Consider the following 49,090-nt stretch of genomic DNA (forward strand, 5'->3'; position numbering starts at 1 on the left):
GTAACGTGCTGATCCGACCCGACGCCTACGGCAAGAAGAAGATGATGGCCGCCAATATCGACCAGGTGCTGGTGATCACCTCGGTAGTGCCCTGGATGAACCCGGACGTGGTCGACCGCACCCTGGTGGCCGTGTTTGCCCTGCCGGCCTTGCCGGTGATCGTGCTCAACAAGGCCGATCTGTTACCCGGCATGCCGTCCGACAAGCGACGGACCATCGAGGAAAACATCGCCCTGTGGGAATCCCTGGGGTTCGAGGTCATTCGCACTTCGGTCAAATCGGGTGACGGTATCGAGACGCTGCGTGCCCGGCTCCACGAGCAGATTACGCTGATGGTGGGGTTGTCCGGGGTGGGCAAGACGTCCTTGTCGCGGGAGATCACCCCCAGCGCGGACGAGGCGGCCATCGGCGAAATTTCGACGTTCAACCGCGAGGGCACGCACACCACGCGCGCCAGCACGCTCTACCGATTTCCGGACGGCGAGGGTGGGCTGATCGACGCCCCCGGCGTACGCGATTTCCCGGTCGACGAGGTGCCGTCAGCGGCCCTGGAGGACGGTTTCCCCGAGATCCATGCTGCGTCGGCCTACTGCCGTTTCAATGACTGTCGCCACATCAACGAACCGGAATGCGCGGTACGTGCGGGCGTGGCGAACGGCGATATCCTCGAGCGCCGGCTGGCCCAGTATCAGGCCATGCGCGACGCGAACGGCTGAATCCAACTCAGCCCGGCTCAGCCCGGGGGCCACTCCATCGCCCGCCCGCCGAGCAGGTGCAGGTGCAGGTGATAAACCTCCTGTCCCCCGTCGCGGTTGCAGTTGAACACCGTGCGATAGCCCGACTCGTCGATCCCTTCCTCCGCGGCCAGCTCCCCGGCGACGACAAACAACTCGCCCACCAGCGGTGCATCCTCGGGCGTGATGTCGTTGATCGTCGGAATGGGCTTTTTCGGAATGATCAGCAGGTGCACCGGTGCCTGGGGATTGATGTCGCGAAACGCCAGTATGCGGTCGTTCTCGAAGACGATATCGGCCGGGATCTCGCGATTGATGATCTTGCTGAAGATGGTCTCGCTCACGATCGAGCCTCCCTACATGAATTCCCGCCCAGCTTAGCCTAAGTTCAAGGCTCCCCGGCGCGACATCCCAGCGGCGCAGAGGTTCCCCAGATTGCTGGCGAACGAAGTCGTTAGTACACTACCTTTTTTCTGCGCCCGCCTTCCTGGCGTCCGCTGGACCCACATGCCTCTAGCAATGGCAGGTCTGACCTGCCGCCGACACGGTACAACACCCATGTCCACGATCTGCGCGCTTTCCGCACTGACTTCTCGCCGACTGGTTGCGGCAATTGCTCCCGCCGCGATGCTGCTCGCCACCAGCTTGCCCGCCGTGGCACAGCAGGGTGACCAGCCCCCGCCCAAGGTACCGGTCATTCAGATCGAGCCGAGCAGCGCCGCCGTGTTCAAGGAATATACCGGTCAAACCGAGGCCAATCGCAATGTCGAGGTGCGCGCTCAGGTCGCAGGCATCCTCGAGTCTCGGGATTACGTCGAAGGCGCGCGGGTGGAGACAGGGGACGCCCTTTTCCATATCGATGACCGCCCGTTCCGCGCCGCAGTAAACGAGGCCGAAGCCGACCTCACCTCGGTACAAGCGACGCTGGCCGCTGCGCAGCGCGACTGGCGCCGGATCAACTCGTTGTTTGATCGGGGCGTGGCCAGTGAAAAGCAGCGGGATGACGCCCGTTCGGCGCTAGAAACCACCCAGGCCGCCGTCCAGGTGGCCGAGGCACAACTCGAATCCGCACAGATAGATCTTGACTACACCTCGGTGTCGGCGCCCATTCCGGGCATCACGAGCCGGCGTGCCGTCGATCCCGGCAACCTGATCAGCGTCGGCGATCGGCTGGTATCCATCGAGGAAATCGATCCGATCCAGGTCACCCTCTCCTACCCGGTTGACGATCCGTTCGCCGACACGGCCGCCCTCAATCCGACGCCTGAGCGGACCACGCCCGCCGAGATTGTCGGCATTACCGGCCCCGAGGGCGAGGCGATCACCGGCGAACTCGACTATCGCTCGGCGAGCATCGAACGCGGCACCAACTCGATCCAGTTGCGTGGCGTGTTCGACAACCCCGGGGATGTCCTGCGGCCGAACCGCTACGTCCGGGTCCGCCTGAAGGTCGACGAGGTCCAGGACGCGGTGATCATCCCGGAGACCGCCATCGGTACCGGCGCAGAGCCAAACAGCACCGTGGTTTTCGTGATCGACGAGGAGAACAAGGCCGCCCAACGGCGTGTCGAGCTCGGGCCGATGAGCGACCAGGGACGCATCATCCTGTCGGGCCTCGAGCCGGGCGACCGGCTGGTGATCGACGGTCTGCTCAAGGTGCGGTCGGGCGCGCCGGTCGACCCGCAAGACCCCAGTAAAAACGACGGCGACTGATCGCCTCTCGCGTACCGTCGAACCCTACCTGCCCGTGACGCCCTCGTGACGAGGGCATCGGAGATCACCGATGTTTTCGAAGTTCTTCATTGACCGCCCGATCTTCTCCACCGTGCTGGCGATCGTGATCATGATCGCCGGTGGGGCCGCGTTCACCGGGCTTCCCGTCGAACAGTACCCCGAGATCGTGCCGCCCGAAGTCGAAGTGAGCGCCACCTACGCCGGCGCCGATGCGAGCACCCTGGCCGAGTCTGTCGCCGCCCCGTTGGAGCAGGCCATCAACGGCGTCGATGACATGCTTTACATGACGTCGGGCAGTTCGGATGCCGGCACCATGAACCTCTCGGTCACCTTCGCCACCGGCACCGATCCCGATCAGGCAACCATCGACGTCAACAACCGGGTGCAGCGCGCCCTGCCCCAACTGCCGCAGGAAGTGCGCAACCAGGGCGTGGTGGTCAACAAAAAGAGCAGCGCGCTGCTGATGGTCATTACGCTGATCTCGGAACACGAGGAATTCGACACCAAGTTCCTGAGTAACTACGGCCTGATCAACATCCTCGACTCGCTCAAGCGGGTGCCCGGCATCGGCGATGCCCGCCTGTTCGGTGCGCAGGACTATTCCATCCGCGTCTGGTTCGACCCGGCGAAACTGGCGCACTTCAACCTCACCCAGGACGACATCGCCGAGGCGATCCGCGAGCAAAACGCCCAGTTTGCCGCCGGCAAGTTCAACGACTCGCCCAACAAGGCAGGCGAGGCGTTCACCTACACCATCACCTCTCAGGGGCGTTTCTCCGACGTCGAGGAATTCCAGAACATCATCCTCGCCGCGTCCGAGGATGGCGGGACGCTGCGCCTGAGCGACGTGGCCGAGGTCGAGCTCGGCTCCCAGCGTTACGGCTTCAACGCGACCTACAACGGCGCGCCCACCGTCCCGATGGGCATCTATCTCGCCCCCGGCGCCAATGCGCTGGAAACCGTGGCCGAGGTGCGTGAACGGATGGAACAGCTCTCCGAGCGATTCCCGGGCGACATGGACTACAAGATTCCGCTGGATACCACCGACTTCGTGCGTATCTCGATCAAGGAAGTGCTCAAGGTATTCGTCGAGGCACTGATCCTGGTCACGCTGGTGATCTTCATCTTCCTGCAAAAGCCACGCGCGACCATCGTGCCGCTGATCGCGATCCCGGTGGCCCTGATCGGCGCCCTTGGTGGTCTGTTCCTTACCGGCATGTCGATCAACCTGCTGACCCTGTTCGGTTTCGTGCTGGCGATCGGCATCGTGGTGGACGACGCGATCATCGTGATCGAGAACGTCGAGCGCCTGATGCGCGAGGAAGGCCTCAAGGCCCGCGAGGCGTCGATCAAGGCCATGGAGCAGGTCACGGGGCCGATCGTGGCCACCACCCTGGTCCTGCTTGCCGTGTTCGTGCCGGTGGCCTTCATCCCAGGGCTGGCCGGCGAGATGTACCGCCAGTTCGCCGTCGCTCTGTCGATTTCGGTAGTGCTGTCGGGCGTGGTCGCCCTGACCCTCACGCCGTCGATGACCGCCCTGCTCCTGAAAAACCACAAGGAAAAGGAGCCGATCCTGCCGTTCCGGCTCTTCAACCGGGGATTCGATGCCTTCCGCAATGGCTACATGAAGCTGGTGCACTTCTTCCTGGTGGCCTGGCCGGTGGGCCTGCTGATCTTCGCGGGCGTCGTGATCGCCGCCGTGGTGATGTTCCGCAGCACGCCGACGGGCCTCGTACCCGAGGAAGATCCGGGCTACTTCATCTCCACATTGAACCTCGACCCGGCAGCAAGCCTCTCGCGCACGGCCGAAGTGCGGGATGAGTACTCGGCGATGATCCGCGAGAACCCGGACGTGCAGATGCAGGTCGCCTTTGCCGGCTTCGATCTGTTGGCCGGCACACAGCGGCCCTACAAGGGGGTGGCCTTTACGCGGCTCAAGGACTGGTCCGAGCGCCCCGAGCAGGAGCAGAGCGTCCAGGCGACGGTCAAGAAGGCCATGGGGGCGGGAACCCAGATCGAGGAAGGTTTCATCATGGCGTTCACGCCACCGCCCATCCGTGGCATGTCGACCACCGGGGGCTTCGAGGCCTATCTCCAGCAGCGCGGCTCGGCCGACGTCAAGGCGCTCGCCGAGGCCGCCAATGCCCTGGTTGCCGCCGCGAACCAGCGCCCGGAACTGGCCGGGGTGCGCACCACGTTCGTCGATAACACGCCGCAATTCCGCATGGACGTGGACCGCGAGCAGGCCTACGCCCTGGACGTGCCGGTCGCCGCCGTGTTCCGCACCATGCAGGGCACCTTCGGCACCCGTTACATCAATGACTTCACGCTGTTCGGCCGTAATTTCCAGGTCAATATGGCCGCGGATGCCGAGTTCCGCGCCGACCCGCAGGACCTGGAGAACGTCTTCGTGCGCAGCGGAGATCAACAGTTGGTACCGATCAGCTCGGTGGTCACCCTGACCCGCACGACCGGGGCCGACGTCATCGACCGCTTCAATATATTCCCAGCGGCCAAGATCATGGGCAGTGCGGCGGAGGGGTACTCGTCGGGCCAGGCCCTGATCGCCATGCAGGAGGTCATCGATCAGGCGCTGGGCGGCGGCGATTACACCCTGGGCTGGGTCGGCTCGGCCTTCCAGGAGCTTTCCAGCGGCTCGGCCGGTGCGATCGCCTTCCTGCTGGGCGTGATCATGGTGTTCCTGATCCTCGCCGCGCAATACGAGCGCTGGTCCCTGCCCTTTGCCGTGATCACCGCCGTGCCGTTCGCCGTGCTCGGTGCGCTGATCGCGATCTGGATACGCGATCTGAACATCGACATCTACTTCCAGGTCGGCATGCTGGTGTTGATCGCGATGTCGGCGAAGAACGCCATCCTGGTGGTCGAGTTCGCCGCGAAGATGCACACCGAAGACGGCCTGTCGATCAAGGAAGCCGCCCTCAAGGCCGCGCGCATCCGCTTCCGGCCGGTGATCATGACCTCGATGGCCTTCATCCTCGGCGTGCTGCCGCTGGCACTGGCCACCGGTGCGGGCGAGGCCGCGCGCAATTCGCTGGGCACACCGATCGTCGGCGGCATGATCCTGGCGACCTACGTGGCGATCCTGTTCATCCCGATGTTCTTCGAGTTGCTGCAGACGAGCAGTGAAAAACTCTTCCGCCGCAAGAAGGCAGCGGCCTGACGAGACCCTGACGCGCGATGAATGCCACCCACGAAACGCGGATTCCCCTCGGTCGTCCGGATCAATCGGGCAATGGCACCCTTTGGGTGCGGCTGGCCTTCACCGACGGGGGGCTCGCGCGCCTCCAGGTGGAAGAAGGCGCGGTCGAGGACCACCCTCCTCGTCGCGCCCTGCCAAACGGATATGCCGACGTCGGGCAGGCGCTGGCCGACTGGCAGATGCGGATCGACAGCCGATTCGACTGGACTACCCACCCGGGCTTTCCCAAGGTGGGAACCGCCTTCCAGCGTTCCGTCTGGTCGGCGTTGTGCCGTGTGCCGTGGGGGGAGTCGGTCGGCTATGGCGAGTTGGCCCAGCGGGTGGGCCGGCCGGGTGCCGCACGGGCCGTGGGGCAGGCAGTCGGCGCCAATCCCTGGGCGCCACTGATCCCCTGCCACCGGGTGCTCGCGGCCAATTACGGCTTGGGTGGCTACGCGCAGGGCACGCGCATCAAGTCGCGACTGCTAGCGATCGAGGGGATTGCCTACCGCTGAGGTTGCGGTCCGTGACCGTCTACCCGGATGGGGAGTCGGATGACCCCGATGCCCGCTTCTCGGTGGCCTGCTCGTCGAGCTCGTCCCAATACCGCATGCGCTCGGCGATACTGCGTTCCAGGCCGCGTTCCACGGGTGCGTAGAACCGCTCGCCAACCAGGCCATCGGGCAGATAGGTCTCACCCGCAGCATACGCTTCGGGCTCGTCGTGGGCGTAGCGATAGCCCTTGCCCCAGCCCTCGCGCTCCATGAGAGCGGTGGGGGCATTGCGCAGGTGCATGGGCACGGGATCCGTCCCCCGTTGTTTGACCGTGGCCAGTATCGCCTTGTGCGCGGTGTACACCGCATTGCTCTTGGGCGCGACGGCCAGATACATCGCCGCCTGGGTCAGCATGAGCTCCCCTTCGGGCACCCCGAGCCGATCAAAGGCCGTCCAGGCATCCAACGCCATGGTCAGCGCCCGCGGGTCGGCGTTGCCGATATCCTCGGAGGCGATGCGCACCAGCCGACGGGCGAGATACGACGGATCGGCCCCGCCATCGAGCATGCGTAACAGCCAGTACGCCCCGGCGTCCGGGTTCGAGCCGCGAATCGCCTTGTGCATGGCCGATATCTGATCGTAGAACTCGTCGCCGCCCTGATCGAAGCGCCGTGGCGACTGGCTCAGGAGTGATTCAAGCGTCTCCTCGCCCACCTCGCGAGCGGTGCCGTCGGCATTATCGCCGGCAAGTTGCGCCGCCAGTTCCAGTAAGGTGAGCAAGCGCCGCGCGTCACCATCGGCGGCGGCCACCAACCGATCGGCGATGGCGGGCTCCATCACCAACGGCAGCCCCCCGGTTGTCTCCCGCACACCCTCGGGGTGCGTCAACGCCCGGTCGAGCAAGGCATGCATCGCTGCATCGTCCAGCGGCTGCAGGCGGTAGACCCGCAGGCGCGAGAGCAACGCGTTGTTCAGTGAGAACGAGGGATTCTCGGTGGTCGCGCCGACCAGGACCAGCACACCCCGCTCCACCGACGGAAGCAACTGATCCTGCTGGGTCTTGTTGAACCGGTGGATTTCATCGAGAAACAGGACGGTAAGACGGCCGGCGGATTGTCGGCGCTCGCGGGCCGCCTGTATGACGGCGCGCAGTTCACGCACCCCCGCCTCGACCGCCGACATGTAGACGATTTCCGCCTGCAGGCGTTCGGCGTAGAGGCCAGCCAGCGTGGTCTTGCCCACCCCGGGAGGCCCCCAGAGCAGGCAGGAATGCGCCTGGCGCTTTTCCATCGCCACACGCAATGGGGCCGATTCACCCACCACGCGCACCTGCCCGGCAAATTCATCGACATGGCTGGGACGCAGACGGTCGGCCAGCGGCCGATAGACCGAGGTCGACTCGGCCTGAGGCTTCGGCTCCTCGGCGCCGAACAGATCGTCCTGCGAGTTCAACTCGCCCAACCTTCGATCGTGTGCATGAAAACCGGGTAGTCGATCACGCCCACCTCACTGGATCGTCGGTGGTTCGCGCGCCTCAACCACGTCCACGCCCTCGGGGGCCTCGAAATGAAAGATCGATTCGTCCACCGGCTGGTTGAAACGGCGCGACTCGAACACCACCCGCGTGGTCTGATCGAGCTGATCGATAAAGCGCATCTCACGCATGCCCCGCTCGTCGACGCCCAACAGGACCTCGCGGAAATCGCCCTGCTCGTCTCGGGGGCGCAACGCGAACCAGTTCAACCCATCCTCGCCTTCAAGATGGCGAACGTGAAACAGCTCGGTCACGGGCCGTTCGCCGGTCAGAATCGCGATGGGTGCCCCATCGGTCGCCGACAAGGGCGAACGGCTGGCCTGTCGCAGATCGGGCTCGTATACCCAGAGCGTGCCCTCGTTGGCGATCAACTCCTGCACGTAGGGGGTTTCGTAGCGCCAGAAGAACTGGCCCGGGCGCTTGAGCACGAACGTCCCCGACGATTCACGGCGCACCTCGCCCTTGGTGTCCCGCCGTTCCTGCACGAAATCCGCTGACAGCGTATCGATCTCGGCGAGCTGTTTGACCAGTGCATCGACGTCGTCCACCGGCGCGGCAACCACCAACGGCGAAAACAGGACGGTGGTCAAAAAGGCCAACGAGGCCAAAATGCCACCGGGGTAGAAAGTTTGTCTGTTCATGGATCACCAGATCGTGGGTGGGACCGGTTCGACGCCCGGCATACGCACAGGTTCCGACGCGTATATACGAATCAGAGCAAAACAACCAGAGTCGGCGGCTATCTCGGCGGCGGAGGCGCGATCACTTCGCGGCTGCCATTGGATCCCAGGGCACCGACGACACCGTCGGCCTCCATCTGCTCGACCAGTCGCGCCGAGCGGTTGTAGCCGATCTTGAGGCGACGTTGGACGTAGGAAATCGACGCCTTGCGCGACTCGGTGACGATCGCTACCGCCTGGTCGTATAACTCGTCGATTTCCTCGCCATCGGCCCGCACGGGCTTTTCACCGGGCAAGGTCACATTGGCGGCGGTGTTCTCGGAGAGCACCTCGTCAACATACTCCGGCTCGCCGAGGGTCTTGAGCGCCTCGACCACGCGATGCACTTCTTCATCCCCGACGAAGGCGCCGTGAACCCGCATTGGCATGCCGCTGCCCGGCGGCAGATAGAGCATGTCACCGTGTCCCAGCAACTGTTCGGCGCCCATCTGGTCGAGAATGGTGCGGGAATCCACCTTGGAGGAGACCTGGAAGGCGATACGGGTCGGGATATTGGCCTTGATCAGGCCGGTAATCACGTCCACGGACGGCCTCTGGGTGGCAAGGATCAGGTGAATCCCGGCGGCGCGGGCCTTCTGGGCCAGACGGGCGATCAATTCCTCCACCTTCTTGCCAACCACCATCATCATGTCGGCAAACTCGTCGACCACGATCACAAGATACGGCATCGACTCGAGCGTGGGTGGCGGCAGGTCGGGATCGAAGGCCTGGGCGTGGTCGTAGAACGGGTCCTTGATCGGCTCGCCCCGCGCGATCGCCTCGCGGATCTTCTCGTTGGCCCCCGCGATGTTTCGCACGCCGAGCTTGGCCATCAGCCGATAGCGGCGTTCCATCTCGCCGACGGCCCAACGCAAGGCATTCGATGCCTCCTTCATGTCGGTGACCACGGGGGCCAGCAGGTGCGGGATGCCCTCGTAGACCGACAGTTCGAGCATCTTCGGGTCGATCAGGATCAGGCGCACTTCCTCGGCTGACGCCTTGTAGAGCAGGCTCAGGATCATGGCGTTGACCCCCACCGACTTGCCCGACCCGGTGGTCCCCGCGACCAACAGGTGCGGCATGCGGCCCAGGTCCGCCATGATCGGTTCACCGCCGATGTCCTTGCCCAACGCCACGGTCAAGGGCGAACGCGCCTCCCGGTAGCGACGGGACTCGAGCAGTTCCCGCAGGGCGATGATCTCGCGGGCCGTGTTGGGGATTTCCAGCCCCACCGTGGACTTGCCCGGAATCACCTCAACCACGCGCACCGAGACGATCGACAGCGCACGCGCCAGATCCTTGGCAAGATTAGAGATCTGGCTGACCTTGACCCCCGGGGCCGGCTGCAGCTCAAACCGTGTAATCACCGGGCCGGGGTGCGCGGCCACCACCTCAACCGACACACCAAACTCCGACAGACGTGCCTCGATCACCTCCGACATGTGCTGGAGGTCGTCCTTGTTAAAGCCACTGCTCTGCTGGACGGGACGATCCAGCAGTTCAAAAATGGGTTTGCCATTCGCCGTACCGAGTTCCGGTTGCGGCGGCGTGCTCGATTTCTTTTTGGTGGAGGTCACCGACGCGACGGGTGCGGGCGTCGGTGCGGGCGCGGTCTTGGGCCGGGGTTTGGGCTTGTTTTCCACCGGGGGCGTTTTCTTGCGACGCTGCTCGACCTCTTCATAACTCGCCCCGATTTCCGGGATCGGCGCGGGACCGGGCCGGCGGGACAGCGGCAACCGAGCCACAATCCAACCGGCGACGGCCCGGAGGCCATTGATGATGCGCATCAGCGTCGCACCAATCAGATCGAAGAGCGCGAACCAGGAAAGCCCGGTGGTAGCGGATACGCCCAGCATCATCAAGCCGAGCAGGACCAGCGTACTGCCCAATGCCCCCAGCAAACGGACCATGCCCTCGGCAAGCATGAGACCCAGCACCCCGCCAGCGGAGAGGCCAGTAGGCGCCGACAACGGCTCATGGTTGATCGACGCAAGGACGCTCACGCAGAGCACCAGGAGCAAGACACCGAGCCACTGAATGGCAAACGGCAGGTCTGCCCAGGATTTGCCCTGCCGTGCGCGACGGAAGGTGCGCCACAACAGTGGCAATAGGGCCGGCACCAACATGTAGGCGCCGAAACCGACCAGGTAACGCGCACCGTCTGCCACCCAGGCGCCCACCAATCCCGCGGCGTTGCGCACCTCACCGGAGCCGGTGACGCTGAAAGCGGGATCGTCCGGATGGTAACTGAGCAACGCAAGCAGATAGACGCCTAGTAACAGCGCGACGACCAGCAACGCCAGCTCCAACAGGGCAAGTTGGGGACGGAAGATCGCGGGCTTGGTCATTCCGGGCATCTTGGGTCGCCTATCCTTAATATGCTCAACAGGTTACTCGCGTTTCTTTGAGTGAAGGATCGAGTCGGAATCATACCAAGCCGACGACAGCGGTGCCAAGTGTCTCGCCGTCCCGGCAGCCCATCGAATTCCCGTTGACACCGGACTCGGTCGGCTATCATGGTCAAGATACGATGAAGCCACCAGACACCGACAAGAAAACGGAACGCATCATGAGCAACGACCCCGATCCCTGGCGCGAGACGCTAAGCGAAGAACAGTACCGAGTTTGCCGCCTTGGCGGTACGGAAGCACCGTGGTCGGGCGCCCTTAACGACGAAAAGCGCCCGGGGCGCTTCGACTGTGTCTGCTGTGGGCGTCCGCTGTTCGTGAGCGATGCCAAATTCGATTCGGGCTCCGGCTGGCCCAGCTTCTTCCAGCCCGCCAGTTCCGAGGCGCTAATCACCCGGACCGATGCCAGCCACGGCATGAGCCGAACCGAAGTGCTGTGCGCCGGCTGCAATGCCCACCTCGGCCATGTGTTCGAGGACGGCCCGCAGCCGAGCGGCCGGCGTTACTGCATCAACAGCGTCTGCCTGAACTTCGTCCCGACCGAAGACAACGCCGCTACTTGACGACCCGGAGACTCGGACCGCCCTTGCCGCCGCCCGAGGGTGGCGAGGGTGGCGGGTCGTCGTCCGGACCGCCGCCATCCGGGTCGGCATCGGATTCATCGTCCGACTTAGGAGACGACGAAGCGCCGGACTCCTTGTCCGTTGCCCCCTCCTCGCCACCGGGCACGGCACGCAGCTGGGGACGGCCCTTGCTCTCGGACTTGGGTGCCGGTGCCCCCTCAAGGTCATCGTCGGACTGCGGGAAGGTCTCTTCCGGCTCGTCCGGGAAGGTCGCCCCCTGCCCCGAGTCACGATCGACGATCGCACGGATGGCATGCATGGGGACAAATACCCGCTCGGGCTGCCCGCCAAAGCGGGCCTCGAACGAGATACCCACGCGATCCATGTGGAAGTCACGCACCGCCGACGGACTGATATTGAGCTGAATGTGACCGTCCTCGACGAACTGAGTCGGCACCATCACCTCCTCAGCATCGGCATCCACGACCAGGTGAGGCGCATGTCCCTGATCGAGAATCCAGTCATAGAAAGCGGGAACGAGGTAGGGACGCTTCGAGAGCATTAAGAGACCTCTGCACGAATGGAATGGCGATTCGGCTTGGTTTGCTCGGCGCGGATGGAACGTGCCCCAATACCAGACCGGCACCTCCGCCAACACCCGGTTCCAGTCGCGAACGTTCGGGCAGTCAGGGTAGCGCTCCGGTCCATGGGGAGACTCGTCGCTCAGCCGCGCATTTCGCGTTCGACTTCCGTGAGACTTGCCTGGAACGTGGGCCGGCTGAATACACGGTCCATGTAATCCTGGATCGGCTTGGCACCCGGTCCAGTCAATTCGATGCCGTATTTCGGCAGGTACCACAGCAAGGCGGCCAGCGTGACGTCGGCCAATGAGAACTCTTCGCTCATGAAGAACGGCATCGCCGAGAAAATCGGCGCGGCCGACAGCAACCCTTCCTTGAGTTGCTTTCGGGCCCGAGCGACGGTCTTCTCGCCACGCTCGAATTCCGGCAGCAGACCGTACCAGTCCCTCTCGATCCGGTAGAGCGCAGTGCGGACCTTGGCGCGGCTCACCGGGTCGACCGGCATCAGCGGCGGGTGCGGGAAGCGCTCATCCAGGTACTCCATGATGACCCGGGCATTGGTCAACACGAGATCGCGATCGGCCAGCACCGGGACAGTCCCCTCCGGCGACAGGTCGTGGAAGTCTTCCGGCGGCTCCTGTTCGGACAGGTCGATGATCTCAGCGGTCAGTTCCTTCTCCGCGAGAACGATGCGGGTGCGGTGGCAGTCCGGCGAGTCCGGGCTGGTGAACAAGGTCATGACCGAACGGCGGTTGACGGTCGCCATTGGCGCCTCCCGTGGTGCAATGGTTAAAACGGCATCATAACAAAAACCCGGCCTCGGGGCCGGGTTCATCGGGGAGTCGAGCGTCTGCTTGACCGCTCATTGGCGTCGAATCAGTGCTTGATGTCGCGCCAGTATTCCTTCTTCAACAGGTACATCACCAGCGTGAAGATGAACAGGAAGGCCAGCACGTACGGCCCGTAATGGGCGCGCAGCAATGCGGCCGGCTCGGCCATGTACACCATGAAGGCGGTCAGATCGCGCATCTTCTGCTCGAATTCTTCCTCCGAGAGCGTGCCGGGTCGCTCCGGCGATTCGAGCCCAACGAGGCGGCGCTTGGCATTCTCGCCCTCGCCTTCGGTCTCGTAGACCGGCTGAAAAAGCCCCTGCTCGGCGGCCAACACGTGCGGCATGCCGACATCGGGGAACACCGCGTTGTTCACGCCCCACAGCGCATCCGGATCGGCATAGAAGGTCGTCAAGTACGTGTAGAGCCAGTCGCCACCGTTTACCCGAGCGGTCAGCGTGAGATCCGGCGGGACGATGCCGAAGGTCCTTTGGGCGTACTCCGCCGGCATGTTGGTCTCAATGACGTCCCCCGGTTTGGTCAACTCCTCGGGCAACAGTACCGCCAACTGCTCCTCGGATAGCCCCAGATCGTCGCCGATGCGACCGAAACGCATCATCTTGGCACCGTGGCAGCTTGCGCAGCTGTCCATGAAGGTCTGCGCGCCACGGTACAGGGAGGCCTTGTCGCCAAGATCCACCTCGGCATCCTTGAGCGGATAGTTGCTGCTGGCCGCCTTGGCATTGGGCGCGGCCAGCAGGCCGATCAGACAGAGTAGAAACGTAATACGGATCATTGCAGGCGCTCCGGCACGGGCTGGGTACGTTCACGACGGCTGATGAAAAACACCGCGACGAAGAAGCCGAAATACACGGCCGACAGTATCTGGGACGCCAGAGTGCCGAGGGCGGTCGGCGCCTGGGTGCCCAGGTAACCAAGCCCGATGAATGCCGCGGCGAACGCGAACAGGTTCACCTTGAACGCCGTCGAGCGGTAACGGATCGAGCGGGTGCGGTTTCGGTCGAGCCACGGCAGCACGAACAGGATCAGAATCGCCGCAACCATTGCGACCACGCCCAGGAACTTGTCCGGAATGGCGCGCAGGATCGCGTAGTGCGGGGCGAAGTACCAGACCGGGGCAATGTGCTCGGGCGTCTTGAGCGGATCGGCGGGCGTGAAGTTCGGATGCTCCAGGAACAGACCACCGCCGTCAGGCCAGTAGAACAGCACCACGGCAAAGATGAACATGAACACACCCAGACCGAACAGATCCTTGACGGTGTAGTACGGATGGAACGGGATACCGTCGACTGGCTTGCCCGTGTTGTCCTTGTTTTCCTTGATCTCCACGCCGTCGGGATTGTTCGAGCCGACCTCGTGGAGCGCCATGATGTGCCCACCGATCAGGAATAGCAGCACCAGCGGCAGCGCGATCACATGCAGGGCGAAGAACCGGTTCAGGGTGGCATCGGAGACGACGTAATCACCACGGACCCACAGCGCCAGATCCGGACCGATCACCGGCACCGAGCTGAACAGCGAGATGATGACCTGCGCGCCCCAGTAGGACATCTGGCCCCACGGCAACAGGTAGCCCATGAAGGCCTCGGCCATCAGCACCAGGAGAATCAGTACGCCGAAGATCCAGATCAACTCGCGGGGTTTCTTGTAACTGCCGTACATCATCCCGCGGAAGATGTGTAGATAGACCGCGATGAAGAAGAACGACGCCCCCGTCGAGTGCATGTAGCGCAGCAGCCACCCCCACTCGACATCACGCATGATGTATTCGACCGAAGCGAAGGCGTTTTCGGCCGACGGCTTGTAGCTCATGGTCAGCCAGATGCCGGTGACGATCTGCAGGACGAAGACGACCAGCAGCAAGGAGCCGAAGTAGTACCAGAAGTTGAAGTTGTGGGGGACGTAATACTTCGCCAGATGCGCATTCCAGAAGCGCGACACCGGCAGGCGGTCATCCACCCATTTACCCAGGTCCTTGATCATGCTAGATCCTCCTCGGTGCCGCCGACGCGGATGATTTCATCGGTGATGTACACGTACTGTGGGACCACCAGGTTAGTCGGCGCCGGAACCCCCTTGTACACGCGACCGGAGAGGTCGAACTTCGAGCCGTGGCACGGGCAGAAAAATCCGCCCCGCCAGTCGTCGCCCAGATCATCCGGGGCGACTTCGGGCCGGTAGGTGGGCGCGCAGCCAAGGTGCGTACACAGACCCACAATGACGAGATAACGCTCGTGTTCCTTGCGCGCCCGGTACAGGTTGGTCGCGAACTCGGGCTGCTGGCTCGCCACCTTGGAGTGGGGATCACTGAGGCGATCCTCTATCTCGGACAGGGAGTCGAGCATGCGATCGGTGCGATTCACGACATAGACCGGCTTGCCACGCCAGGCGACGGTGGTCATCTGACCGGGGGCCAGCTTGCCGATGTTCATGTCAACCGGCGCGCCGGCCGCCTGGGCCTTGGCGCTGGGCTGGAAGGAGCTCAAGAACGGCACGGCGGCAAAGCCGACGCCCACCGCGCCAACCGCCGTCGCGGCGCCGGTCAGAAACCGGCGCCTTGCCGGGTTGGAGGGAGAATCAGCCATTGTTACGTCGTACTCCTGGATGGTTATCCGTCAATCGATCACGACCGGAAAGCGATTCCGCGTCGCTCGTGTTGTTGGCGAGCCTTTTCGGCCTCCCTGCACCCGGCAAAAAAACACCCGGAAGATTCCGCCGGGTTACCACGGGCATCACCGATGCAAAGCATCTGCCAGTTTTACGGCCGGAGTAGTTTAAGCATCTCGATGCGGCCGTCAAACAAGCGGAGCTAATACCTCGGGATAGACTTTTATTAGCTTGGGGAACCAGTTGGCCAGCTTCAGACCGGGTTGGGGATGTCGACAAAGCGGTGCTCGATGTCGAATTCCGCGGCAATACGCTCACCCAGCAGGCGCACACCGCCCGTTTCGGTGGCGTGGTGGCCGGCGGCTATATAGGTCACACCGGATTCTCGCGCCATGTGGGTGGTGCGTTCGGAAATCTCCCCGGAGATGAAGGCATCCAGCCCGAGCTCGATGGCCTCGCCCAGCATGTCCTGCGCCCCGCCGGTACACAGCCCGATCCGTTGCAACGGTCGATCCGTTGGACCGACCACCAGCGGTTCACGGCCCAGGCGATCGGCGATACGGGCGGCAAGCTCGACCCCCGTCGCCGGCTGTTCGAGCCGCCCGGCGACTGCCAGCCGCTGATGACCGAAACGCTCGGTCACGTTGAGGCCCAGACTACCGGCCAGCCAGGCGTTATTGCCGATCTCGACATGACCATCGAGCGGCAGGTGGTAACCGATCAGATTGATGTCGTGGCCCAGCAGGGTCGCGATGCGACGGCGCTTCATCCCGGTGATCACTTCCGGTTCGTTCTTCCAGAAATAACCGTGGTGCACGAGCACTGCATCCGCCTTGGCGTCGACGGCGGCATCGAGCAGGTCCTGGCAGGCAGTCACCCCGGTAATCAATCGACGGATCTCGCGGCGACCTTCGACCTGCAGGCCATTCGGCGCGTAATCGCGGTAGATCTCGGGCTCGAGCAAACGCTCGCAGTAGGCGAGCAAGTCGCGGATATCGACCGTCTCGGACATGGACGCTCCCTTTTGTCGTGACCAGTGTGTCGGCAAAACCCTAGCATGTTCCGCGACCCAATGGCTTGGCGCCCCCGTACCCGCGTGTTCCAATGCCCGAATACCCGCCAAGGAGCTCCCCGGCCATGCCCAGCCGCCCCACGGCACGCCTGCTGTCACGCCGCTTCCTGCCGTACTTCTTTACCCAGGCACTGGGGGCATTCAACGACAACGCGTTCCGTTTCTCGGTGATGTTCCTGATCACCTACGAGATCGGCACGGCGCAGGACGGCAATATCGACGTACTGATGAACCTGGCGGCGGGCCTGTTCATCCTGCCCGGGTTGCTGTTCTCGCCGATGGCGGGCCACTGGGCCGACCGCCTCGATCAGGCAAAGTTGGCCCGCGTGCTCAAGTGGACCGAGCTGGGACTGATGATCATCGCCGCCGTGGCGTTCTGGTGGCAGAGCATCGTCCTGCTGATGACCCTGGTGTTCCTGATGGGGGCACAATCGGCCTGGTTCGGGCCGCTCAAATACGCGATCGTGCCCCGCCACCTGCCGGCGGGCATGCTGATGCGCGCCAACGGCTGGGTCACGGCGAGCACCTTTACCGCCATCCTGCTGGGTACGTTGACCGGGGGACTGCTTGTCGCCACCGGTGAGGGCGCCACCCTGATTGCGAGCCTGCTGGTGATCAGCGTGGCGGTAGCCGGCCTGATCGCCGCACGCTTTATCCCTCCTGCCCCGCCGCCGGGACGTCTGCCGGATCATGCCGGGCCACTCAAAAGCTGGGCCACGACCTGGCGACTCCTGCAGACTCAAGCGACCAGCCTGCGCCAGTCGATGTGGCTGATCAGCTGGTTCTGGTTCGTCGGCGCGGGATATCTCACCCAGTTTCCACGCTTTGCCGAGGACGTGCTCGAATTACCGGCCGACGGCGCGACCGGGCTGCTGGCGCTGTTCGCGCTGAGCATCGGGGCTGGCGGCCTGCTGGTGGGCTATCTTGGCGGCCGTCGTCCCCCGCGGGCACTGGCCCCGTTTGCCGCATTGGGCGTGGGGTTGGTCGCGATCGACTGGTATTTCGTCGCATCGGCGCCCTCTCCATCGCTATGGCGAGTCGGCGTGGATATCGCCCTGACCGGCGTGTTGGCGGGCATGCTGGTCGTCCCGCTGTACAGTCATTTGCAGCGGGCCTCGCGGCCATCGCAACGCGCCCGCCTGATTGCGGCACTCAATGTGCAGAACGCCCTGGCGATGGTGGCCAGCAGCCTGCTGGCCATTGTCTTGTTCGCGGCGCTCGACATCGACCTGCCGACCTTCTTCCTGCTCTTCGGCGGCAGTGGATTGCTGGTGGCCGCTTCGGTCTGGTGGCGCTGGAAAGGGTTGCTGCCGAATCGAGCGCGAGGCGGATGAGCCGAATATCGGCGCACATCGGCGCCCATCAATCGTCGAGGCCAATCACCTGCCAATCGCCCCCCGCGCGTTCCCGGCGCAGGCAGACCGCGCGGCCGCCAACCAGTTCACCGGCACAGTAGTCGGCCGATTCCTCGGCCGTCGCCCACCAGTTGGTCTCGATCCGCTCGATGTGCCCGTGGTAATGCACGGGCGCATCGGGCCGCCGTGGTTTCTCGAGCCACCACAACGGCCGAAACGCTCCCGGGAGCAGCGATGTGTCCGGTGGCTCGACGGGCCTGGTACGCGGTGACCTGCCCTGCTGCCCCGGCAAGGGCTGCAGGCGGGAGCGGTTCATGGGAATCAGGCTCGGCACATCCTGCAATCGACTGACGGCCGGCCGGCCCAGCCGGGCCTGCAACCGATGAAAGAGGGCCCGCTCGTCGCGACCACGCTCGTCGGCATCGGCAAACAGGCTGCCCTGGCCCGCTCGGGGGGCGACAAAATGGTCGGCCTCCACTCGCAGTTGGGTGACCGGCGCCAATTGTCCGGCCGATTCCAGCTGCAGACGCAATTGCTCTTGCCAGAGGCGTTCATCCCGGCCGGGTTCGGCGGTCGCCACCTCCAGTCGGGTCGACGCTCTCTCCTCGTGGCCGAGCCACACCACGAAATTCGCCACCGCGAGGCGCCGACGGTGCAGGAACTCGCTCAACCCCACCAGCGGGCCGCGGGCCAGCAGCAACAGGCGATCGACCTGGCTGGCCGGATCCCACAGGCTCACCTCGCGGGCATAGCGAGCCGGGGGCACCAGGTCGGCCAGCGGCCAGTCCCGTGCGGCAAACAGGCGATCCAGATCGGCCAACAGTAGCGGATCGGTGCGCATCCCCAACCCGTCACGCGGCAGGCGACGGACCTCGCCCAGCCGTCGCAGACCCAGTTCGGCAAAGCGCTCGATCCAGGTAGTCGGCCAGTCGATGAACGCCAGGGGCAGTCGGCTGACGGCCGCCAGTTGCTCCCGGGGACGACACAACCACGGGGGCTCGTCGGCCACCGCAGCCGCCAGGGCCCAGGCGACACGCGGGGGTGACGCCCCCGCGACCTGCACCACCAGTTGCCACGGTTTCAATGCCTCGAGCAGCCGGGAAACCACGGCCCCAATGCCGCCGAACAGCGCCGCGCTCCCACCGATTTCCAGCAACAACCCCGCACCGACATCGACACCGGATCGCACCGCTGGCGGGCGGCTGACGCGCGAGGTATACGTCAGCGCCCACTCGCCCCATTCGGCCAGCCATTCTTCCACGGCCCGGTGATCGACCCCGAGGCACCGCAGGGGCGTATCCGCCGTGGCGTTTGCCCGATGACGCGAGCGCGCCGTGGCCAGGCTCTGACCGATCTCGATACCCAGTCCGGCGGCCACGCGGTTGACCGCCGCCACCCGGCTACTGCGCCCACCCCCGTCCAGGAGCACCGCGGGCGGGCGATGATGGCGTTCCTGTTCGGGGCAGCGACATTCGAACCAGGCCTCCGGAAAGCGCAGTGCCAGCCAGTAAGGTTCGTGCGCTGACGATCGGGATGGCAACTCGGTGGACATGAGGACTCCGGGATATGAATACTGTTATTTATTACAGTACAATCAACTCACGCTTCCGCCAAGACCGTCACCATGACCGAATCGAACACACCGCGCCCGCTCACGCCCCGACAGGCCGAGATCCTGGCGTTCATCCGCGACACCATCCACGAGACCGGCATGCCGCCGACCCGGGCGGAGATCAACGCCGCCCTCGGTTTCCGTTCGCCCAATGCCGCGGAAAGCCATCTCAAGGCGCTGGCGAAAAAAGGGGCCATCGAACTGCTGGGGGGGCGCTCCCGGGGCATTCGCCTGCCCGACGATTCCCACCGCGACGAGTTGGCCGTGATCGGTCGGATTGCTGCCGGCAGCCCGATCCTGGCAGCCGAACACGTCGAGTCCCAGGTGCCGGTCAATCCGGCCTTGTTTCGCCCTCGCGCCGATTATCTGTTGCGAGTACGCGGCATGAGCATGCGCGATGCGGGGATCATGGATGGTGACCTGCTCGCGGTGCATCGCACCGAGGACGTCAGCAACGGCCAGATCGTGGTGGCCCGCCTGGCCGACGAGGTCACCGTCAAGCGCTATCGACGCCGCGGGGCAAAGGTCTGGTTGATCCCGGAGAACACCGAGATGACACCGATCGAGGTCGACCTGCGACACGAGGAGTTGATCGTCGAGGGCCGCGTGGTCGGCGTGTTGCGGACATTCGACTGACGGGCACCTGGCCTGGCCTAGCCCGGCCTGACTTGGCGTCTCGGCAGCGTCGAAACGCCATGAGAAGCGACCAATTCGTCCCGGGAGGATCGGCACATCATGGGAGCACACGCCATCGGGGGGAACGACGTCGCCGAGTTGTTGGCCCGTCACGACATCTGGCGTGGCCGGCAGACTCGCCCGCCCGCGTCGAGCGCCGCGCCCTGCCCCAGCGGCTGGTCGGCACTCGATGAATTGTTGGGCGGCGGCTGGCCCAGCGAGGGGCTGGTGGAGCTTTATGCCGGCCGTGCCACCAGCGGGATCTGGCGTCGCCCCTGTGAGCGACTCGACACGACACCACTGGAACGGCATCAAGACTGGTTCCAGTCATCACTGGGCCATGGCACCACGGCCCTGCTGATGCCCTGGTTGCATCGACAAACCCGAACGGCAGGCGTGGCGTTGATCAACCCGCCAGCGCTCCCTTGTGCCGAGCGCTGGCAACAACAGGGAGTGCAACTCGACAACCTGCTCGTCATCCAACCACGCAACCTGCGCGAACTGGGTTGGGCGACCGAGGAAGTGCTCCAGTCCGGTGTCTACCCGCTGGTCGTCGCCTGGCTGCCCCCGCTGGGCTTTGCCCTGCGACGACGGCTCAAGCTGGCCGCCGAGACGGGGGGCGGATGCCTGGTCACGCCCTACCCGCTCGGCGCCGAGATGGCCGCAGGCACCGCCATGACCGCCCCCTCAAGCCCCGCCTGGGCACAACTGATCGTGCACCGACGTGCTCAAGGCCTGAGCGTGCGACGGATCAAACCGTTCCACCCCCGCGAGGTGCATCTCGAACTGGATGCCGGGGGCATTGAGTCGCCCCCTCGCGACGAGACGGACGCCACACCATTGGCTCTGGCCGGCGCGCGCTAGCGCCCGGTAGCCCGGCGATAATCGGGCATCACGCCGGGTATGGCGCGTTCCAATGCCTGGATGCGATTGCCGCTGTCCGGGTGGGTGCTGAGCCACTCCGGGCCGCCGCCCCCGCCCTGTGCCTGCATCTTGCGCCACAGGCTGACGGCCGCTCGCGGGTCGTAACCGGCCCTGGCGGCCAGCAACAACCCCACCTTGTCCGCCTCGAGTTCCATTCGACGGCTGAATGGCAGGTCGATGGCCACGGTCGCGACCTGTTGCGCCATCGCTGCCGTCTGACTATCCAACCCTCCCAGGGCCGAGGCCACCGACAACCCCATTTGCTGGGTCATCGCCATCGACATCTTCTCGCGCGTGTGCCCCGACAGCGCGTGGGCAATCTCGTGAGCAATCACCTGAGCCAACTCGTCATCGGTGGGTTGGAGCTTGTTGAGCATGCCCGTATTGATGCCCACCTTGCCGCCGGCCATTGCAAAGGCGTTGACGCTGTCATCGCGGAACACGAGGCTTTCCCACTGCCACCCCGCCGCCTGCGGGTAGACACGAGTCGCCTGCGGCACGATGCGCTGCGTGATGCGTTGCACCCGCTGACTGGCCGCGGCGGACGCCGACAACGTCGGCTTCTCCCTCGCCATCTGGGAATAGGCCTGGTAGGCCATCTGATTGGCCTGTCCCTCGGGCATGATCATCAACTGACTGCGTCCGGTGACCGGGTGCGTCGCGCAACCGGCAATCACGAGCGTCAGGCCCAGCAGTGGAACGGTAAACGGCAAACGCATCGCAACTACCCTCTTTAAAACGGCTCACGGGTACAAAAAACCCCGGTCTCCATGAAGACCGGGGTTGGCGGTATCGGTTCCCTTTCACTGGTCATCCACCTAATGCGCGGATGGCCTCGTCGAGCTCATCATCGATCATGCTGGACTCGAGATCCACACCCAGCTTTTCCGCCGCCATGATCGGGCGATCGTCCGGCGTGCGACTAATGCCGCGCGCCTGGGCGATGGCGCAGATCACCACGTCACTATAGTTCGGATCGCCGTTGTGCTGATAGCCCAGGTCACCGCAATGCTCGATCACCTCGGCAAACATGTCGGGAAAATCCCACGCCTTGACGATATTGCCGCCCAACCGTGATTGCAGGCTCTCGACCAGTTCGTAGAGCACAGCCGGCGCCTCCTGCAGCTTGGGGATCTCCTCGGCCACCACGATTACCGGAATCCCACCGACGCTGTGCAGCAACCCCGCGAGCAGGGCTTGATCCGCATCGAGCTTCGTGTGGCGGCGGGCGATGTGGTTCGCCAGGGCCGCCACCTGCGAGGCAAACGCCCAATGGTCACGCATGACCCGTTTGATCATGGCCGTCTTGGCCGTGAACAGCTGCTTGGCCGACAGCGAGACGATCAGCTGGCTGACCGTGCGCATCCCCAACCGCGAAACGATCTGGTTGAGGTTGTCGATGTGCTGTGCGCCGCGATACAGCGGGCTGTTCGCCACCTGAATCAGTCGGGCGGCGATCGCCGGGTCCTGGCCGATCACCTCGACCAGGTCACCCGCCGAACTGTTGGGGTCGTCGATGACCCGACGGGCACGCATAGCGACGTCGGGCAGCACGGGCAGCGAGATTCCCTTATCGCGAATCTTGTTGATAATCGCTTGTTCAAGTGCCGGATTGGCCACGTTCCCTTCTCCATGAAAAACGCCGGGCGCCGCTTCGTTGACACCCGGCGATCAAGATCAGCTTGCCAGGCGGGTGTGCTTCACGCGCTTGGGCTGGTCGGCCGCATCACCGAGGCGCTTGTGCCGATCGGCCTCGTATTCCTGGTAGTTCCCCTCGAAGAACGTCACCGAGCCGTCGTCCTCGAAGGCGAGGATATGCGTCGCGATCCGGTCGAGGAACCAGCGATCGTGCGAGATCACCAGCGCCGAACCCGGGAAGTCCAGCAGCGCGGTTTCCAACGCACGCAGCGTCTCGATGTCGAGATCGTTGGTCGGCTCGTCGAGCAGCAGCACGTTACCGCCGGCCTTGAGCAACTTGGCCAGATGCACCCGGTTGCGTTCACCGCCCGACAGGTCCTTCATGAACTTCTGCTGGTCCTGGCCCTTGAAGTTGAAGCGGCCCAGGTAGGCACGCGAGGGCATCTCGAACTTGCCCACCGTGATGTGATCGTAACCGTCCGAGATTTCCTCCCAGACCGTCTTGGTGTCCACCATGTCCTCGCGAGACTGGGACACATAGGCCAACTCGACACTCTCGCCGATCTCGATCGTGCCACCGTCCGGCTTCTCTTCGTCGATCAGCATGCGGAACAGCGTCGACTTGCCCACGCCGTTCGGGCCGATGATGCCGACGATCGCGCCCTTGGGCACGGAAAAGTCCAGTCCCTGATAGAGCTCGCGGTCGCCAAAGCGCTTGGTCAACCCCTCGACCTCGATCACCTTGTCGCCCAGGCGCGGACCGGGCGGGATGTAGATCTCGTTGGTCTCCGAGCGCTTCTGGTACTCCTCGGACTGCAGTTCCTCGAAGCGCTTCATGCGCGCCTTGGATTTGGCCTGTCGGCCCTTGGGGTTCTGGCGCACCCACTCGAGTTCCTGCTTCATGGCCTTCTGATGAGCGGACTCGGACTTTTCTTCCTGCTCGAGGCGCTTTTCCTTGGTCTCCAGCCACTGCGAGTAGTTGCCTTCGAAGGGGATGCCCTGGCCGCGGTCGAGCTCGAGGATCCAGCCGGCGACGTTGTCGAGGAAGTAGCGATCGTGCGTCACGGCCACCACGGTGCCGGAGAATTCCTGCAGGAAGCGCTCCAGCCAGGCGACGGATTCGGCGTCGAGGTGGTTGGTCGGCTCGTCGAGAATCAGCATGTCGGGGTCCGACAGCAGCAGGCGGCACAACGCCACCCGGCGGCGCTCGCCACCGGATAGCAGATTGACGTCGGCATCCCACGGCGGCAGGCGTAGCGCGTCGGCGGCCACCTCGAGTTTGCGATCGAGATCCCAGCCGCCACCGGCCTCAATCTGGTCCTGCAGCTTGCCCTGCTCTTCCATCAACGCCTCGAAATCGGCGTCCGGGTCGGCAAATTGCTCGGAAACGGCGTTGAAACGCTCAAGTAATCCGGCCATCTCGCCGACACCGTCCATGACGTTGCCGCGCACGTCCTTTTCCCCGTCAAGATCCGGCTCCTGCTTGAGATAGCCGATCTTGGTACCCGGTTGCGGACGCGCCTCGCCGATGATGTCGGTATCGACACCGGCCATGATGCGCAGCAAGGTCGACTTGCCGGCACCGTTGTAACCGAGCACGCCGATTTTCGCGCCGGGGAAGAAGTTGAGATTGATGTCCTTGAGGATGTGCTTTTTCGGCGGGACGACCTTGCCGACGCCGTTCATGGTAAAGATGTACTGAGCCATAGATTCGAGACTTTGTGTTGTTGCAGACGAAATGAAGCGGCACTATCCCGCAAGATAGTGACCGCGTTTGATCACAAGGATACCAGCACTGTGCCGCGACTTGATGCCCCCCGCCTGACAACTTTTGCTACCCGGCCGCACACGTTGGTTGTGAGGACGACTCGGGCATCGCGGCCGAGGCGTCGACTGGTCAGATCCTGGGCGGCGCTTTTGTTCGCTGCCACGATCCTCGCCCACCCGACTCATGCCGCCTCTTCGCCCGAACTGCACGTGCTGATCGACGTGTCGGGCAGCATGAAGAATACCGATCCGGAAAACCTGCGCGAGCCGGCCTTGCGCCTGCTCGGTGATCTGGTGCCCGAGGAAAGCCGCGTCCGACTCGACCTGTTCGGCAATCGGATCAGCGAGGTCCTGCCCGCCTCTCTCGCCACCCCTGAAACCAAGAAGGCGATGCGCGCCGCGGCCGCGCAAATCCGCTCGAACGAGCCGTTCACCGACATCCCGGCGGCGCTCGAGGCCGCCAACCGTGACTGGGCCGACGATACCGAGCGCAATATCATCCTGCTGTCCGACGGCAAGGTCGATATCTCGCCCGACGAGGCGGTCAACGAACGGGCAACGACCCGCCTGCGTGACACGGTCATCGCGTCATTGATCGCGGCTGAGGTCCAGGTACATACCGTGGCCCTTTCCGAGGCCGCCGACGAGTCGATCCTCACGGAAATCGCCGAGCGCACCGGCGGGCTCGCGTTGAGCGCCCGCAGCAACGAGGACCTGCAGCGCGTGTTCCTGGCGCTGTTCGAGGCGACCGCCCCACGTACCGGGGTGCCGCTGGTGGAAAACCGCTTTCGTGTCGATGAGAGCATCAGCGAACTGACACTGGTCGTCTTCCGGGAAACCGACGCCGCGCCCACCCGCATCCAGATCCCCGACGGTGGTGAGATCGATGTAGAGATCGCCAGTGCGCTGGCCGACTGGCGTTGGGACGACAGCGCCGGGCGGGATCTGATCACGATCAGCGACCCGCCGGCCGGCAGCTGGCGCATCCTCGCCGCCGAGGATCCCGACAACCGGGCCCTGGTGATCACCGACCTCAAGCTGGCCATGCCCGGCCTGCCCAGCCGGGTGTTCCCCGGCGAGGCCATCGAGGGCGGGTTGCTATTGACCAACCGGGGCGAACCGATCGTCGAACGACGATTGACCAAGGACCTTCAGGCGCAGGTCGACGTCACCGACCCACAAGAAACGGTGATCGAGTCGATTGAACTCAACGACATCGGGGCCGACCCCGACGTGCTCGGCGGCGATAGCCGCTACGATTTTCAGTTGCGGCTTGACGGCGAATCGGGGATATACACGCTCGAAGGCCATGCCAGCGGTCCGACCTTCGAACGGGTGATACGCAGAAAGATCGCGCTGGCCCGCACCCTACCCTTTGCCACCCGCGTTGTCCGCCCCCACCTGGCGGCCCGGCAGGACAGCAAAGACACGGGTACCGATGTTGGCGCCGACACGGGTGGCCCGGCCGCTCACTTGATCATCGAACAGGACGTTGCTCTGCTCGATCCAAGCGCGTCCCGGCTTGCCGCGCAAATCGAATGTGAAACAGGGTCGCCAATCGCCATCGAGACCCCGCTGTTGGAGGCGACCAACCGCATCGAACTACCCCACATCGATGGCAGCGACTGCCGGGTTACCGGGACCGTCAGCGGTGAGACCGACGACGGTCGCGCTCTAAGCCTGCCTCTCGATCAACCGATCCCGGCGCCGCAAGTCTCGACGCCAGCCGACGAGCCCACCCCGAAAGACAAGCCGAGCGAGGCCACGGAGAGCGACCCGGAGAGCAACCCGCTAATCGCGGTCCTGGTCGGCCTCGGTGGGCTTGTGATCCTCGGCCTGCTGGGTTGGACCTGGCGACTGGTGTCCCGACGCCTGCGTCGCCAACTGATTGAGGCCGCGCGGGACTGACCCCGCCGGCCGTCACCAATCGACACATCACGGAACATGGACACATGCTCGATTACTTCCTGAGTTCAGACTGGGCCATCATCGCCACCGAATTGCTGGCGGGATTCATCGTGATTTCACTGGTCCTCGCCATCCTGGTCTGGCGGGGACAGCGGCGGCATACCGGCGCCGCCGAACGCCTGCTGGACGATCGCGATCCGATCATGCGCGCCTCCGAGGAGATGCTCGATCGCCAGATCCAGCGCGTTTGGCCGGAGCTCACGGTCGATGACGAACAGCGCGAAAGCTATGCCGAGCGCAGCCTCGATGCCGTGGAGGCCATGGTCGAGCCCTGGCTTGAACCCAAGCGGTACGAACTGGCAGCGGTCGCGCGGCGTTTCCTGCAAGTCCGGCAGGCCGATCTGGATCAATTGTTGACCATGGCCCGCACCCAGGTCGAACAGAACGACGCTGACGACTCACGGACCCGAGAGCTCGAAAACAACGTCAACGAGCTGCGCGAACAACGTGACCGACAGGCCAAGCAACTTGCCGAAAGCCTGGAAACGGTCAACGTCATGGTGCGTGAATATGGCCGCAAGTTCGATTACAACAGCGAGCCCCATGTCGCCACCGTGCTCAAGGCCATCGTCATGATTCAGGAAATGGACGCCGGCGCGGATTGTGAAACCGCCAAGAGCCGTGCCGACGAGGTGTTCACGGAGGACCTGGTCGCATCCACCACCGCGACCGACGCCGAAGACGACTCAACCGGCACGGCCGACGAGGGTCGCGGATCGACTGCCGAAGAGCCCGGCCAGGAAGAGCCCGCCCTTTCCGCCGAGGACGAAATGGCCGCCGCCATGGCCGCAGAGGGCGTTTCGAACGAAAAGACCGACGCCATGGAAGCGACATCGAAGGCGCGCGAGGAACAACCATCCGTCGCCTCGCCTTCCGAGGCAGAGACCGCCGGGGTGGACACCGACGCGCCCACCGAGACCGTTGATCAGCCCACGGAACAGACCACTGCCGAGGCTGTTTCCGAAGCCAAGGAGCAAGCCGTCGAAGCCGCGGGAGAACAGGACGACGTCTCAGCGGATACCGACGACCTTGATCAACTCATCGAGTCGGCCGCCAAGGCCCAACCCAGGAATACCGACACCGAAACCGCCGACGAGGGTTCGAGCGACGAGGCCACGCTAGCCGACGAGACGGGTGCGACCGGCGAGGCCGAGGAAGTCGCCCAGCCGTCGAGTGACGTCGAGCTCAATCAGGAAAAGACGCCCCCCTCGTCCGCCGACAGCGAGAACGAGAAGGCCGACAGCAACGAGCCTGTCGAGCCGGCGAGTCCGGACGCAGAGCCGGAATCGTCTGAGCCCACCGAAGCCCAGCAGGATGACAGGCGCGAGGACCGGCAAGATGAGGCTGAGAACGGCGTGATCGACCTCGACGATGTCGAGATCCCCAAGGACGATGAACAGGACAAGGACGACGGCAAGGACCAGGAATTCGACCTGGACGACATCGATGCCCTCCTCGATGCCGAGATCGCCCGCAAACACGGCAAGGGCAACGAGTAGCCACGAAAACCCCGAAGACCTTCCGGGGTCGTGGTATTCGGAACCTGTCGGCGCCGTCTTACAGCGACTCCGCGCAGACGTGCCCGTCCTTGGACTCATAGCCTCCGCCCAGGCGCTTTTCCGGCTTCTCGATGGTGGTTCGGCGACGGCACGACCCCCTTGTCACCCGGCTTGCAACCCTCGGGCTCGGCAACACCATGGGGAACGGCTACCGACCGGTGACGCACTCCGGTTCGACCATCAGACGAATACCCGTCTCGTCTTCCACCCGGTCACGCACCGACTCGGCAAAACGAAGAAATGCCGCGCCGCTCGCCCCGCCGTGGTGCTCGAGCACCAGGGCATGCCGTGATGACACGGCGACCGCTCCCTCGCGGCGGCCCTTCAGGCCTGCCGTTTCGATCAGCCAGCCGGCGGGGATCTTCACCCCACCCGGAACATCGAAACGGGGCATGTCCGGCCAGCGTCGCGACAAGCGAGCGGCCGCTTCTGGCGCCACGACCGGATTGTGAAAGAAACTGCCGGCACTACCGGGCCACCCACCGCGCCAGTCGGGCAACTTGGCCAGGCGAACCGTGGTGATCACCTCCGCGTACTCCGCCGGCGACATCGCCGAGCGCGCCCGACCGGTCCGCGCACTCCAGTCGTCCACGGCCTCGTCCAATCCCGAATAGGCCACCGGCGGCCAATCAGCCGGTGGCGTTGCCGACAGGCGCAACCCGACCCTCACGATCAGCCAGCGGCCCGGTTCGCGCTTGAAACGACTGCTGCGATAGGAAAAGTCACAGGCGTCACGAGCAAATCGTTCGATGCGTCGTTCCCGGCGATCCCACACCTCGACCCAACGCGTCCGGTCGGCGATTTCCGTTCCATACGCCCCAACGTTCTGCATCGGGGCCGCACCGACGGTACCGGGTATTTCGGCAAGCGCCTCCAGTCCGAACCAGCCACGCCCGGCAGTGGCTCGCACCAGCGCATCCAATCCCAACCCCGCCTCAACGGACAACTCGATCGCGCCGGCAGCCGTAGGCTCCGCCGACCACCCGGAAGCGACGATCATCACGGCCTGGGGAATTCGGGGCGTGGCAAAGACGACATTCGAGCCGCCGGCGGCGACACGGGTATCGGGGTCGGCCAACCAGTCGGCCACCTCGGGCGTAGACAACGTGGCCTCGGAGACGTCATTGAGCACGAGCATGCGTTCGACCTTGGCCGGCAGCCGAAGCGTATTTGGCAAGGGGGCGTCATCGACCCATTCAAAGGCCGGGCGTTCGGCGGCACCCGTCACCGCTTCGGTCCCCACGCTGATCGATTTCATGGGCGTTCGGGTGTGACCTCGACGCCGTCTGGGCTGGACGACGGCTCTTCCGGCAGCTCGATCGGTGCCTTGCCCTGCGTGATCACCTGGATGATCGATTCCACCACGATCTCCGGCTGGTTCATCGGCGGATGATCGACATTGATCAGCTTCTGCCGGGAGCGCCGGGTGGTGATCACGCCGTCGTGCTTGGCCTCGCCATCACGACAGACGCAAACCCCGGGGATGCCTAGCGCGGCCGCGAGCCAGCCGCAGCGGTTGTTGCCGACCAGCACATAACGGCTCTGCGTCAGCCGGCGCTGCCATTCATCCATGTCGCCGGGGGGATGGGCCGAGACGTCATCCAGGCTCACCCCGGTTTCGGCGAGGCGTCGTCGGATCAACTCGATGCCCGTTTGCTCGAATGGCAAACCATCGGTATCCACCAACAGGTCCGTAACCACCGGCTCGGCCTCGATCGACAGCCCGTAATCCGGGTTGAGATCGTGCAGCGAATATTCGAGTACCGCCGCGAACAGCACGCGCACGGCCTGCACGCGGTGCAGATCATCCGGCACCGGGTATTGCGAATCATAGGGTTGCCGTCTCGGCAGCCGACCCTTGGCCGGTCGGGCAATACCCACCGAGGTGGCGGCGACGCGCTTTGCCATCGCCAGGGTCTCCGGGCGACCGAACGGGTCGATCACGTACTCGCACTGCTCCAGTTGCGGGTGCGCGCGCAAGGCCTCTTTCCAGGCACGACCAGCGCGCCAGCCTTCCGGCGTCCAGCGCGATGCAAGCAGCGCCGTGCCGTCGAACACCACGACCTCGTCGACGTCCGGGTGACGGCGAAACCAGCCGGCCGCCTCGGGGCCGGTAATCACGCTGAACTTCAGGCCCGGCCGGGCACGCACGGCGTCGGTCAGGGCGGGGAAGGTGGGAATGACCTCGTCCGGGAGGTCGGGGGCGACAATCGCGATACGCATGCAGTCGGGCGTCCTGACGGATTTAAGCGGGTTGGCGGTGGCACGGCACCGGAATCTGGCAACGTCGCTGCATGCTAAACTGCCGCGCCCTGAATAACCAATCGTCACCGATGCCGCCTGTGGGGCGTGCCCTTTCGGGGTTATGCCGCCCGACGGCCCGATCACCTTACTTATAAAGACAGCGCATACGCATGGACACACAACGCCGGATTCTCGTCACCTCCGCCCTCCCCTACGCCAACGGTCCGTTGCACCTCGGTCATATCATCGAGACCATCCAGACGGATATCTGGGTGCGTGCACAGAAGCTGTTCGGCCACGACTGCCGTTACGTCTGTGCCGATGACACGCATGGCACGCCCATCATGCTGCGTGCAAAACAGGAGGGCATGACACCCGAGGAACTGATCGCCAAGATCCATCAGCTCCACGAGGCGGACTTCCAGGGCTTCGGCATCGGTTTCGACAACTTCGGCAGCACGCATACCGACGACAACCGCAAAATGGCCGAGGAAATCTTCGGCAAGCTCGATGCCGCCGGCCTGATTAGTCGCAAGACCATCAAGCAGGCCTTCGACGAGACCGAGCAAATGTTCCTGCCGGACCGCTTCATCAAGGGCACCTGCCCCAAGTGCGGCGCCGATGACCAGCACGGTGACAACTGCGAAGTCTGCGGCGCGACTTATGCGCCCACCGAATTGAAGAATCCGAAGTCTGTACTCTCCGGCACCACGCCGGTCGAGCGCGACTCAGAGCACTACTTCTTCGACCTGCCCAAGATTGGCGACCGGCTGAAAGCCTGGCTCGACGCCGCCGAAGTGCAGTCATCGATCAAGGCCAAGCTCCAGGAGTGGTTCGAATCGGGCCTGCAGTCCTGGGACATCTCCCGCGATGCGCCCTACTTCGGCTTCGAGATCCCCGGTGCCCCCGGCAAGTTCTTCTATGTCTGGCTGGACGCGCCGATCGGCTACATCGGTTCGTTCATCGAGCTGGCGCGTCGCGAGGGGCTATCGTTCGACGAGTTCTGGGGCAAAGATGCCGATACCGAGTTGGTGCACTTCATTGGCAAGGACATCGCTTACTTCCACACCCTGTTTTGGCCCGCAACCCTGATGGGTGCCGGCATGCGCACCCCGAATGCGATCCACGCCCACGGTTTCCTCACGCTGAACGGCGAGAAGATGAGCAAGTCGCGCGGCACGTTCATCAAGGCGAAGACCTACCTCGAGCATCTCGATCCGGAGGCGCTGCGCTATTACTTCGCGGCCAAGCTCGGCTCGGGCATCGACGACATCGACCTCAACCTCGAGGACTTCCGCTATCGCGTCAACGCGGATTTGGTGGGCAAGGTGGTCAATATCGCCAGCCGCTGCGCGGGGTTCATCAAGAAGCACTTCGACGGCCGGCTGGCCGCGACACTGGAGCGCCCGGAACTTCATCAAGAGATGACGCAGGCCGCTGCCGGCATCGCCGAGCGCTACGAGCGTCGCGAATACTCTGCCGCGATGCGCGAGATCATGGCGCTGGCCGATCGGGCCAACCAGTACATCGACGAGCGCAAGCCCTGGGTGCTGGCCAAGGACGAGGGCACGCGCGACGAGGTGCAAGCCATCTGCACCGACGGCATCAACGCCTTCGCCGTGCTGATGACCTATCTCTCGCCGGTACTGCCGAAGCTCGCCGCCAAGGCGGCCGAGTTCCTAAACATCGAGGCATTGACCTGGCAGGGGCTGAACCAGCCGCTGCTCGACCACCCGATCAACAAGTTCAAGCCGATGATGCAGCGGATCGAGGAGTCGTCGATAGAGGCACTTCTGGCGGCGGCCAAGCAGGATGCCATCGACGAGGCCAACACCAAGGCGGGCGGCGCGACGAGTACGGCAGAGCAAAAGTCGGTCGAGCGTGAGATCGAGCCGATCGCCGAGACCATCGACATCAAGCAGTTCGGTGCCGTCGACCTGCGCATCGCGAAAATCCTCGAGGCCGATCACGTCGAGGGGGCCGACAAACTGTTGCGCCTGTCGCTCGATATCGGTGAAGACAAGCCACGCCAGGTGTTTGCCGGCATCAAGGCCGCCTACGACCCGGCCACGCTGGTCGGACGTCACACCGTGATGGTCGCCAACCTCGCCCCGCGCAAGATGAAGTTCGGTCTCTCCGAAGGGATGGTGCTGGCGGCGGGTTCGGGTGGCTCGGACCTGCACATCCTCTCGCCGGACGAAGGCGCCACGCCGGGCACGCGGGTAAAGTAATAACGGTTGTGTGACTTCGGCCCGGATCTGTGTATAATTCGTCTCGCGGGATGGAGCAGTCCGGTAGCTCGTCGGGCTCATAACCCGAAGGTCGCAGGTTCGAATCCTGCTCCCGCAACCAGATTCAAAAAGCCCCGAGGCATCGCCTTCGGGGCTTTTTTCATTTTCGAGGGGAATCAGATTCGTGTGGATCGTCCCTTGACAGCGTGGCGGGTCCGCGTACAATGCGCGCCATACCAGACGCGGGATGGAGCAGTCCGGTAGCTCGTCGGGCTCATAACCCGAAGGTCGCAGGTTCGAATCCTGCTCCCGCAACCAGATAAGAAAAGCCCCGAAGGCATTGCCCTCGGGGCTTTTTGTTTGTGCCGAGTCAGTCCGTTCGTGCGTGGCGTTGCGCGATACCGAGGACGGTCGCCGTCAGCGCGGGCAGGAAGGTCAGTGTCACGATGGTCGCGCCCAGCAACCCGAACATCACGATCGCCCCGACCCCGCGATAAAGCTCGGTCCCCTCCCCGGGGATCAATACCAGCGGCGAGAGACCGCTGATGGTAGTCAGCGTGGTCATCACGATCGGGCGCAGCCGCACCGCGACGGCATCCATGACCGCCCCGACCGCATCACGTCCGTCGGCAAAACTGCGCCGGGCCTGTTCGACCAGCAGGATCGGATTGTTGACCACCGTGCCCATCAGGATCAGAAAGCCGAGCATGGTGATCATGTCGAACGGCTGACTGATGGCCTTCAGACCGACTGCCGGCAGCAGACCACCCACCAGGTTCATCAGCGCCAGCCCGGCAATGCCACCGGCGATGCCGAGGGGAATCGCGGTCATGATCAGCAACGGGTATCGCCAGTGGGTGAAGATGGCGACCAGAAGCAGATAGATGATCGCCAGCGCGATCACGAAATTGCCGGAAAGCGCCTTGCGGGTGGCGTTGAGCTGATCGGACGCCCCGGAGATCGACAGGCTGACGCCGGCAGGGATTTCACCCGCGGCGCGCATCTCGCCGACCAACTCCTCGCGCACCCGCTCGACCCCCGCCTCCAGGGCGACGGAATCCGGCGGGATGATGTCGAGGGTCACCATCCGTTTGCCATCGACGCGGCGGACAATGCTGGTGTCCACCCGCGTGTCGATACGCGCTATCGATGACAACGGCAGGCTGGCGCCCTGGGGGCTTTTCAACAGGATCTCGTCGAGTCGTGCCAGGCGCGGGTCGCGCCCGCCCGAACCGTAGAGGTAGATCGATCTTGTCGTCGTCGAGAAAGAAATCATCCACGTAGGCCCCTTCCGTCAGGGCCGAGACGGAAAAGCCGATCGCCTCCATGCTCAAGCCCAGTTCGGCGGCCCGATCCCAGTCCGGGCGGATCTCGACCAGTGGCTGGGCGAGTTCCAGTGTCGATGGGCGCGTCTGGATGCGGGGGTTGTCGAAAATCACCTCGGCCCGCTCGTAGGCGCGGTTCGCGACCTGGTAGATAGCCGCCAGATCGGCCCCGGCAATATCCAGCGAGATACTGCGGGTACCCCCATCGTTGCTGGAAATGATCGACCCCTTGGCCGCAAACGCCCGCATCCCCGGATACTGCTCATAGAAACGGGTGATCTCGGTCATCAGCGCGTCGATATGGTCGGGGTCGATCGTCTCGGAAATCACTCGAATCTGGGTGGGCTGGACCTGCATGACCAGGTTGCGCAGCGGCGGCACGGGGGTGTCGCCACGCTCGAAGGCGCCCGGGTCGGCATCGACCGCCGGCAGGAGATGGGCCTCGACCTCCTCGGCGATCCGCGCCATCTCGTCGAGGTTATAGCCGGGCGGCGCGTTCATCACCGCGAAGGTCTTGGGCTCCTCCCCTTCCGGCAGGTATTCGGCGGGCGGGGTGAGAAACGCGACGATCGACACGCTCATCACTAGCACCACGGCCATGGTCAACCAGCGCCGCAGCCGCGACCCGATCATGCCAAGCACCCCTGCCTCGATGGCCCTTCCCCATGCCGGGGTCCGCTCCCCTTCGTGGCCTGACCCACCGAAATCCAGGCGCGCACTGAGGGTCGGGATCAGCATCACCGCGACCAGCATCGAGGCCATGATCGCCGCGGCGATCGCGATGGCCACATCCGAGTACAACTGGCCCGCCTCTTCCCGGATGAAGAGAATCGGCAGAAACACCAAGACCGTGGTTGCCGTCGAGGCCAGCACCGCCGGCCAGACCTCGCGTACGCCCTCGACCGCGGATTCCAGCCGGGCCATGCCCCGGCGACGCAATCGCTCGATGTTCTCCAGCACCACGATGCTGTTGTCCACGGTCATGCCAATGGCGAAGGCCACCCCGGCGAGCGAGATCACGTTGATGGTCCGCCCGGTGATCAGCAGCCCGAGAAACGCGGCGATCGCACACAACGGAATGCCGATAACCCCGACCAGGGTGGCGCGCGTCGAGCGCAGGAACAGGAACAGGACCAAGGTCGCGAACGCCGCCCCGAGACCCATATTGACCCAGACGTTCTGGATCGAGGCCTCGACGTAGCGCGCATCATCGGTGTTGAGCTCCAGGATCATCCCGGCCGGCTCGAGCACCTCCTCGTTGATGCGCTCGACCTCGTCGATCATGGCGTACTTGATGTCGATGACATTCGAGCCACTCTCGCGACGCACCTGCAGACCGATCACCTTCTGGCCGTTGGTGAAGGCGAGCGCCCGCTGGCGCGACCCACCTTGCTCGACCTCCGCCACGTCACCCAGCCGGATCACGGCATCGCCCCGCCGGGTGATCACCAGTTGCTCGAGCTCCTCGGCGCTGGCGAAACGACCCACGGTGCGCAGCAGATACCGTCGTTTGCCGGCATCCACCTCCCCGCCGGAAATGTCCTGGTTGCGCGCGCGAATGGAATCACGCAGATCGAGCAGGGTCAGTCCGCGGCGCGCCAGCTGGCGTTCGTCGACGTGGATCTGCATCTGCCGCTCGGCGCCGCCGCGCCTGGTGACCTCCGAGACCCCGGGCACACTCTCCATGCGCGAGCGGACCTCGTCGTAGACGAAGTCGCGCATCAGATCAATGTCCAGACCACGCGGGTTGTCCGGCAGCGTCGCGACCCGGAAGTACATGAAGGCATTGGAGGAAAACGAGGTGGCCGCGATGCGCGGTTCGTCGACATTGCGCGGATAATCCGGCACCTGGCTCAAGGCATTGTTGACCTCGATCAGCGCCTCGGTGATATCGGTGCCGAAGGGAAATTCCAGCTCGATCTCCGCCGCATCGCTGGTGGCGGTGGCATTGAGTTCCGCCAAGCCAGGGATATTGCGCAGGTAGCGCTCCTGCTCGATCAGGATGTCCTTCTCGATGTCCTGGGGCGTGGCACCAGGCCAGCGGGTCTCGACGGTGATGGTGCGCACATCGAGATCCGGGATCATCTGCACCGGGATCCGCAAGGCGGCGACCGCCCCGAGAATGGCAATGATCAAGGTGACGACGGTGACCAGCGTGCCGTGACGGACAACCCCGGCGAACATCAGTTGGGCCCCGCCTCGGCATCGTGATCACCGATACGCACTGCCATGCCCGCTTCGAGCGCCTCGTTGCCTCGCACGATCACCTGGGCACCCGGCTCGAGACCCGCCGTTACCACCACGCGGTCATCGAATCCCTGCGCCATTTCGACCTGGCGCTCGACCACGGTCTGACCATCCCCGTCATCGAGCACCCACACCGTCGTGCGCCCATCCGGATAACGCTGCACGGCATCCCGTGCGACGGTCAGGCCTTCACGCCCTGTCGGTAATCGCAGACGCCCCTCCACCGCCATCCCGGGCAGCAAGGTCTTGTCCTTGGCCGCCTTCCCGCGCAGCAAAAAGGTCCTCGAAGTCGGATCGGTCACCGGCACCACGGTGGCGATCTCGGCAGACTCCCAGCCCGTGGACGCGCCATCGACGCGATAATCGAGCATGGCGTCATCGCCGAACAACGGGTAATAACGCTGGGGGACGGGATAATCGAGGCGCAGCGCTTCCCGATCGACCAGGCGGACCAATGCCTCTCCCGGGGCGACCCATTCCCCCCGTTCCGCGTGCCGTTCGGTGACCACGCCGTCAAACGGGGCCACCAGGCGGTGACGATCCAGCCGCGCCCGCCCGCTATCGAGATTGGCGCTGAGCCGCGCCACGCGCGCCTCCGCCTGCCGGACCGTGCTGGCCCGGGCCTGAACCTCGGTTTCCGGGATATTGCGTCCGGCCCCGACCGATCGGGCCTCATCGAGACGACGTGCGGCTTCCTGACGAGCCGCGACCGCCTCACGCCATTCGGCCTCGAGGCTGCTCACTGACAACCGCTCGAGTTCATCATCCAGTTCGAACAGTGCCATGCCGGCCGTGACTCGGTCGCCGGTTTCCACCAGCACGGCCTCGACCAAGCCGGCAACTTCCACCGACAACGCGGCCGTATGCAGGCTGCTCACCGTGCCGTCAAGTGGCACCATCGCGATGATCTCGCTCGGCGTGGCCGTTTCGGTCACCACGCGGGGCCCCTCGGCCGCCCCGGCAGGGACAGACAGGAAAAGGGCCCCCGCCATCGCCCAACCAAGGGCGTGATCAACGGCACGGGGCAAACGAGCACAAGGATTCATTTCGCTAGCGGGTCCAATGTGGGAACAGAATTGTCTTGGCCTTCAGTGGAGGCGGCTGGCATGGATTCACGCAAACGCATTTAGCGTAGTCGTATACCCCACCACATGCCACGCAGCGGCCGGCCGAACAGACAAAAATGCTAATCTGAACGCCAATCGCTCAACCATTCGTCGAGAGTCACGCATGTCCAATCCCTTGCTGGATACCCCGGATCTTCCGGCCTTCGATCGCATCCTGCCGGAGCATGTCGAGCCGGCCATCGACCGCATCCTCAGTGAGAACCGGGCGGCCATTGCCGAGCGCCTGGACCAGGGTGCCCCGTTCACCTGGGAAAATTTCGTCGCCCCGATGGAGGCGCTGGAAGACCGGGTCGACCGTGCCTGGTCTCCCGTCAGCCACCTCAATGCGGTGGTCAACACCCCGGAACTGCGCTCCGCCTACGAGGCCTGCCTGCCCAAGCTGTCCGACTACTCGACCGACCTCGGGCAGAACGAGACCCTGTTTTCGGCCTACCGGGAAGTCAGCGAGCGAGCCGACTTCGAGACGCTTTCTGTTGCCCAGCGCCGGGTGGTGGAAAACGCGATCCGCGACTTTCGACTCGCCGGGGTCGACCTGCAGCCAGCCGACAAGGAGCGATTCAAGGTGCTCAAGAGCGAGCTGTCCCAACTGAGCACCCGCTTTGCCAACAACCTGCTGGATGCCACGAATGCCTGGTCGCTGGATATCGAGGACGAGTCGCGCCTCGCCGGGCTGCCGGAATCGTCTCGCGCCCTGTTCCGCGAGGCGGCCGAACGTGCCGAACGAGCCGGCTGGCGAATCACGCTCGACATGCCCAGCTTCATCGCTGTCATGACCCAGGCCGAAGACCGTGGCCTGCGCGAGACACTCTACGAGGCGTTCGTCACGCGCGCCTCCGATGTCGGTCCACATGCCGGACGGTGGGACAACGGCCCGATCATGGATCGCATCCTCGCCATCCGCCACGAATTGGCGCAATTGCTCGGTTTCGACAATTACGCCCAGCGTTCGCTGGAAACCAAGATGGCCAGCAACCCGGCCGAGGTCCTCGAGTTCCTGCAGGAATTGACGGAACAGGCGGTCCCCAAGGCTCGCCAGGAACTGGCCGATCTCCAGGCCTTCGCCCGGGAATCTGGCGGCCCCGACACATTGCAGCCATGGGACCTGATGTTCTTTGGTGAGAAGCTGCGTGAGGCCCGTTTCGCCATTTCTCAAGAGCAATTGAAGCCCTACTTCCCCGCCGACCGTGTCGTGGACGGCCTGTTTACCGTGGTCGAGCGCCTATTCGGTATCCAGGTGCGCGAGCGCAATGACGTGCCCACCTGGCACCCGGACGTTCGCTTCTATGAGATCGAGGATCGGGACGGTAACCCGCGGGGCCGGTTTTACCTCGACCTATACGCGCGCGCCCACAAGCGCGGCGGTGCCTGGATGGCGGGTGCGATTCAACGGCACCGACTGCCCAACGGGAGCATCCAGCAGCCGGCCGCCTTCCTAACCTGCAACTTCACCCCGCCGGTGGGTGGCGAGCCAGCGCTGCTCACGCATGACGAGGTCACCACGCTGTTCCACGAGTTCGGCCATGGCTTGCATCACCTGCTTACCCAAGTGGATGCTGCCAGCGTGTCGGGAATCAGTGGGGTTGCCTGGGATGCGGTCGAACTCCCCAGCCAGTTCCTCGAGAACTGGTGCTGGGAGCGCGAGGCACTCGACCTGTTCGCCCATCACGTTGACACCGGTGAGCCGCTGCCGGCCGAGTTGTTCGATCGTCTACGTGCCGCGCGCCAGTTCCAGGCCGGCATGCAGATGGTCCGCCAACTGGAATTCTCACTGTTCGACCTGCTCCTGCACCAGGATTTCGACCCGGCCACGGGCGCCCGGATCCAGGAAACGCTCGATCAGGTACGCCAGTCGGTGGCCGTGATCCAGCCGCCCGCCTACAACCGCTTCCAGCATGGATTCGCGCACATCTTTGCCGGTGGCTACGCGGCCGGCTACTACAGCTACAAGTGGGCGGAGGTTCTCTCCGCGGATGCCTGGTCACGCTTCGAGGAAGACGGGGTGTTCAACGAGCGCGCCGGATCGGATTTCCTGGTCCATATCCTCGAACGCGGTGGCAGCGAAGACCCGATGGCCCTGTTCAAGGCCTTCCGCGGGCGCGAACCGAGCATCGAGCCGCTGCTGAAACAACACGGGATCGCCGCCTCCGAGGATGCGACTCGATGACGCTCGATCCCACCCACACGTCCAAGCCGAGCGCCCTGATCTGGCTGCTGGGGGCGGCGGCCGTGTTCATCCTGCTGGCCGGGCTGAAGACCGTCAGCCATATCGTGACCCCGTTCCTGCTGGCGGCCTTTCTCGCGATCATCAGCGCCCCGCCGATGGCCTGGATGCAGCGTCGTGGTGTCCCGGGCCTGGTGTCGATCCTGTTCCTGTTCTCGTTGGTGGGCGTGGCCTTCTTCCTGCTCTTCCTGGCCCTGCAGGGGGCGGTAGAGAGCCTCGCGAACCAGGCACCCGCCTATCAGGCCAAGCTCGTTGGCTGGCTGGAGCAGATACGCACCGTGCTCGCCGAGCGCGGTGCACCGCCCGAACTGCTGCCGGCCCAGATCCCATTGCCGGCGACCAGCACCATCACGGGCACGGCCACCGGCATCGCGACGGGACTGGGGCAGTTCACGGCCAGCACCCTGCTCGTGCTGCTGGCCTTCATGTTCCTGCTGCTCGAGGAACGCACCCTGGCAGACAAGCTTGCCGCGGCATTCCCGGGCCGCCGCCGGGCGCGCGTGCGTACTCGTCGTTTCCTGCGCTCGGTCTATCGCTACCTGCTGATCAAGACAGGCGCCAGTGTCCTCACGGGGCTGCTGGTGGGGGTCGGCTTGAGTTGGCTGAGTATCGATTTCGCCATTCTCTGGGGCATCGTTGCCGGGCTGCTCAACTTCATTCCCACGATCGGCTCGTTCATTGCCGCCATACCCGCCCTGCTGGTCACGGTCGTCAGTGGCTCGCCGCTGGATCTCCTGCTGGTCGGCACGTTGTACCTGGTGGTCAACATCAGCATCGGTAGCATCCTCGAGCCCCGTCTGCTCGGACGCACCCTGGGGCTTTCCCCGGTCATCGTGCTGATCTCGCTGCTGGTCTGGGGCTGGGTCTTCGGCCCCATCGGGATGTTGCTCGCCGTGCCGCTGACGATGATCGCCAAGCTCGCGCTGGACTCCAGCCCGCAGACACGGTGGGCGGGCATCCTCTTGAGCGACCGCGTTCGACGCCAGCCGATTGCCGCGACCACCCCCGATGACTAAATCGGGTGAATCGACGCCCAGCCGTGCCGGCAGTGCACCCACAATGGGCGACAGTCCATCGCGGCAGGTGACATCGACCCAGACGGCGCCGCACGACGATCTGGAACGACAACTGCTCCGTCACGCGCAAACACCGTTTGCCAAGCCGATCGCCGCGTACAACCGCGAGGCCTTCGACGGCGCGGCAGCTCGACTCGAATCCATCGAGCGTCCCCTGATCCTGGATTCGGGCTGCGGCACTGGCGACAGCAGCCGGCTGCTCGCCTACCACTACCCCGATCACTGGGTCGTGGGCATCGACCGATCCGCCGACCGGTTGTCGCGGCAACGCGCCGACACGCCAGCTAACTGCCTGCTGATTCGGGCCGATCTGATCGATTTCTGGCGCCTGGCCCATGGGCATAGTTGGAAGCCGGTTCAGCACCACCTGCTGTATCCCAACCCGGAACCCAAGCCACGGCATCTCAAGCGGCGGTTTCACGCCCACCCGGTCTTTCCTACCTTCGTCGCCCTCGGCGGGCGGATCGAGTCGCGCAGCAACTGGCGGGTCTACCTCGAGGAGCTGGCGCAGGCACTGGCGTTCCATGGGCGAGCGTCCCGCATCGAGCCCATCCCGGCCGACGAGCCGCCCATGACGCTATTCGAGCGTAAATACCGGGCCAGTGGCCAACCGTTATGGCGATTGATCAGTGACGGTTTATAAAGGCTTTCATTGTCCAGAAAAGCCGCGTGGACCATCCGGATTCTCCACCGAGGCATTGTCATCAGGCATGTTATTTGTTCGCCGATTAGCGTTGCGCAAGCCCTGGCGGATTTGACAAGGCCGCTACCCTGTCCACTGGCAGTGACGAAATCCCCGAGTCCGCAGAGCCGCTGGCCTGTGCCTATACTCGTGCCTGTCTTGAAGGCGGCCCTGCCAAAAGCAAATCAATTAGGGGCACGGGCCGCCGATAAAACGTCTCGTTCATGAAACAGGCCACTCAGTCTGCATTCATGGGAATTCCAGGAGGAGCCGATCGCATGTATCAATCGATAATGGTCCCGGTGGATCTCGCGCACCTCGATGCGCTGGAAAAACCGCTGACGGTGGCAGCCGACATGGCGCGCCACTACAACGCTCAGCTCTGCTACGTGGGTGTGACCACCTCTCAACCGAGCTCGGTGGCCAGAACGCCCGAGGAGTACGAGCAGAAACTCAAGGCCTTCGCCCAGGAACATGCCCCGGATAACGGTCAAGCGCCAACCGCTCGTGTCTATAACAGCCACGATCCGGTCACCGACCTGGATGACATCCTGATCAAGGCGATTGTTGACGTCGGCGCCGATCTGGTGGTGATGGGCACGCACCTGCCCCACCACATCGACGCGATCATGCCGGCCAACGGCAGCAAGGTCGCCGCGCACTCGAACGTCTCGGTCTTCCTCGTTCGCCCCTGAACACCGAGCGATCACACGAACGACCTGATCAACCAGAAACCGACGGAGAGACACTCGTGGACAACAAACCCGATAATCCACCGGACACGCAGAGCGAATCGGTCGGCGTCCCGGCACCCGAAGGGGCGGCAAACCTGATCGATACCGATTACAAGATCGGGCAGGACAACTACCAAGCATCGCCGATGGGCGTGAATATCGACATTCACGGCGCGGTATTCGTCTTTTCCTCCCTGATCGTCCTCGCGTTCGTGATCCTGGCCCTGGCCCTACCGGATCAGGCGACTGACTGGTTCGGCGCCGCAAAGGACTGGATCAACAGCAACATGACCTGGTTCATCCTGCTGTCGGCCAACATCTTCGTGGTGTTGTGCCTGGTCCTTATCGTCACGCCACTGGGCAAGGTGCGCATTGGCGGCGCCAGCGCGACGCCCGACTTCAGCTACCTGGGTTGGTTCTCGATGCTGTTCGCCGCCGGTATGGGCATCGGCCTGATGTTCTACGGCGTGGCCGAACCGCTCACCCACTACGGCACCTCGCTGGGTGGCACGAGCATGGGCGAGAATGGCATGCGGACCGACTGGGCACCGCTGGGTGCCGCGGCCGACAATCCGGCAGCAGCCTACAGCCTCAGCATGGCCGCCACGATCTTCCACTGGGGCCTGCACCCATGGGCGATCTACGCCATTGTTGCGTTGTCGCTGGCGATCTTTTCCTACAACAAGGGTCTGCCGCTGACGGTCCGCTCCATGTTCTATCCGATCCTGGGCGAACGCATCTGGGGATGGCCGGGCCACGTCATCGATATCCTGGCCGTATTCGCGACCCTGTTCGGCCTCGCGACCTCGCTTGGCATCGGCGCACAGCAGGCCTCGGCGGGCCTAACGCACCTGTTCGGCATCCCCGGAGGGAACACCACCCTGGTGCTGCTGATTGCCGCGATCACGGCGGTGGCAATCGTCTCGATCGTCGCCGGTGTCGACAAGGGCGTTAAGCGACTGTCAGAGGCCAACATGGTGCTGGCGTTCCTGCTGTTGATGTTCGTCATCTTCGTCGGCCCGACGCTGCTGATCGCAACCGGGTTCTTCAAGAACCTCGGCTCCTACTTCACCGAGCTGCCGTTCCTGTCGAACCCGTTCGCCCGCGACGACGCGAACTTCAGTCAGGGCTGGACCACCTTCTACTGGGCGTGGTGGATCAGCTGGTCGCCGTTTGTCGGCATGTTCATCGCACGGATTTCCCGCGGCCGGAGCGTGCGCGAGTTCCTTACGGCCGTACTGCTGGTGCCGTCGACCATTTCCGTTCTCTGGATGACGGCTTTCGGCACCACGGCCATCAACCAGTTGCAAGAAGAAGGCTTTGAAGGAGCGAAAAACGCCGATCTACCGGTTCAGCTGTTCGAGGTGCTGGGCCAGTTGCCGCTCGCCGAGATTACCTCGTTCATCGGCATCGTGCTGGTTATCGTGTTCTTCGTGACCTCCTCGGACTCCGGTTCGCTGGTCATCGACACGATCACCGCTGGCGGCAAGATCGACGCACCCAAGCCGCAGCGTGTGTTCTGGGGCGTGATCGAAGGCGCCATCGCCATCGCCCTGCTCGTTGGTGGGGGTCTCGCCGCGTTGCAATCCGCAGCGGTGGCAGCCGGCCTGCCGTTCACTGTCGTGCTCCTGGTGGGCTGTTACGCCATCGTCAAGGGGCTGATGAGCGAGCCCCGCGGCAAATGACGGGCTGAAGTAGGCTCGGTGTGACGGTGAGTTCACGCTCATCGTCATGCCCTCAGCCCTCACAGGAAAGGCGGCCAATCGGCCGCCTTTTTTTGTGGTCAGGTACCCATCGTTTCCGCCCGACGCGACGTCACTCCCAAAGCTCACCCACGGGGGTATCCGGAGAGTAGTGCCTGGCGATCTGCGCCTGCAGCAGTTCGGCGGTCGCCAACGCGTCGAGCTTGGCGTGGTGTGCCGAATAGGCCGGTAGGCCGTAGCGAGCCCGGGTATCCGACAGGCGTATCGATGTCGGCGCCCCGCGCAACATCCCCTTGAGGCGATTCCACCCGCCCTGGCGCACCTCGCGCGCCTCGATGCTCATGGTGTCGATCAGCGGAAACAGGCAACGTTCACCGCGGCGATCCTGCACGGCGGTATCCAGGAAAGGCCGTTCGATCCCGCGGTAGTGAACCACCACGAGACAGCCCGAGAGCTCGGCCAGGATCTCGTCGAGTACCTCGTCGAGGTCCGGCGCGCGGGCCACTTCGGCATGCGTGATGCGATGGAATCGAATCGAGGCCTCATCTAGCGGGCGTTGCGGCCGAACGACCCAGTAGCGGCCGGCCGACGGACGGATTCGCCTCAGGTCGAATGGCACCAGGCCGATCGACACGATGGCATGGCGATGAACGTCCAGTCCTGTGGTCTCGAAATCCAGCGCCACCAGCGGCACGTCGCACAGCGGGGTCTGCGGCCGCGGCACCCCGGCCGCGTAGAACGCCCGCAGCGCGGGATCCTGGCAACGTCTGGCCTTGTCGGCAAAGAAGGCGGCCCAGGTTGATTCTTCCGGTTGCGGGTTCGACATGACGGTGATCAGCGATTGGGCATCGGGTAACGAAACCGCAGGAATTTCTGGGCGTTGCTCAGCACCTGGAAGGCATCCTTGAGGTTGTGGCGTTCGCCATCCGACACGTTTTCCGGTTCGATGTTGTTGTCGGGCGCGTGATGATGCTTGAGATCATGCGCTTGGTGCCGGATGCGGACCATCGAGATGAACTCCAGCGCATAACGCAGCTTGTCCGCCTGGCCCGCCGGCAACGAGTTGGCCTTGACGATATCGTCGAGGCGGTCGAATGATGTCTGCGAGCGCGAACCGATTGCCAGGGCGTGCACACGGATGACGTCCACAAGCGGCGCGGTGCCACGCCGTTTGAGATTGATGGAGTTGTTGTGCTGCCCGTCCTTTTCCATCACAAAGGTCCGGAAAAAGCCAAGCGGCGGCGTGCGATTGAGCGCATTGCGCGCCAGGGCGGCGAGAAACAAGGGGCTCTGACTGGCACGTTGGGCGACCAGGTCCTGCAGCTGCTCGACGAAGCGCTCTTCCCCGTGCACGGCCTCCAGGTCGAAGAAGATCGAACTGTGCAGCAATTTCTCCGGGTCGGGCTTGTCGATCCACTCCTCGAAATAGCGCCGCCACACCGACAGCGGTTGGCGCCATTTCGGGTTGGTGCCCATGATCCCGCCGTTGCAATAGGGATAACCGCAGGCATGCAGGCCGTCGCTTACCCGTTTGGCCAGGGCCGCGAACCAGGCATCGTGCTGTTCCGGGTCAAAGGAGTCGTCCAGGATCAACGCGTTGTCCTGGTCCGTGGCGATGGTCTGATCGTTTCGCGCCATCGAGCCATTGACCATGAAGCAATAAGGCACCGGCGGCGGGCCCAACTCCGCCTCGGCCAGTTCGATCAACCGTCTGATCAGGCTTCGGCCGATACTGGACATCGCCTGACCGATCATCTGCGAGGTCGCCCCGTCATCCACCAGCCGCACGAAGGCGGCCCGCACGTCCGGCATCAACCGCGCAAGACCCTTGACCGATCCCTGGTTGAAGATATTGCTAACCAGGTACAGGCTGCTGTGCGTTTCGTAACGCACGATATCGGAGAGATGCACCACGCCCACGGGGCGTCGCCGATGCAGCACCGGCAGGTGGTGGACGTTGTTGCGCAGCATCGCGAGCATGGCCTCGTAGACCGACTCGTCCGACTGGATGGTGATCAGCCGGTCGTGCTTGATCTCGGCGAGTGGCGTCTCCCCGGACAGCCCGATGGCCAACACCCGGGCACGCAGGTCCTGATCCGTCAGAATGCCGGTCAGGCGCCAATGACCGTCCTCCTCACCGGCAAAGGCACGCTCGTCACCCCCCTCGGCCCGCGACAGCAACAGGATCGACGAGACGTGATGGTCGGTCATCGAACGAGCCGCCTCGTGCACCGTGGCGTTTTCCTCGATGCTCACCGGACTGCGGGTCAGCAAGCGGCGAACGCGGCTGACCATCAGGTCGTTTTCGCGCTCGTTCTGTTCCACCGTGGACTGCAGGCGTGGACCGGACAGTTCGACGAAATCGGCGAACTGGTCGTCTTCCTCGCAGAGACGGTCGAAGATGTCCGCCGGGATCAGGTAGATCAACGTGTCCTCGATGGCGCGCACCGGGAACCGCACCCGGCGATTGTGCAGCAGGCCGGTGTGCCCAAAGATGTCGCCTTCCCCGATCCGGTTGTAGAGCTCGCCGTTGTGGCGATAGATCTCGACCGCCCCGCTACGGATGTAACGCAGCGTGTCGATGGGCTCGCCGTACTCCTGGATCATGGAGCCTTCTCGGTAATAGGCCACGTCCGTGCGGGCGGCAATCTGGTCCAGCCATTTCCGGTCGAGCCGGTCGAACGGCGGGTACTGACGCAAGTGTTCGCTGATTTCCTGAACTTCCGCTTCCATGACTCACTCGCTCGCAAGGTAAGGCTATCGGACGATACGTTCTGCCCACAGTGTGGCAGTTGCGCCTCGTTTTTCGACAATTTACGGACATAAAAAAAGCGGGCCGCGGCCCGCTTTGAACGATCTTCATTTGACGGTCATTTAGAAGTAGTAACCGACGTTGATATTGAAGACCGTGTTTTGACCGCCGTCGCTGGTCATGCCGTTAGCAACAAACGGCTGATTCTTCCCATTGATGATATCGAAGTACGTGTACAGCCCACCTGCAGCCACGGCCATGCCGGTGACGTTCATGTAGGTGTCCTCGAAATCACTGTTCTTGTCGTAGATCAGGCTGTAGTCGTTGTAGAACGTCAAAGAGGACACCGGACCCCATTCGACCGGCAAGGTGTAGGCCAAGTTCGCCGTGATCGCCTTGGCGGACAGCGGACCGGTATACAAGCCCGCGTAGTAGCCGTAGTTCATAAACTGAGCATTCGGATCATCCAGATCGTATTCCCAGTCGGTGTACTGCAGTTGCAGATTCCAGCGATCGTAGTCCGCCACCAGGTGGGCTGCGGCCGCGTAGTAATCGCCATCACCCTCCGGCGTCGCACCGTCTAACTGGCCGTACTTGACCGAGGCACCCGGCTTGAGCGTCAGCTTGTCGCCGACCTTGTAGTCATACTCGGCTCGCGCCACCAGCGTGTTGACCGACTGGGTCGCCCCCTGGTTACCGTCATAACCAATCACATTGGACGAGTAGGAGTCGGTGTCACCCGACCCGTCAAAATCTGTGCCCCACTTGCGCTCGTCATTCTTCATGAACGCGAAATCAAAACGCCAATCACCCGGCGTGTAAGTCGTGCCGACACCGAAATCGTAGTTGTCCTCAAGGCCGACGTAGTACAGCGACGAGAAGTAGAAATTGTGCGAGTTGTACGGCAGCACACCGAACGGCGTCTGGAAGACACCGGCTTTCGCCATCAGATCATCGGTGAACTCGTAACCAACCCAGGCGTGGTGGATCACGGACATGTACTCGTACCAACGCCATTCGGCAGACAGGATCACGTCGTTGATCTCGCCATCGAAGTTCAGGCGGAAGGTATCAAACGCCAAGTCGCCACCACGGTCTTTGCCGGCATTGTCGTTGTCGGCCACGGTGTAGTTGAATCGCACCGCGCCGCCAACATTGATATCCGGCTTAGCGGCTTCCGCCTTTTCTTCAGCCTGGGCGACCTTCTCGGCCTGCTCCGACTGTGTCTGTTCTATCTGATCGTTGCGCGCGCGCTCTTTCTCCAACTCGCCCTGCAGGTTCTCGACGCGCTGCTTGAGTGCCTCGAGCTCCTGCATGATGCGTTCGGCGCTGGCGTCACCGGTGGCGGCCATACCGGAGAGCGGCGAGGTTCCGAGCGCCACGCCGATGGAGATTGCCAACAACTGCTTCTTCATCTTCGATCCCTCATTTTTTCGTTGTTTATCAACGGCTCTGATCGTTTTTCGTGGCCGAGGCCACGTTAACACGGGGTGCAAGCCCTGAATCGGTCTCTCCCGGTCTCTCCCACATCACTCCCCTTTCCGTGATTCGCGCGCCTGCGCGCAAGGATCCGGCCGATCCACTGCCGGCATGACCACTCGCAGGTCGAAGGCGTCGTCTAGCCCCGCGGCGTCGCTCAGTTGGTTTATCGGCACCATGCCTATCGACATGACGTCCAGACGTGCCTCCTCGGCCAACTGTGCCAACCAATACCCAACCCCTCGGTCCAGCCGTGCGTGTTCGTTGCCCATCACGGCAACGATCTGATGGTCGGGGTAGGCTTTCCGCGCGCCCATAATCGCCTTGGCCATCAACACGTCGCGTGCCACCTGCGCGCGAACCATGCGGCTGGACATGGCCGACGGTATCTCCTGGCAATGCGATTGCTCGAGAACCTCGACCAGGCCGCGCTCCTGCTCAGTCGGCAGGGACAGCTCCGGGGCAATTTCATCGACCCATGCCCGCGCGTTGGCATCCAGCTCGTCACGCCAGCCGGTACCGTCTGCCATGGCCACCGCCATGGCCTTCTCCCGCGACAGGTTCAGTGGCCAAAGCGGCGCCCGACGTTCCGTTGCCCAATCGAACAACGGGCCGTAGCGATCCCATCCCCACCCATCCTGGTCGAACCCGACCGCTTGGGCTCGCGCACGACCATTTTGAAAGCTCTCGTCATTGAGACGCTCGATCCTGCCGTCACCGCCCAAATCAAGCTGCTCGAGCGCCAGCAACACCGGACCGTTAAACGCATCGAGCAGCTCGAGCTGCCGCCGATGGATGGGCGGGGAATCATGCACTTCGCCCAGGAGAATCACGGGCGCATCACGCAAGCAATCTAGCGCCTGCTTCTCCGTGACGCTCTGACCCTGGGCATCCCACCAGCTACCAACAAGCGTCGAGGTCTCAGCTCGGGTGCAGGAGAAGGCCAGCAAAACCGCCAGTCCACCCAGCAAGGTCGCGATTCGGGGAATCGTCCGACGGTGCCGAACCACGAATGGAGTCAAATTGTCCGGGGATGCCATCGGTTCCATACGTGACAGGTCGACTCCTTATAAGTCCGGGATACAGGGCGCGGTCAAAACTAATTGAATCGAAGCTTAGTAAATCGAGGGCGATTTACCTCACGTGCGACGTTTTCGGCATGGTCGAGAGTGGGAAGTGGGACTCCCAGATAAACAAGGGCTCCGACAAAAGAGAATGATTGCTGTTACCTATGTGCTCATCGACAACCGCCCGGCGGCGGACCTGATGAACTG

At 63.8% G+C, this 49,090-nt stretch carries 38 protein-coding genes, 2 tRNA genes and 1 pseudogene (1 of these 41 running past the window's edge); 18 read left to right on the forward strand and 23 right to left on the reverse strand.

The features are described from left to right. Nucleotides 1-716, forward strand: the 3' portion of a protein-coding gene (rsgA, locus tag ABGV18_RS03640) for a ribosome small subunit-dependent GTPase A (RefSeq protein WP_396584853.1). Its footprint begins 262 nt before the window's first position; the window shows 716 of its 978 coding nt (coding positions 263-978); the start codon falls outside the window, past its left edge; the stop codon is at nt 714-716. A gap of 17 nt (nt 717-733) precedes the next feature. On the opposite strand, the gene ABGV18_RS03645 is transcribed toward rsgA, so the two are convergent. Next, a complete protein-coding gene (locus ABGV18_RS03645; protein ID WP_396584854.1) occupies nt 734-1,078 on the reverse strand; it encodes a histidine triad nucleotide-binding protein in 345 nt (114 codons plus the stop codon). Nucleotides 1,079-1,292: 214 nt separating this feature from the next. On the opposite strand from ABGV18_RS03645, the gene ABGV18_RS03650 reads away from it, so the two are divergent. The 3 genes from ABGV18_RS03650 (at nt 1,293) to ABGV18_RS03660 (ending at nt 6,182) form a co-directional block, all read left to right on the forward strand. Beyond that, nucleotides 1,293-2,447: an efflux RND transporter periplasmic adaptor subunit gene (locus tag ABGV18_RS03650; RefSeq protein WP_396584855.1), complete on the forward strand. Its 1,155-nt coding sequence runs from the start codon at nt 1,293-1,295 to the stop codon at nt 2,445-2,447. A gap of 70 nt (nt 2,448-2,517) precedes the next feature. Beyond that, a complete protein-coding gene (locus tag ABGV18_RS03655; RefSeq protein WP_396584856.1) occupies nt 2,518-5,649 on the forward strand; it encodes a multidrug efflux RND transporter permease subunit in 3,132 nt (1,043 codons plus the stop codon). 17 nt (nt 5,650-5,666) lie between these two features. Continuing rightward, on the forward strand, nt 5,667-6,182 hold the full coding sequence (locus ABGV18_RS03660) for a methylated-DNA--[protein]-cysteine S-methyltransferase (protein WP_396584857.1): 516 nt from the start codon (nt 5,667-5,669) through the stop codon (nt 6,180-6,182). 19 nt (nt 6,183-6,201) lie between these two features. Here ABGV18_RS03660 and ABGV18_RS03665 read toward each other — a convergent pair whose 3' ends face one another. From ABGV18_RS03665 to ABGV18_RS03675, 3 genes are all read right to left on the reverse strand, one after another. Beyond that, entirely contained in the window at nt 6,202-7,623 is a 1,422-nt protein-coding gene (locus ABGV18_RS03665) for an AAA family ATPase (RefSeq protein ID WP_396584858.1), read from the reverse strand. Nucleotides 7,624-7,668: 45 nt separating this feature from the next. Continuing rightward, on the reverse strand, nt 7,669-8,337 hold the full coding sequence (lolA, locus tag ABGV18_RS03670) for an outer membrane lipoprotein chaperone LolA (RefSeq protein ID WP_396584859.1): 669 nt from the start codon (nt 8,335-8,337) through the stop codon (nt 7,669-7,671). A gap of 98 nt (nt 8,338-8,435) precedes the next feature. Continuing rightward, nucleotides 8,436-10,772 (reverse strand): DNA translocase FtsK 4TM domain-containing protein, encoded by a 2,337-nt coding sequence (locus ABGV18_RS03675; protein ID WP_396584860.1) that lies wholly within the window; start codon nt 10,770-10,772, stop codon nt 8,436-8,438. A 212-nt stretch (nt 10,773-10,984) separates the two neighbouring features. Between ABGV18_RS03675 and msrB the strand changes: the two genes are divergently transcribed. Further along, on the forward strand, nt 10,985-11,386 hold the full coding sequence (gene msrB, locus ABGV18_RS03680; RefSeq protein WP_396584861.1) for a peptide-methionine (R)-S-oxide reductase MsrB: 402 nt from the start codon (nt 10,985-10,987) through the stop codon (nt 11,384-11,386). On the opposite strand, the gene ABGV18_RS03685 is transcribed toward msrB, so the two are convergent. From ABGV18_RS03685 to ABGV18_RS03710, 6 genes are all read right to left on the reverse strand, one after another. Continuing rightward, complete coding sequence (locus ABGV18_RS03685; protein ID WP_396584862.1) at nt 11,379-11,948, reverse strand: ClpXP protease specificity-enhancing factor SspB; 570 nt, start codon at nt 11,946-11,948, stop codon at nt 11,379-11,381. The genes msrB and ABGV18_RS03685 overlap by 8 nt on opposite strands. Before the next feature lie 161 nt (nt 11,949-12,109). Next, nucleotides 12,110-12,733 (reverse strand): glutathione S-transferase N-terminal domain-containing protein, encoded by a 624-nt coding sequence (locus ABGV18_RS03690; RefSeq protein WP_396584863.1) that lies wholly within the window; start codon nt 12,731-12,733, stop codon nt 12,110-12,112. A gap of 110 nt (nt 12,734-12,843) precedes the next feature. Continuing rightward, nucleotides 12,844-13,593 carry a cytochrome c1 gene (locus ABGV18_RS03695; RefSeq protein WP_396584864.1) on the reverse strand — a complete coding sequence of 250 codons (750 nt, stop codon included), beginning with the start codon at nt 13,591-13,593 and terminating at the stop codon, nt 12,844-12,846. Next, nucleotides 13,590-14,801: a cytochrome b N-terminal domain-containing protein gene (locus tag ABGV18_RS03700; protein ID WP_396584865.1), complete on the reverse strand. Its 1,212-nt coding sequence runs from the start codon at nt 14,799-14,801 to the stop codon at nt 13,590-13,592. Before ABGV18_RS03700 ends, ABGV18_RS03695 begins: the two co-directional genes overlap by 4 nt. Next, the gene (gene petA, locus ABGV18_RS03705) at nt 14,798-15,403 is read right to left on the reverse strand and encodes a ubiquinol-cytochrome c reductase iron-sulfur subunit (RefSeq protein ID WP_396584866.1); all 606 of its coding nucleotides are present in this window, start codon (nt 15,401-15,403) and stop codon (nt 14,798-14,800) included. The genes ABGV18_RS03700 and petA overlap by 4 nt, the downstream gene beginning before the upstream one ends. 275 nt (nt 15,404-15,678) lie before the next feature. Beyond that, nucleotides 15,679-16,437 carry a Nif3-like dinuclear metal center hexameric protein gene (locus ABGV18_RS03710; RefSeq protein ID WP_396584867.1) on the reverse strand — a complete coding sequence of 253 codons (759 nt, stop codon included), beginning with the start codon at nt 16,435-16,437 and terminating at the stop codon, nt 15,679-15,681. A gap of 125 nt (nt 16,438-16,562) precedes the next feature. On the opposite strand from ABGV18_RS03710, the gene ABGV18_RS03715 reads away from it, so the two are divergent. Then, nucleotides 16,563-17,831 carry an MFS transporter gene (locus ABGV18_RS03715; RefSeq protein WP_396584868.1) on the forward strand — a complete coding sequence of 423 codons (1,269 nt, stop codon included), beginning with the start codon at nt 16,563-16,565 and terminating at the stop codon, nt 17,829-17,831. Nucleotides 17,832-17,859: 28 nt separating this feature from the next. Here the strand turns inward: ABGV18_RS03715 and ABGV18_RS03720 are convergent, their stop codons facing one another. Continuing rightward, nucleotides 17,860-19,404 carry a Y-family DNA polymerase gene (locus ABGV18_RS03720; protein WP_396584869.1) on the reverse strand — a complete coding sequence of 515 codons (1,545 nt, stop codon included), beginning with the start codon at nt 19,402-19,404 and terminating at the stop codon, nt 17,860-17,862. Between the two features lie 72 nt (nt 19,405-19,476). Here ABGV18_RS03720 and lexA point away from each other — a divergent pair, with 72 nt between their 5' ends. Both lexA and ABGV18_RS03730 read left to right on the forward strand, forming a co-directional pair. Beyond that, a complete protein-coding gene (gene lexA, locus ABGV18_RS03725; RefSeq protein ID WP_396584870.1) occupies nt 19,477-20,100 on the forward strand; it encodes a transcriptional repressor LexA in 624 nt (207 codons plus the stop codon). Between the two features lie 99 nt (nt 20,101-20,199). Then, the gene (locus ABGV18_RS03730; RefSeq protein WP_396584871.1) at nt 20,200-21,003 is read left to right on the forward strand and encodes a hypothetical protein; all 804 of its coding nucleotides are present in this window, start codon (nt 20,200-20,202) and stop codon (nt 21,001-21,003) included. Here the strand turns inward: ABGV18_RS03730 and ABGV18_RS03735 are convergent. From ABGV18_RS03735 to ettA, 3 genes are all read right to left on the reverse strand, one after another. Beyond that, nucleotides 21,000-21,782: a M48 family metalloprotease gene (locus ABGV18_RS03735; RefSeq protein ID WP_396584872.1), complete on the reverse strand. Its 783-nt coding sequence runs from the start codon at nt 21,780-21,782 to the stop codon at nt 21,000-21,002. The two genes, ABGV18_RS03730 and ABGV18_RS03735, sit on opposite strands and share 4 nt — an antisense overlap. Before the next feature lie 91 nt (nt 21,783-21,873). Further along, nucleotides 21,874-22,683, reverse strand: coding sequence for an HDOD domain-containing protein (locus tag ABGV18_RS03740; RefSeq protein WP_396584873.1), 810 nt, complete (start codon nt 22,681-22,683; stop codon nt 21,874-21,876). A 57-nt stretch (nt 22,684-22,740) separates the two neighbouring features. Next, nucleotides 22,741-24,408 carry an energy-dependent translational throttle protein EttA gene (gene ettA, locus ABGV18_RS03745; protein WP_396584874.1) on the reverse strand — a complete coding sequence of 556 codons (1,668 nt, stop codon included), beginning with the start codon at nt 24,406-24,408 and terminating at the stop codon, nt 22,741-22,743. A gap of 210 nt (nt 24,409-24,618) precedes the next feature. Here ettA and ABGV18_RS03750 point away from each other — a divergent pair, with 210 nt between their 5' ends. Further along, nucleotides 24,619-26,376 (forward strand): VWA domain-containing protein, encoded by a 1,758-nt coding sequence (locus ABGV18_RS03750; protein ID WP_396584875.1) that lies wholly within the window; start codon nt 24,619-24,621, stop codon nt 26,374-26,376. A 44-nt stretch (nt 26,377-26,420) separates the two neighbouring features. Further along, the gene (locus tag ABGV18_RS03755; protein ID WP_396584876.1) at nt 26,421-27,935 is read left to right on the forward strand and encodes a hypothetical protein; all 1,515 of its coding nucleotides are present in this window, start codon (nt 26,421-26,423) and stop codon (nt 27,933-27,935) included. A gap of 208 nt (nt 27,936-28,143) precedes the next feature. Here the strand turns inward: ABGV18_RS03755 and ABGV18_RS03760 are convergent, their stop codons facing one another. Then, on the reverse strand, nt 28,144-29,253 hold the full coding sequence (locus ABGV18_RS03760; RefSeq protein ID WP_396584877.1) for an FAD-binding protein: 1,110 nt from the start codon (nt 29,251-29,253) through the stop codon (nt 28,144-28,146). Further along, nucleotides 29,250-30,218, reverse strand: a complete 969-nt coding sequence (locus ABGV18_RS03765; protein ID WP_396584878.1) for a glycosyltransferase family 9 protein — start codon at nt 30,216-30,218, stop codon at nt 29,250-29,252. Before ABGV18_RS03765 ends, ABGV18_RS03760 begins: the two co-directional genes overlap by 4 nt. A 191-nt stretch (nt 30,219-30,409) precedes the next feature. Here ABGV18_RS03765 and metG point away from each other — a divergent pair, with 191 nt between their 5' ends. The 3 genes from metG (at nt 30,410) to ABGV18_RS03780 (ending at nt 32,788) form a co-directional block, all read left to right on the forward strand. Continuing rightward, a complete protein-coding gene (gene metG, locus ABGV18_RS03770) occupies nt 30,410-32,470 on the forward strand; it encodes a methionine--tRNA ligase (RefSeq protein WP_396584879.1) in 2,061 nt (686 codons plus the stop codon). 44 nt (nt 32,471-32,514) lie between these two features. Then, nucleotides 32,515-32,591, forward strand: a tRNA-Met gene (locus ABGV18_RS03775). Nucleotides 32,592-32,711: 120 nt separating this feature from the next. After that, a tRNA-Met gene (locus ABGV18_RS03780) sits at nt 32,712-32,788 on the forward strand. 52 nt (nt 32,789-32,840) lie between these two features. On the opposite strand, the gene ABGV18_RS03785 is transcribed toward ABGV18_RS03780, so the two are convergent. The 3 genes and pseudogenes from ABGV18_RS03785 to ABGV18_RS03795 form a co-directional block, all read right to left on the reverse strand. Continuing rightward, nucleotides 32,841-33,746: an efflux RND transporter permease subunit gene (locus ABGV18_RS03785; protein ID WP_396584880.1), complete on the reverse strand. Its 906-nt coding sequence runs from the start codon at nt 33,744-33,746 to the stop codon at nt 32,841-32,843. A gap of 16 nt (nt 33,747-33,762) precedes the next feature. Next, nucleotides 33,763-35,979, reverse strand: a pseudogene (locus ABGV18_RS03790) (efflux RND transporter permease subunit); the annotation flags it as partial. After that, on the reverse strand, nt 35,979-36,980 hold the full coding sequence (locus ABGV18_RS03795; protein WP_449728526.1) for an efflux RND transporter periplasmic adaptor subunit: 1,002 nt from the start codon (nt 36,978-36,980) through the stop codon (nt 35,979-35,981). The gene ABGV18_RS03795 and the pseudogene ABGV18_RS03790, both read right to left, overlap by 1 nt. Nucleotides 36,981-37,272: 292 nt before the next feature. On the opposite strand from ABGV18_RS03795, the gene prlC reads away from it, so the two are divergent. From prlC to ABGV18_RS03820, 5 genes are all read left to right on the forward strand, one after another. Continuing rightward, the gene (prlC, locus tag ABGV18_RS03800) at nt 37,273-39,333 is read left to right on the forward strand and encodes an oligopeptidase A (RefSeq protein WP_396584882.1); all 2,061 of its coding nucleotides are present in this window, start codon (nt 37,273-37,275) and stop codon (nt 39,331-39,333) included. Continuing rightward, on the forward strand, nt 39,330-40,406 hold the full coding sequence (locus ABGV18_RS03805; RefSeq protein ID WP_396581582.1) for an AI-2E family transporter: 1,077 nt from the start codon (nt 39,330-39,332) through the stop codon (nt 40,404-40,406). Before prlC ends, ABGV18_RS03805 begins: the two co-directional genes overlap by 4 nt. Before the next feature lie 43 nt (nt 40,407-40,449). Then, a complete protein-coding gene (gene trmB, locus ABGV18_RS03810; protein ID WP_396581581.1) occupies nt 40,450-41,109 on the forward strand; it encodes a tRNA (guanine(46)-N(7))-methyltransferase TrmB in 660 nt (219 codons plus the stop codon). Nucleotides 41,110-41,426: 317 nt separating this feature from the next. Next, a complete protein-coding gene (locus ABGV18_RS03815; RefSeq protein ID WP_396581580.1) occupies nt 41,427-41,843 on the forward strand; it encodes a universal stress protein in 417 nt (138 codons plus the stop codon). Nucleotides 41,844-41,899: 56 nt separating this feature from the next. After that, nucleotides 41,900-43,567, forward strand: coding sequence for a BCCT family transporter (locus ABGV18_RS03820; protein ID WP_396581579.1), 1,668 nt, complete (start codon nt 41,900-41,902; stop codon nt 43,565-43,567). A gap of 130 nt (nt 43,568-43,697) precedes the next feature. On the opposite strand, the gene ABGV18_RS03825 is transcribed toward ABGV18_RS03820, so the two are convergent. The 4 genes from ABGV18_RS03825 to ABGV18_RS03840 all read right to left on the reverse strand — a co-directional run bounded on the left by ABGV18_RS03825 (nt 43,698) and on the right by ABGV18_RS03840 (nt 48,865). Then, the gene (locus ABGV18_RS03825) at nt 43,698-44,411 is read right to left on the reverse strand and encodes a 3'-5' exonuclease (protein WP_396581578.1); all 714 of its coding nucleotides are present in this window, start codon (nt 44,409-44,411) and stop codon (nt 43,698-43,700) included. 8 nt (nt 44,412-44,419) lie between these two features. Next, complete coding sequence (locus tag ABGV18_RS03830; protein WP_396581577.1) at nt 44,420-46,318, reverse strand: DUF294 nucleotidyltransferase-like domain-containing protein; 1,899 nt, start codon at nt 46,316-46,318, stop codon at nt 44,420-44,422. Between the two features lie 141 nt (nt 46,319-46,459). After that, complete coding sequence (locus tag ABGV18_RS03835; RefSeq protein WP_396584883.1) at nt 46,460-47,752, reverse strand: carbohydrate porin; 1,293 nt, start codon at nt 47,750-47,752, stop codon at nt 46,460-46,462. A gap of 114 nt (nt 47,753-47,866) precedes the next feature. Then, the gene (locus ABGV18_RS03840) at nt 47,867-48,865 is read right to left on the reverse strand and encodes a ChaN family lipoprotein (RefSeq protein WP_396584884.1); all 999 of its coding nucleotides are present in this window, start codon (nt 48,863-48,865) and stop codon (nt 47,867-47,869) included. Nucleotides 48,866-49,090: the final 225 nt, after the last annotated feature.

The organism is Guyparkeria halopsychrophila (genome assembly GCF_044582135.1).
Classification (GTDB): domain Bacteria; phylum Pseudomonadota; class Gammaproteobacteria; order Halothiobacillales; family Halothiobacillaceae; genus Guyparkeria.

What these genes read in the sequence shown, in the direction of transcription:
- lexA (WP_396584870.1), top strand. Translation starts at nt 19,477, where the DNA reads ATGACCGAATCGAACACACCGCGCCCGCTCACGCCCCGACAGGCCGAG.
- ABGV18_RS03735 (WP_396584872.1), bottom strand. Translation starts at nt 21,782, where the DNA reads ATGCGTTTGCCGTTTACCGTTCCACTGCTGGGCCTGACGCTCGTGATT.
- ABGV18_RS03695 (WP_396584864.1), bottom strand. Translation starts at nt 13,593, where the DNA reads ATGATCCGTATTACGTTTCTACTCTGTCTGATCGGCCTGCTGGCCGCG.
- ABGV18_RS03720 (WP_396584869.1), bottom strand. Translation starts at nt 19,404, where the DNA reads ATGTCCACCGAGTTGCCATCCCGATCGTCAGCGCACGAACCTTACTGG.
- trmB (WP_396581581.1), top strand. Translation starts at nt 40,450, where the DNA reads ATGGGCGACAGTCCATCGCGGCAGGTGACATCGACCCAGACGGCGCCG.
- ABGV18_RS03825 (WP_396581578.1), bottom strand. Translation starts at nt 44,411, where the DNA reads ATGTCGAACCCGCAACCGGAAGAATCAACCTGGGCCGCCTTCTTTGCC.
- ABGV18_RS03755 (WP_396584876.1), top strand. Translation starts at nt 26,421, where the DNA reads ATGCTCGATTACTTCCTGAGTTCAGACTGGGCCATCATCGCCACCGAA.
- ABGV18_RS03700 (WP_396584865.1), bottom strand. Translation starts at nt 14,801, where the DNA reads ATGATCAAGGACCTGGGTAAATGGGTGGATGACCGCCTGCCGGTGTCG.
- ABGV18_RS03650 (WP_396584855.1), top strand. Translation starts at nt 1,293, where the DNA reads ATGTCCACGATCTGCGCGCTTTCCGCACTGACTTCTCGCCGACTGGTT.
- ABGV18_RS03655 (WP_396584856.1), top strand. Translation starts at nt 2,518, where the DNA reads ATGTTTTCGAAGTTCTTCATTGACCGCCCGATCTTCTCCACCGTGCTG.
- ABGV18_RS03785 (WP_396584880.1), bottom strand. Translation starts at nt 33,746, where the DNA reads ATGATTTCTTTCTCGACGACGACAAGATCGATCTACCTCTACGGTTCG.
- ABGV18_RS03830 (WP_396581577.1), bottom strand. Translation starts at nt 46,318, where the DNA reads ATGGAAGCGGAAGTTCAGGAAATCAGCGAACACTTGCGTCAGTACCCG.
- ABGV18_RS03760 (WP_396584877.1), bottom strand. Translation starts at nt 29,253, where the DNA reads ATGAAATCGATCAGCGTGGGGACCGAAGCGGTGACGGGTGCCGCCGAA.
- ABGV18_RS03690 (WP_396584863.1), bottom strand. Translation starts at nt 12,733, where the DNA reads ATGGCGACCGTCAACCGCCGTTCGGTCATGACCTTGTTCACCAGCCCG.
- prlC (WP_396584882.1), top strand. Translation starts at nt 37,273, where the DNA reads ATGTCCAATCCCTTGCTGGATACCCCGGATCTTCCGGCCTTCGATCGC.
- metG (WP_396584879.1), top strand. Translation starts at nt 30,410, where the DNA reads ATGGACACACAACGCCGGATTCTCGTCACCTCCGCCCTCCCCTACGCC.
- lolA (WP_396584859.1), bottom strand. Translation starts at nt 8,337, where the DNA reads ATGAACAGACAAACTTTCTACCCCGGTGGCATTTTGGCCTCGTTGGCC.
- ABGV18_RS03730 (WP_396584871.1), top strand. Translation starts at nt 20,200, where the DNA reads ATGGGAGCACACGCCATCGGGGGGAACGACGTCGCCGAGTTGTTGGCC.
- ABGV18_RS03675 (WP_396584860.1), bottom strand. Translation starts at nt 10,772, where the DNA reads ATGCCCGGAATGACCAAGCCCGCGATCTTCCGTCCCCAACTTGCCCTG.
- ABGV18_RS03660 (WP_396584857.1), top strand. Translation starts at nt 5,667, where the DNA reads ATGAATGCCACCCACGAAACGCGGATTCCCCTCGGTCGTCCGGATCAA.
- msrB (WP_396584861.1), top strand. Translation starts at nt 10,985, where the DNA reads ATGAGCAACGACCCCGATCCCTGGCGCGAGACGCTAAGCGAAGAACAG.
- ABGV18_RS03840 (WP_396584884.1), bottom strand. Translation starts at nt 48,865, where the DNA reads ATGGAACCGATGGCATCCCCGGACAATTTGACTCCATTCGTGGTTCGG.
- ABGV18_RS03765 (WP_396584878.1), bottom strand. Translation starts at nt 30,218, where the DNA reads ATGCGTATCGCGATTGTCGCCCCCGACCTCCCGGACGAGGTCATTCCC.
- ABGV18_RS03805 (WP_396581582.1), top strand. Translation starts at nt 39,330, where the DNA reads ATGACGCTCGATCCCACCCACACGTCCAAGCCGAGCGCCCTGATCTGG.
- ABGV18_RS03835 (WP_396584883.1), bottom strand. Translation starts at nt 47,752, where the DNA reads ATGAAGAAGCAGTTGTTGGCAATCTCCATCGGCGTGGCGCTCGGAACC.
- ABGV18_RS03815 (WP_396581580.1), top strand. Translation starts at nt 41,427, where the DNA reads ATGTATCAATCGATAATGGTCCCGGTGGATCTCGCGCACCTCGATGCG.
- ettA (WP_396584874.1), bottom strand. Translation starts at nt 24,408, where the DNA reads ATGGCTCAGTACATCTTTACCATGAACGGCGTCGGCAAGGTCGTCCCG.
- petA (WP_396584866.1), bottom strand. Translation starts at nt 15,403, where the DNA reads ATGGCTGATTCTCCCTCCAACCCGGCAAGGCGCCGGTTTCTGACCGGC.
- ABGV18_RS03710 (WP_396584867.1), bottom strand. Translation starts at nt 16,437, where the DNA reads ATGTCCGAGACGGTCGATATCCGCGACTTGCTCGCCTACTGCGAGCGT.
- ABGV18_RS03715 (WP_396584868.1), top strand. Translation starts at nt 16,563, where the DNA reads ATGCCCAGCCGCCCCACGGCACGCCTGCTGTCACGCCGCTTCCTGCCG.
- ABGV18_RS03685 (WP_396584862.1), bottom strand. Translation starts at nt 11,948, where the DNA reads ATGCTCTCGAAGCGTCCCTACCTCGTTCCCGCTTTCTATGACTGGATT.